This is a genomic window from Luteimonas lutimaris, assembly GCF_039537065.1.
Taxonomy (GTDB): domain Bacteria; phylum Pseudomonadota; class Gammaproteobacteria; order Xanthomonadales; family Xanthomonadaceae; genus Luteimonas; species Luteimonas lutimaris.
This window is the reverse complement of the sequence record NZ_BAAAZU010000030.1, coordinates 21,267-78,937: the sequence shown is the minus strand read 5'-3', so window position 1 is coordinate 78,937 and position 57,671 is coordinate 21,267. Positions and strand designations below refer to the sequence as shown.

Sequence of the window (57,671 nt, the reverse complement as noted above, 5' to 3'; positions counted from 1 at the left end):
ACGTGCCGATGGCGGTCACGCCCGACCAGGCCGCCGCGCATATCCAGCTGGTGGGCCTGGTCAACGACGTCAGCCTGCGCAACCTGATCCCCGGCGAGCTGGCCAAGGGCTTCGGCTTCCTGCAGTCCAAGCCGCGCTCGGCGCTGAGCCCGGTGTTCGTCACCCCCGACGAACTGGGCGACGCGTGGCGCGGCAACAAGCTGCACCTGCCGCTGGTCACCCACGTCAACGGCGAATGGTTCGGCGCGCCGGAAGCGGGCGTGGACATGCAGTTCGACTTCTCGCAGCTGGTCGCGCACGTGGCCAAGACCCGGCCGCTGGTCGCCGGCACCATCGTCGGCTCGGGCACCATCGCCAACCAGGACACCAGCCTGGGCGCATCGTGCTTCGCGGAGAAGCGCACGGTGGAGAAGCTGGAGCAGGGCGAATCGGTGACGCCGTTCATGTCGTTCGGCGACACGGTGCGCATCGAGATGCTCGACGGCGAGGGGCGCTCGATCTTCGGTGCCATCGAGCAGCGCATCGAGCGCCAGCCCAAGCCCGGGGCCTGATCCGCGGCGTGATGGGCCGAGTGGGCCGCCTGCCGCGACGGGCGGTCTTCCGGCGCTGCCGCGTGCACGTTAAGGTGCCCGTTTCCGCGCCGTTGCGCGGTCACCAGGGGAACATGACGCGATGACCGCCGACCGGCTGTGCCTGCATTCGTACTGGCGCTCGAGCGCCGCCTATCGCGTGCGCATCGGCCTCAACCTCAAGGGCCTGCCGTACGAGATCGCGCCCGTGCACCTGGTGCGCGACGGCGGCGAACAGCACCGGCCCGAGTACGCGCAGATCAATCCGCAGCAGCTGGTACCGGTGCTGCAGCACGGCCAGCGCATGCTGCGGCAGTCGCTGGCGATCCTCGAATACCTCGACGAAATGTGGCCGCAGCCGCCCTTGCTGCCGGCCCACGCGCGCGATCGGGCCCGCGTGCGCGCGCTGGCGCAGCTGATCGCCTGCGACGTGCACCCGCTCAACAACCTGCGCGTCATGCAGTACCTGGAGCGCGACTGGGGCGTGCCGCAGCCCGAGCGCGAGGTCTGGTCGCGGCACTGGATGCAGGAGGGCTTCGCCGCGTTCGAGGCGCTGCTGCGGCACCATCCCTCTACCGGGGAATTCTGCGAAGGCACCACGCCCGGGCTGGCCGACTGCTGCCTGGTCCCGCAGGTCTACAACGCGCGCCGCTTCGGCGTGGACCTGACGCCATACCCGAACATCGTGCGCATCGAACAGGCCTGCCTGGCGCTGCCGGCCTTCGACGCCGCGCGGCCGGAGCGGCAGCCGGATGCGCCCGGAAAATAAAACTGGAAGAAGATCCGTCGCAAGGGGATCACTGCGACGCTTTCGAAACGACTCCCGCACGGCACGAACGCTCCTCCCCCGCTTACGGGGGAGGATGGGTGGGGGAGGCTCTTCTACCGTGTTGTTTTCCGAAGCTGTGCGCCTGCCGGCGATCAGGCCTGTGCGCCGCCTTCGAACACATCCGCGTACGGGTCATGTTCGCCGCTGGCGCCCTCCGAGAACCGGAACTTCAGCGCCAGGCCGTCGCGCGAGTCGGCGGCGCGCAGCGCGGTCTCGCGCTCGATCCTGCCTTCCTTGCACAGCCGGAACAGGCACTGGTCGAACGACTCCATGCCTTCCTCCAGCGACTCCTCCATCGCCTGCTTGACCTCGTGCACGTGGCCGCGGCGGAGCAGGTCGCGGATCACCGGGGTGTTGATCAGCACCTCGGTCGCCGGCAGGCGGCGGCCGTCGGTGCCCGCCACCAGGCGCTGCGACACCACCGACTTGAGGTTGAGCGCCAGGTTCATCAGCACGTTCTTGTGCGCGGCCTCGGGGAAGAAGTTGAGGATGCGCTCGATGGTCTGGTCGGCGTTGTTGGAGTGCAGCGTGGCCAGGCACAGGTGGCCGGTCTCGGCGAAGGCGATCGCCGCCTCCATCGTGGTCGCGTCGAGGATCTCGCCGATCAGGATCACGTCCGGCGCCTCGCGCATCGCGTTCTTCAGCGCGTTGTGGAAGGCGTGCGTATCGAGGCCGACTTCGCGCTGGTTGACGATCGACTTGCGGTGCCGGTGCAGGTACTCGATCGGGTCCTCGATGGTGAGGATGTGGCCGGAGGTGCTGGCGTTGCGGTAGTCGATCATCGACGCCAGCGTGGTCGACTTGCCCGAGCCGGTGGAGCCGACGATCAGCACCAGCCCGCGCGGGGCCATGATGATTTCCTTGAGCACCTGCGGCAGCTGCAGCTCCTCGATGCTGGGGATGGTGCTGCGGATCGAGCGGATCACCATCCCGACCTCGCCGCGCTGCTTGAACACGTTGACGCGGAAGCGCCCCGAGTCCTGCAGCGACAGCGCCATGTTCAGCTCCAGGTCGCGCTCGAACTGCGGTACCTGGCCCTCGTCCATCAGCGAGTAGGCGATCTTCTTGACCATGCCGGTGGGCAGGCCGGTGTTGCCGAGTGGGTAGAGCTTGCCCTCGACCTTGATGTACACGGGCGCGCCCGTCGTCAGGAACATGTCCGACGCATTCTTTTCCGTCATCAGCTTCAGGAAATAGCCGATGTCCATGAGCGAACCCCCACTGCCGGGCGAGGAATCGTTGCGATTCCGCCGGATGCTGATGACAATGGCCGCGGATCCCCGGGAGCGCGACCCCCCAATGGCCACAAGCTTCGCACAATTCAGATCGGCCCTGCAGGTGCCCGTGTTCGCAATCGTGCTGGCGCTCACGGCCTGCGCGAGCCTGCCGCCGCCCACCACCGAACTGGCCGCTGCCCGCCAGGCCGTGTCGCAGGCCGGCGACGCCGACGCCGACCAGTACGCGGCCGACGAGATTTCGCAGGCCCGCCGCGCGCTGGAAATGGCGCAGGCGGCGATGGCCAGGGGCCGCGAGGACGAAGCCCGCTCGCTGGCGGTGCAGGCCGCCGCGGTCGCCGACCTGGCGCGTGCGCGCAGCAACCAGGCGGTCACCGAGACCGAGCTGGCGCAGCGCCGTGCCGAGATCAGCCGGCTGCGCCAGAAGCTGGGCGTGGAGGACGGACAATGAAGACCCTGCCGATCTCGCTGGTGCTCGCTGCCGCGCTGCTGGCCGCCGCCCCGGCCCACGCTGCCGACAATCCCGACGCGCAGCGCCTGTCGCAGCGCCTGCAGGCCCTGGACTCTGACCCGGCGACCGCGGGCGTGGCCGCCTACGAGCGGCTGCAGGCGCGACAGGCGGTGCAGGCGTTCGAACAGGCCCGCAGCGCCACGCGCGCGGCCGCGTTGAAGGTGGCGCAGGCGCGGGTGGAAACCGCCGAGATCGCCGCCCGGACGGCCGTGACCCGGACCGAAATCGACCGCCTCGATCGCGAGCGCGGCGAACTGCTGGTCGAAGCCAGCCGGCGCGAGGCCGCACGCGCGCGCCAGGAAGCCGAACGCCTGCGTGTCCAGGCCCAGATCCAGGCCGAGGAAGCCGCGCGCCTGCGCGAGCAGGCCGACCAGGACGCCGCCGCCCGGGCCGAGGTGGAGGGTGCGCTGGACAGCGTTGCCAGCGGCGAGGCGGCCAAGCTGCGCGCCGCCCGCAAGCGGGCCGCGGAACTGGCCCGGCAGGAGGCCGAGCTGATGCAGCAGGGCGACCCGGCGCAGGACGACGGCAGCGACCAGCCCTGACGGACCGGACTTGTTCGGTTGTCGATAAGAACCGGTTAATTTTCAATAAGTTGCGCGCGTATTTCGGGCCGGCCCCAGGGCCGGCATCACGCAATTCGACGCCCCGGACCTGGGGTTCACCCCAGGGGAATCAGCAGCTTGCGCCATACGCTTGCCGCCCCCGATCCGGGGGAGTAGGGTCAGGCTTGCAGGTGGCCGGAATCCCCGACTTGGCCGCCTGGCAGACGCAGGGCCACGACGACATGATTCAGCTGCAAATCCACCGGGATCGCGCCGCCGGAATTGGCATCCGGCCCGGTGCCCCGAAGAAGTTCCCCGTGCCGTCCGCCCTGTCCGATCACCCCGCAACGCCCCGTGCCCATGCCCGGGGCGTTCGTTTTTGTGCTGAAGGAGGCTTCCATGTTTGAAGGGCAACCGCAGGCCGAGCTCGATGCTCTGTTCAAGGCGAACCCGGAGTTCCGCCAGCTCTACCACCACCACAAGGAACTGGACAAGAAGGTCCTCGACGCCGAACTCGGCGTGCTGCCGGTGGATGACAGCACCCTGCTGCAGATGAAGCGGGAGAAGCTGGTCGCGAAGGATCGCCTGTCCCGCCTGTTCGAATCCCTGAAACACTGACACCGTCCCATTCGCGGGCGGCGGCGGCCATCCTCGTCGGTCGTCGCCGTCCGCGATCTCCAGGGCCTGCCGGCCCGGCTGCTGGCAGGCCTTGCTGCCGGACGCCCCGTGGTGGATGCGATAATCGCGCTCCGTCTGCATTCCGCGAGCGCCGCATGCCGATCCATTCTTCCGTCCTCGAACTCATCGCCGACACGCCCATCGTCAAGGCCCGCGGCCTGGACACCGGCGCGTGCGAGCTGTACCTGAAGCTCGAGAACCAGAACCCCGGCGGTTCGATCAAGGACCGCATCGGCATGAGCATGATCGAGGCCGCCGAGCGGCGCGGCGACATCAAGCCCGGCGACACCCTGGTCGAGGGCACGGCGGGCAACACAGGCATCGGCCTGGCGCTGGTCGCCCAGCAGAAGGGCTACAAGCTGATCCTCGTGGTCCCGGACAAGATGAGCCGGGAGAAGATCTTCAACCTCAAGGCGATGGGCGCGCAGGTCGTGCTGACCCGCTCGGACGTGGCCAAGGGCCACCCGGATTACTACCAGGACCTGGCCGCGCGCATCGCCGACGAAACCCCAGGCGCCTACTTCATCAACCAGTTCGGCAACCCGGACAACCCGGCTGCGCACGAGCACGGCACCGGGCCGGAGATCCTGCGCCAGATGGCGGAAGTGGGCGGGGTGGACGCGGTGGTGTTCGGCTGCGGCAGCTCGGGGACCATGACCGGCCTGTCGCGCTGCTTCGAAAAGCACGCACCGGACGTGGAAATGGTCCTCGCCGACCCGGTCGGTTCGATCCTGGCCGAGTACATCAACGAGGGCACGCTCAGCGACAAGTCGGCCAGCTGGATGGTCGAGGGCATCGGCGAGGACTTCCTGCCGCCGATCTCCGACTTCTCCCGTGTGAAGAAGGCCTACGCGATCAGCGACAAGGAGAGCTTCCTCGCGGCGCGCGAACTGCTGGAGAAGGAGGGCGTCCTCGGCGGCTCCTCCACCGGCACCCTGCTGGCCGCGGCACTCAAGTACTGCCGCGAGCAGACGACGCCGAAGAAGGTGCTGCTGTTCGTCTGCGATACCGGCAACAAGTACCTGTCCAAGCTCTACAACGACTACTGGATGCTGGACAACGGCTTCCTCGAGCGCGAGCAGCACGGCGACCTGCGCGACCTGATCCTGCGCCCGTACTCGCGCCGCGACACCGTGGTGGTCGGCCCCAACGACCTGCTGGTCACCGCCTACCAGCGGATGAAGCTGTACGAGATCTCGCAGCTGCCGGTCATGGACGGCGACCGCATCGTCGGCATCCTCGACGAGTCCGACGCGCTGCTGCACGTCTACGGGGACGAGGCCCGGTTCCAGGACCCGGTCTCGACCGCGATGGTCAGCAAGCTGGAGCTGCTGGACGTGAAATCGCCGATCGAGGGCCTGCTGCCGGTGTTCGACCGCGGCCAGGTCGCGATCGTGATGGATGGGGACCACTTCCTCGGCCTGATCACCCGGATCGACCTGCTGAACTACCTGCGCCGGCGCGTTCAGTAAGCAGTCGGCCAGGCGGTCCCTGACGACGGGGAAGCTGCCCGCCCGATGGTAGAATTCGCGGTTGCATCGGCTGAATCCACGGGTCTTATGAACAACGATCACGGCGCGGCTCCGGCCGGCTCCCCCGACTGGGGCATGGGCACCAAGGCCATCCACGCCGGACAGGCCCCCGACCCCAGCACCGGCGCGGTGATGCCGCCGATCTATGCCACCTCGACCTACGCCCAGTCCAGCCCGGGCGTGCACCAGGGCTTCGAGTATTCGCGCACCCACAACCCGACCCGCTACGCGTGGGAGCGGGGCGTGGCCGGGCTGGAAGGCGGCACACGCGGCTTCGCGTTCGCTTCGGGCATGGCCGCCACCGCGACCGCGCTGGAACTGCTCGACAGCGGCGACCACGTGATCGCCATGGACGACCTCTACGGCGGCACCTACCGCCTGTTCGAGCGCGTGCGCCGGCGCAGCGCCGGACTGGACTTCAGCTTCGTTGACCTGACCGACCCGGCGGCCTTCGAGGCGGCGATCACGCCCAGGACGAAGCTGGTGTGGGTCGAGACCCCGACCAACCCGCTGCTCAAGATCGTCGACCTGCAGGCCATCTCCGCGATCGCGAAGAAGCACGGCCTGCTGATGGTCGCCGACAACACCTTCGCCTCGCCGATGCTGCAGCGCCCGCTCGAACACGGCGCCGACATCGTCATGCACTCGGCCACCAAGTACCTCAACGGCCACTCCGACATGGTCGGCGGCATGCTGGTGGTCGGCGACAACGCCGAACTGGCCGACAAGCTCGCCTTCCTGCAGAACTCCGCCGGCGCGGTGCAGGGGCCGTTCGACAGCTTCCTCGCACTGCGCGGCCTGAAGACCCTGCACCTGCGGATGAAGGCGCACTGCGAGAACGCCCAGGCGCTGGCCGAATTCCTGCAATCGCACCCGGCGATCGAGGGCGTGATCTACCCGGGCCTGCCCTCGCACCCGCACCATGCATTGGCGAAGCGGCAGATGGACGGCTTCGGCGGCATGCTCTCGATCCGGCTCAAGGGCGGTTTCGAGGCTGCGAAGCGCTTCTGCGAACGCACGCAGCTGTTCACCCTGGCCGAGTCGCTTGGCGGCGTCGAAAGCCTGGTCAACCACCCGGCGGTGATGACCCACGCCAGCGTGCCGGTCGAGAACCGGGCGCGGCTGGGGATCGGGGATGAGTTGGTGCGGTTGAGCGTGGGGGTGGAGTCGGTTGACGATCTGTCGCAAGACCTGGTGAACGCTCTGGAAGCCGTTGGATGAACAGCATGATTGCAGTTCGGCGCAGTGTTCGAACTGCCGGCCCAAGGCTGACCCCAAGTCTCATCGAGAGCCTGAGGTCGCCGTCGTTCTGGACATATTCAAGCTGGCTTGATATCGCAGCGAAGTACCGTGGTTCCGTCCTCGGTCTGGCATGGCTGGTGCTGCCGACTGCAATCTTCGTCACGTTGCTTGGGAATGTCTACTCGCATCTGATGGGATACCAGATCGGGGAGTACATGCCGTATCTGGCGACCGGTTACGTCGTCTGGCGCTTCATGCTGCAGGTGATAAACGATTCGTCGGGAACGCTCCATTCCCACAAGGCATACATCATGGACGGACGCGTACGCCTGACCGATTTCTTGCTGCGCTCATTCGCCAAGGCGGGTCTCCAGTTCCTGTTCGGCATGATCGTCGTGGTCGCCGTGGTGCTGTGGTTCCAGTCGTGGCAAGGGCTGTTGTCGCTGGCCACCATGCTTCTGACGATGCCGTTGTTGCTGGCCAACCTGTTCTGGATCTCGGTGTGCGTGGGCTTGATTGGCGCGCGTTTCCCCGACACGCGCGATGCCATCGGGACCGTGCTGGTGGCCGGGTTTCTGTTGACGCCGATCCTGTGGATGATTGATCGCTTTCCGCCGGACTCGCTCCGAGGGTTCCTGGCGCGACTCAACCCGGCTTACCACCTGATCGACCTGGTTCGATCACCGGTGCTTGGGCATCTGCCGGAGAAGTCGTCGGTCATCGTCGCCTTGGTCATGTGTGTAGTGGGCTGGTGCCTGGCGAGCTGGCTGTACCGGCGCTATGCCAGGTTCGTGGCGCTGTGGGTCTGAGGAAGGCATTCGATGACGGTGAAGATTCAGGCCAAGGGGATGTCCCTCAAGGTTCCCAACTACGTGCAGCGCGCACCGACGGCCTCGGGAATCATGCGGGAGATTCTCTCCGAAGCATTCGTCCGTTCCAGGCGCGAGTACAGGACGATCCTGGATGGCCTGGATTTCACCGTGGACGATGGTGATCGTATCGCTTTGCTCGGGCGCAATGGTGCAGGCAAAACCACCTTGCTACGGGTGCTCAGCGGCGCTTTCCAGCCGACCGAAGGGATGCTGGAGGTGCAGGGAACACGGCAGGCATTGCTGAATCTCAGTCTCGGTTTCAACAACAACGCATCTGTCCGCGAGAACATCTTTCTGCGTGGCACCGCCATGGGCATGAAGTTGTCGAAGATGGCCGAGTTGGTCGACTCGATCCTGGAATTCGCCGACCTCGCGGAAGTTGCGCGGCATCGGTTGCTGACGTTGTCGTCAGGGCAGAGGATGCGCCTTGGATTCGCCATATCCACTTCCGTACAGCACGACATCATGTTGATGGATGAGTGGTTTGGCGCCGGTGACGCCAGCTTCATCGCCAAGGCGCGGACGAGGCTGAGCGATCGCGTAGATGGTTGCAGGATCATGGTGCTCGCCAGCCACAACCTGCAGATGATCAGGAAAACATGCTCCCGTGGCCTGGTGCTCGACGGGGGGCGGCAAGTCTTCATTGGGCCAGTCGAAGAAGCCATCGATGCCTACAAGGCGATCTACCAGTCGTTGCCTGGTTACGTGCCGAGGTACGACAAGAAGATCGCCAGGGCGAAGAAGCGGGCCGCGGCCAGGCGGAAGGCAGCCAGGCCAGAATGATCGATCCGCCTGTCGAGCCGGGCCGGGAAGTGAACTTGCGGGTTCAGCACGCACTTCTCGTTGCCTATGAGTATCCACCTTCGCCTTCGCCGCAATCGCTGCGATGGGCCTACTTGTGCCGCGAGATGGCGGGTGCGGGCGTGCGGATGAGGGTAGTCGCGCCTCGCGGCGGTGGAGATGGGCGTGGGCTTCCGGGCTACGGTGAATGCGACGTCGAAAGGATTTGGCCCGGCCCCTTCATGGCGACGCTGGACTGGTTGCGCTCGCTTCCCGGCAAGCGGCAGGTCGCCGGTGGTGATGGGCAGACCACCGAACGCCTCTTTCCGGACCGTGGCGGTGGGCTGAACTGGAAGGGCCGGCTGGTCGAGCGCTTCCAGCGCGGCTTGGGGGCGATGATGTTTCCCGATATCCGGGCTGAATGGAATCCGTGGGCGCGCAAGGTCGTGCGTCGCCTGCTGCAAGACGGCGGAGTCGGCGTGCTGGTGACGTCCCATGAGCCGGCCAGCGTACTTGCACTTGGTCAGGAGGCGCGCCGCGCGGGGGTGCCGTGGGTCGCGGATCTCGGTGATCCCGTGGCGGCGCCGTACACGCCACCGCGATGGCGACGCCGTGCCCTTCGGCTCGAAGGAGTCGTCTGCGAACAGGCCGACCACGTCACCGTCACCTCGGATGCGACACGGTCACTATTGATGGCCCGCCATGGCGTGGATGGACGGCGAATCACGGTTATCCCGCAGGGATTCGACGCCGCGCTCGCGATTGATGCGCAGGCTCGTTCGCGTGCCGACCGTCCGCTCGAACTGCTGTATACCGGAAGTTTGTACGCTTTTCGCAGAATCGACGAGTTACTCGAGGCAGTGGTCGATGTGCCGGGTGTGCGCCTGGCGATCGCCAGCAGGCGAATGCCGCGCGGCATCATCGAATGGCGGGAGCGATATCCCGGCCGCGTCCGATTGCTGGGGGCGGTGACGCATGCGCATGCTCTGGAATTGCAGCGGACGGCGGACGTGCTGGTGGACCTTGGCAACGATGCCCCGGAGCAGGTGCCGGGGAAGTTCTACGAGTACCTTGGTGCCGCGCGCCCCATCCTGCATATCGGCGACGGCAAGTCGGCGGCGGCCGGCGAATTGTCCGCTCTGCGGCGCGGCTGGATCTGCGCCCCGGAACGCACGTGCATATCCACCCTGCTGCGCGAGCTCGTGGAGCTCGGTGCCCGGGGGCGGCTTGAGGCCGGTCTTGACCTCGGGCAGGAGGCCGTACACGGATACAGCTGGCAGGCTTCCGCTGCAAAGATGGCCCGCGTGCTCCGCACTGCCGCGGCTGGCTAGTATTTTGTTCTCTTACCGCAAATAGTGAAATCAACACTAGGATCCCATCAAATGAACCAGACCCCCGAATCCCAGCAACGGTCCGCTGCCAGCGGCACGCTCTCGGTAATCGGCCTCGGCTACATCGGCTTGCCGACGGCCGCGATGTTCGCCTCCAACGGCGTGCACGTCACCGGCGTCGACATCAGCCAGAGAGCGGTGGATGCAGTCAACTCCGGCACTGCACACATCGAGGAAGGGGAGCTCGACGAGTTGGTGGGGCGTTGTGTCGGCGCCGGCTTCCTGAGGGCCACCACGTCTGCGGTCGCCGCGGACAACTTCATCATCGCCGTGCCCACGCCCGCCGGCCATGATGCGAACCATTCTCCCGACGTGAGTTATGTTCGTGCCGCCGGAGAATCGATCGCGCCCGTGCTGAAGAAGGGCGATCTTGTCATTCTCGAGTCGACATCGCCGGTGGGTACCACGGGAATGCTTTCCGAGCTGTTCGCCGCCGCGCGTCCCGATCTTCGGTTCCCGCACCAGGCCGGTGAGAACGCCGACGTCTGCATTGCCTATTGCCCGGAACGGATCATCCCCGGCCGGATGCTGCAGGAACTGGTGGAAAACGACCGCATCATTGGCGGCATGACGCAGCGTTGTGCGGTGCGCGCGTCCGATCTCTACAAGATTTTCGTGCGCGGTACGTGTCATCTTGCCGACGATCGCACTGCCGAGATGGTCAAGCTTACCGAGAATGCCTTCCGCGACGTGAACATTGCCTTTGCGAATGAGCTGTCGATGATATGCGCGGGCCTTGGAGTCGATGCGTGGAAGGTCGTGGAGTTCGCCAACCGGCACCCGCGTGTGAACATACTCAACCCGGGGCCTGGGGTTGGCGGGCACTGCATCGCGGTCGATCCATGGTTCATCGTCGCCACTTCACCCGAGCGGGCCAAGCTCATACGCGCCGCGCGCGAGATCAATGATGCCAAGACCGAGTTCGTCATCGACCAGGTCGAGCACGCGATGGCCGAGCTTCCGGACGCGAAAGTCGCTTGTCTGGGGCTTTCCTACAAGCCGGACGTGGATGATTTCCGAGAGAGCCCTGCGTTCGAGATCGCGGCGCGGCTGAGCGCGCACCACGGTGCGCGCGTGCTGTCGACCGATCCCTATGCACACGCGTTGCCGGAGGAAGCCAGGCAGAAGGCGGGCCTTACCATCGTGTCCCCGGAGCAGGCCATCAAGGACGCCACTATTATCGTGATGCTGGTTGGCCATACGGCGTTCCGCGCATTCTCGTCGCTGGAAGGAAAGCGAGTGCTCGATACCGTGGGCTACTGGCGCTGACACGTCGCAGCATTCTCCAGAGGTTGTCATGAGCGAAGGGTCGGAGAGCACGGAGCAGCCTGGCGTAGAGCATGGCGGGGATACACCGGCCCGGCGCGCGGTGGAGTTGGCGATCGATGCTTGCGAGAGCTTGGCCCGGGAGTGTGCCGCGTTGGGGACCTCTCCTCCCGATATCGCGCGCCTCGCTGAGATCGGGGATGGGGCGGAAGCGGCGATGCAGGAGCGAATAGCGTCCATCCAAGAGCAGTTGGCCGTGCTTGAGTCGGCGCTCATCGCCATGGGAAGTCGTTCGCCTGGACACGATTGCGCTGCGGTCGACGACCGGTTACGGAATCGGGACGAGGAGGTCCGGCGGTTGTTGGCCAAGCTTGATGAGCAGCTCCGCTATCGCAGGCGTATCAATGCCATCCTGGAGAGGGAGCGAAGGAAATCTCGGGAGGCCAGCAAGGACGCCGAGGTGCTGCGTAACTCGTTCTCTTTCCGGCTTGGCAGCTTGTTGCTGGGCGCGGCCCGGAGCCCGAAAAGGATGCTGATGCTTCCTCATGACGGGTTTGCGCTGCTGCGCGAGGCCTGGCCCCGAATCTCCAACCGCCTTCGCCGCGGCGCGAGGCAGACACCATCCGACAGTCAGCCGGATCTGGGGCCCGACGTTGCGCTAGCCGGCAAGGACGCTGACTGGATGACGGAATCGGTCATCGTTGCCGAGCCGATACAGCGCCTGTCGCCGGGAACCGAAGCCGCGCCGCTCCTTCCGGACAACCTTGCCACGCTGCGCATTGCGACGGTAATGGACGAGTTCTCGTTCAACGCGTTCAGCCACTGCGGCGATCTGCTGCAGATCGGCGCCGAGGATTGGCGTCGGGAGATCGAGGAGTTCGAACCGAACCTGCTGCTCGTCGAGTCGGCGTGGAAGGGGAGGGACGAAAGCTGGGCGCGCAAGGTCTATCCGCTGTCCAGGGAGATGGTGGACATGGTTGCCTGGTGCCGCGAACGCAGGATTCCGACCGTATTCTGGAATAAGGAGGACCCAGTCCACCTCAGCGTATTCATGCGCACCGCCCGCCAGTTCGATTTCGTGTTCACCACCGACATCGATTGTGTCCGCGCCTACAAGGCCGCATTGGGCCACGAACAGGTTTACTGGCTGCCTTTCGCTTGCCAGCCGGCAGAACACAATCCGATCGAGGAATATCAGCGCAAGGACGGCTTCTGTTTTGCCGGGTCCTTCTACGCGAAGTATCCCGAGCGACAGCGCGACTTCGCGACCATCATCGATTCGATGTCACGGTTGAGACCGGTGGACATCTATGATCGAAACGCCGGCAAGGACGATCCCGCGCTCGCCTTCCCGGATGTGTATGACCCGATGATCCAGGGTTCGCTTCCGTACACGCAGATATCGCTGGCATACAAGGGGTATCGGTACGGCATCAACATCAATACCGTCAAGCAGTCGCAGAGCATGTTCGCGCGACGCGCGTTCGACCTGCTGGCCAGCAACACCGTGACCGTGAGCAATTTCTCGCGCGGGCTGAGGATGCTGCTGGGCGACTTGGTCATCGCCTCCGACGACGGGACGCAACTCGCCGCGCGGGTACGGCCGCTGCTGGGCGACGATTCCACCTACCGCCGGTTTCGCCTGGCAGGCCTGCGCAAGGTGATGTCGGAGCATACCTACCAGGATCGCCTGCGCTACGTGCTCGAAAAGGTTGGTGGCAGGGCCGTCGACGACGGCCTGCCGCACGTCGTCGTCGTGGGCCACGCATCGGATGCGGACCAGGTTGCCCGGCTGTGCGTGGCATTCGAACGCCAGCGTCACCCGAGCAGGGAACTGGTCCTTGTGGTCCCGGCCGGGCTCGATGTGCAGGAGCGCGTGGGCCTCACGGTGGTCACCGAGGCCGATGCGGCGAACGTCGGACTGGCAGCGTGCTGGCCCGAGGCGTGGGTCGCGTGCTTCGATCCGGAAGACCACCATGGCGAGCACTACCTGACCGACCTCGTGCTGGCGACGCGCTACGCCGGGGCAGGGCCCATCGGCAAGGCGGCAAGGTTCACGTTCGACGGCCAGCGCGTGTCACTCCGCGACGAGGGCATGGCTTACCGCACCGGCCAGTCGATCCCGCTGCGGCGTGCGATAGTGCGAGCGGCGGAGTCCCCGGTTGCGGACCTCCTCTCGATGGCGCGGCGCGGCGCGGACGTGGTAGTCCACGATGCCTGCGCGATCGACGAGTTCCACTACTGCGAAAAAGGGGCCGGGATCGACGCCACGCTGGTCGGCGACCTGGCGGGGCTATGGGCCGGTGTGTCGCTGCAGCGGCTGCATCGGCTGGCCGAGACGGCGACGGCCGCAGACGTGCTAGCTGCCGAGCAGATATCGAGCCCCGCAATGGATGCCGCGGAACTAGCGCAAATCCTGCCGTGCGGCGACCAGCATGCCGACGGCCGCGTCAGCCTAGCCCTGCGGGAAGGCAGGCTGCTGCTGCGCTCGAAGCTGGCCGGCGACCTCCACGCCTACCTCTACGCGCCCCGGCCGCTCCCCGTCGCGCAGCTGTTCCCCGGGGGCATCGGCAAGTTCAACCTCGTGGTCGATACGGAGATGCTTGTCAGCTTCGTCTTCATCTTTCTCGATGCCAAGCGCGAGCGCATCGGCCATGCGATCAGGGCTTGCAGTTCCAACCTGAGTATTTCGGCGCCGGCGGGAACCTGCCATGTGCGCTTGGGGCTTCGGGTCCAGGGGCCCGGCGAGGCTACTGTCAGGCGGCTCGTGCTGGGACATGTTCCGTCGCCTGCCGCGGGCATCCCGGCCCGAGCCGAACACCTGGTTGTCAGTCGCGGGTATCCAGCCTACGACAACCTCTACAGCTACGCCTACGTGCACCGCCGGATCAAGGGCTACGCGGCAGCGGGCGTGCCCGTGGACGTGTTCCGTATCAATGAAGACCACGTCCGGTTCAGTGAATTCGAGGACATCGACGTGGTTTCGGGCCAGTTGTCCGACCTCGAGTTGATGATCCGAAGCAATCCGTACCGGACAGTGCTGGTGCATTCGCTGGACCGTGCGTTGTGGTCGACGCTGAAGGAGTGCGCGTCCGATCGCGAGATCCTGGTCTGGATCCACGGCGCGGAGATCCAGCCCTGGTACCGGCGTGACTTCAGCTTCCTGGACGACCGCGACCGGGAGCGTGGCATCCAGCGAAGCAACGATCGCATGGCGTTCTGGCGCGACATCTTCGCCGACACGCCCGACAATACGAAGTTCATCTTCGTGTCCCGCCACCTCGCGCGCGAGGCGATGCGCGATGTCGGGGTGGAGCTGGACCCCTCCCGCTACGTGGTCATCCACAACCACGTCGACGGCGAGTTGTTCAAGTACACCCCCAAGCCGGCAGCGCAACGCAACCGGCTGCTCTCCATTCGCCCCTACAGCCGGCCGACCTACGCCAACGACCTGGTGGTCAAAGCCATCCTCGACCTTGTCGATGAACCCTGGTTCGGGCAGCTCGAATTCCGCCTGATCGGCGACGGGCGCCTGTTTGATGAAACCGTCGAGCCGGTGAGGCACCTTCCCAACGTCGTGCTCGAGAAGCGGTTCCTCAGTCAGTCGGAAATCGCGGCGCTGCACAGGGAATACGGCGTGTTCCTCGCGCCGAGCCGGATTGATTCGCAGGGAGTCTCGCGCGACGAGGCGATGGCGTCAGGTCTCGTGCCCGTGACCAACCGCGTTTCCGCCATCCCGGAATTCGCCGACGCCTCGTGCGCGATGCTGGCCGAGCCTGAGGACTGGCGTGGCATCGCCGATGCGATCCGGCGCCTGCATGCCGAGCCCGACCTGTTCCTCTCCCTGTCGGAAGCCGCCGCCGCGCGCGTGCGCGCGCAGAGCGGGGCGGCCCGGACCCTGGATCGCGAACTCGCCCTGATGCTGCCCGACCGCAGGTCCGCGGATGAACCATTGCCGGTGCCGGTAACAGCGCCGCGCACGCGCAGGCGGATCGCGCTGTACGGCGACCTCGACCTGAACCTCATCGACGGTTCGGCAGTGTGGGCGGCATCGCTGGCGCGCGTGCTTGCGGGTGAAGACGAAGTCGACGTGGACCTGTTCCTGAAGGCCCGGATCAGGCAGACGCAGGTGATCCGGGAACTGCTCGGGATGGTGAACGTGCGGCTGATCGAACCGGCGGGAGATACGGTGCGGCTGAGGCCGGAGCAGGCGCTGGACAGCATCGTCGAAGCGGACGGCACGCGCGGATACGACGCGGTCGTCCTGCGTGGCTTCGATCTCGCACTGCTCGCGCAGGAGCGCGCCGAACTCGCGGGCAGGCTCTGGGTCTACCTGACTGACATCCCGCAGCATGCGGACGACTTCACCCCGGAACGACTCGACGCGCTGCGGCGCGTCACGCGTGGAGCGGCGCTGGTCCTCTGCCAGACGCCCGCGCTGGAGCAACATCTGGTCGCGATGTCGCCGGAGGCCGCGGGCAAGACGCGGCTGCTGCCACCGATGATCCCGGACTACGAGCAGGGGCATGTCGCACCGGCGCGGACCGATGGCATGTTGCGCCTGGCCTATGCGGGCAAGTTCGCGCCGCTTTGGGGAATACGCGAATTGTTCGACGCGGTGGGCCGGCTGCGTGCCGAAGGCGTGCCGATCGAGCTACACGTGTTCGGCGACAAGATCCACAACCCGCCGGACGATCCTGGTTTCCGGCCGTTCGTGGAAGCGCGGTTGCAGGACGAGGGGGTGGTCTGGCGCCGCGGGCTCGACCGCGGGCAGGTACTGGAGCGTCTGCGCGGGATGGACGCCGGTTGGGCCTGGCGCCTGCCACAGCTGGAAGAGCGCACCCTGGAGCTGTCAACGAAGCTGCTCGAGTATGCGGCGAGTGGGGCTCCTCCCGTACTTGCGCCAGGTGCGGTCAACGAAGGGCTCTTCGGCGCCGGCTATCCGCTGTTCGCCACCGCACAGTCGCTTGCGGACCTGCTCCGTTCGATGGCCCGGGACCCGGAGATCCTCGCCCAGGCACGCCGCCAACTGGAGGGCATCGCCGCGCGGTATACCTTTTCCGCCGTGCGCGAGCGGCACGTGGCGCCGCTGCTGCTCGAGGCGGCCCGCGGGCTAGCAGCTGCAACCAGCGGCAGTGCGTCTTGAAGATCCACGTCCCCACGGCGCTGAAACGTCGCATCGAGTCCTTCCAGGCTAATGACGCCCTCGTGGCGGCAGGCGGCAGGCTCGTCCACGACGACGTCGTCGCGGTGCCCGGCTACCCGGACACGGCGGTGCGCCTGTTCGACGACTGGGCCGTCAATCCGCACCAGAGCCGCAGCTGGCAGTGGTCGGTTGCGGCGTTCCGCTTCATGCCAAGCGTCATCGCGCACCACGCACGCAACGACGACGCGGCCGCGCTGGAGTGGGCCTTGCAGGCCCTGCGATCCTGGCAGAAGGCCATCCGCGGCAAGCTCAAGCGCTATGAGTTCGCGCGCAACGACCACGCAGTCGCGGCCCAGGCGGAGAACCTGGTCTTCCTGCTCGCGCACCTGCACATGCGCGGACTGCGCGAGGAGGCGCACCAGGAAGTCGCCGCCGCGATCCACGGACATGCCGACCTCCTGGCCACCGAGGAGTTCTACTCCCGCCACACCAACCACGGGATCGAGCAGGCTAGGACGCTCGCCGTGATCGCGGACCTGTTCCCGGACGACCCCCGGTCGCCCGCGCGCATGGCGCTCGCGATTGACCGGCTGGTCGACGAACTCGACTTCGCCTTCACCAGGGAGGGTGTGCACGTCGAGAACAGCCCCGGCTACCACGCTTACGTCTGCCTGAGCTTCCTCAAGATCCGGGACTACTTCCCGCAGGGGGAGATCGCCGCGCTGGCCGACCGCATAGACGCGCTGATGCCGCGCGCGATGCGCTACCTCGTCCATGTGTCGCGGCCGGATGGCACCCTTCCGGTGATCGGCGACACCGTGGAGGCGCCCGTCCCCACCTACTTCCGCCGCTACCGGGCGACGCGTGACTACGCCCACCTGAGGTACGTTGCGACCGACGGCGCGGAGGGAGTGCCGCCGCCTCACACCACCGTCCTGTATCCACAGGCTGGCTACTTCATAGCCCGCGATGCGTGGTATCCACCGGGCGAGGGGCGCCGCGCGTTCCATCTGGTCTTCCGGTGCGGCTACCGCTCGGGCTACCACCGCCACGACGACGACCTCAGCCTCGTCCTGTACTGCGAGGGCGAGGACTGGCTGATCGATTCGGGTGCCTACAGCTACGCGGAGCAGGATCCGCTGCGCAGGTACATGCGGTCGAAGTGGGCACACAACGTGCCTGTGGTTCCGGGGCGGCCTGCCGACAGGTGGGATTGGGTTCCCCCGGCCGCCGTGCTGCCGATGCTACGCATCCCCTCGACACAGGGCGCCGGCGCCGTCCGCGGCATATCCCACAGCTATCCCGGCCATGTCGCGATGCGTGACGTCCAAGTCGATGCAGTGGCACGCGAGTTCACCGTCGTCGATTCCCTCATCCAGTCGGGCAAGCCGCGCCGCAGGAACTATCTTTCCCTCTGGCACGTGCCCGCCGACAAGAGCGTCCGGATCGAAGGACAACAGGTCACGCTGGAGTCGAAGGTGACCGGCAGGCGGCTCGTCATCGACAACATGGGGCGCCGGGCGAACGAAGTTCGGCTTCTCGACCCGGCCATTCCCGGGGTGGACGGGCCGGTCGTCTCGCGCATCGCCGGGCGGGTCGAGCCGGCGCAACTGGTCGCGTTCGAATGGTCCGCCAACCACTTGCACGCGATGTTGCGTTTCCGCCTGCTGGATGGCGAGGGCGTGGATGATGGCAGTCAATAACAAGGAACGATCATGGGGAACACGATGCTGCCTTTGGTGCTCGGTACGCTGGCTTTGCTGGTCCTGCAGTTTATCGTGGTGCGTGGCCATGGACGTGCACGGGCCGTGATCGGGGTCTTCGTCGTGGGTCTCGCCGTGGGCGTGCTGGCATTGAATTCCTGGCTGGCGCCACCGCGATTCCTGCCCGCGGCGTCGACCTCCAGTCTTGCCAAGAGCGTGGCGAACGACATTCGCCAAGGGTTGGGCACACCGGACCTGGAGGGGTTCTTCATCCTCGACGGCGGAAGCTACTCCGCGCGCGGTGTCGACGATGCAATGCTGGAGCAACGACTCTCCAGGCGCCTGGGGGCGCCCATCCAGGTGCTCACGTTGTCATTGGCGGGAGGCAACCAGCTGGAGAGATGGAAGGTGCTTGAGAACGCACTGGCGTTGCTCGACCGGGATGAGCGCGATGCATTCCTTGCTTCGCGCAAGACGCTGCTGCTGGAAATCCATGCGCAGTACGATCGCTATCCGCTGGTCCAGTTGAGGAGGAACCGCTATTCGGATCGGGCCTACGCATACCTCGACACCGAAGTAGCGCTCGAGGTCGCCCGGACCGAGCGCGGCAGGATGGAGCCCGATGAGTACCGGCGCCTGTGGATCGACGTGCTTGGCCACGCCATGGTCAATATCATGAACATCGGGTTGGCCACGCGCGTCGTGTCGGCTGAGGATGTTTTGCCCGGCGGCGGCTACGATCCCCTGGACGGGCCGGCCCGGGGCTACAGGTTCAAGGGGACGAAATCGGCGCGACAAAGCCTGAAGCAGCCTCCCCTGGAGGCCGAGGAACTGCCATGGCACAACATCGAGCGCCGTCGAGCGCGGTACGCGCGTGTCCTTGATGGCGGAAGCAAGCCACAGATCATCTATTTCTCCGTCCCGACCCCGCGCACGTTCGATCTGACCTATGCACGTGGCTTCTGTGCAGCCGTTTCCGGATTCTCCTGTATCGATCATTCGCATTGGGGCCTGCTGGAGCGCCTCGACGACAAACGCTTCTGGTACGACGACGGGCATATGCAAAGACGCGGTGCCGAGATCTATACGCGATGGCTATCGTCGCGGCTGGCCAAAGCCGTGAAGCAAACGGGGGAGCAGGGAACATGATCTTCTCCTCCGCGACCTTCCTGGTCTTCTTCACCATCGTGTTCGCCCTGTTCTGGGGCCTGCGCTCGCATCGTGCGCGCATCTGGCTGCTGCTGGTGGCCAGCCAGGTGTTCTACGGATGGTGGGACTACCGCTTCCTGGCACTGATGTGGTTTGCCATCGCCACCTGCCACTTCGCCGGCAGGCTGATCGACCGCAACGTCGCGCCGAAGGCAGTAACAACCGTTGCGGTCGTGTTGATGCTCGGTGTACTTGCGGTATTCAAGTACTTCAACTTCTTCACCGATTCGCTGGTGGGGTTGGCGACGAGCGTCGGAATCGTCGTGTCCCGCCCCACGCTGGAGATCCTGCTACCCGTGGGCATCAGCTTCTTCACGTTCCAGGCGCTCAGCTACGTGCTCGACGTCCGCAAGGGCTCGGTGCAGGCCGAGCGGAGCATCGTCAATACCGGCCTCTACATCTCCTTCTTCCCGCAGCTGGTTGCGGGGCCGATCGTGCGGGCGTCCGACTTCCTGCCCCAACTGCGCGAGCCGAAGGTGTTCAACGGCGAGCAGTTCTTGGTCGGCATGAAGCTGTTCCTGGTGGGATTCATCTACAAGTCGGTTTTCTCGGATTCGATCTCGCCTTTCGTGGACCAGGTGTACGGCGACCTCGATGCCTTCGATGCGCATTCCAAGGTCATGGCCACGGTCGGCTTCTACGGCCAGATCTATTTCGACTTCGCCGGTTATTCGATGATGGGCATCGGCGTGGCGCGCATGCTGGGGTTCGAACTGATGCGCAACTTCGCCTATCCGTACATCTCCACTAGCATCACCGAGTTCTGGCGACGCTGGCACATCTCGCTGTCGACCTGGCTGCGCGACTACCTCTACATCCCGCTGGGCGGCAACCGGGATGGCGAACTCAAGCGGCAACGCAACCTGATGATCACCATGCTGCTGGGTGGCCTCTGGCACGGAGCGAGCTGGAACTTCGTGCTGTGGGGCGCGCTGCACGGCATGGCGCTGTCGATCCACAAGGCCTGGGCCGGGGCGACGAAGAACATCCGCCGGCCCGTCGTGGTCGCCGCGATCTGGGGGTTGGCGGCCTGGGGACTGACCCAGTTGTTCGTCCTGCTGACCTGGGTACCGTTCAGGGCCCAGGACTTCGCCGGTACGCTTGACGTGCTCGGGGCGTTCATCGGGCGCGACGATGGCGGCACGCGCGCGTCGATCCCGTACATCGCGGTCCTGCTGCCGCTCTTCGTCGACACTGCGCTGGTTGGCATCAGCTCCGCCAGGTTCAGGCTGGCGGGCAGGCTGCCTGCGCTGGGGCCCGTCACGGCGGCGCTAGCCTTGGGCGGAGTCGCGGCGGTGGCGCTGGCCGGGATGCCGTTGGCTGTGAAAAACTTCATCTACTTCCAGTTCTGATCCTCCTCCACGCTGCAGGCGAACCAGATGCGAATACGAGACCTGGCCGAAGAGGTCGTAAGCCCCGCCGAAGCATTCGTCAACGCGGTCTGCGCGCAAGCGACCCGATCCAGCGAGTTGCCGTACGTGCTGTCGTACTTTCCGGTGGCCTCGATGAATCCGTTCCAACGGCTGCTGTACAGCCGCGCCGCGGAGTGCGGTTTTGCCATCGTGCCCACGCTTCAGATTAACCAGTTGGGGCGGGTGCACTGGCGTGGTCGTTCGGTGCTCCATCTGCACTGGCTGACTTCCGTGCTGAAGGATGTCGATACCCGCCGGGCAGCGGAAGTACGGATCGCGAGCTTCCAGTCCGAGCTGACGGCGTGGCGAGCGGCCGGCCACAAGCTGGTCTGGAGCATGCACAACGTGTTGCCGCACGACTGCCTGCTCCCGGAAGCGGAACTCGCGCTGCGCCGTACCTTGGTCGAGGGTGTCGACGCCATACACGTATTGTCGAGGGCTTCGGTGGAGGAAGCCCGCAAGTTGTACGACGTGCCGGACGATAAGATCTTCCATACGCCACATCCGTCATACGAGGATTGGTACGCAAATGTCGATGATCCGGTTTCGGCGCGACTCGACCTGGATCTTCCCGCTGCCAGCTTCAACGTACTGTTCTTCGGATCCTTGCAACCGTACAAAGGCGTCATCGAGTTGATCGATGCCTTCACCCGCCTTCGGGAGCGCCACCCGACTCGACAGCTGAACCTGGTGATTGCCGGAAAGCCCGTCGATGCCGATTATGTGGAAAGGATCCATGGCGCAGTGCTTGACAATCCCGCGATCCGCTTCATTCCGAGCGCGATGGAGGAGCGGCAGATCCAGGTGCTGTTCAACGCTGCCGATGTCGTTGCGGCCCCATACCGCCGGACGCTGAATTCAGGCGTGGCCATGCTCACGGCGACTTTCCGCAAGTCGCTCGTAGCGCCGCGTGCTGGCGGTGTGTATGAAACCTTCGCCAAGGATCCTTCGCTGCTCTACGGGAGTGAACCGGGCGATGGCCTGTTCGAGGCGCTGGAGCGCTCGCTCGACCATCAAGTTGCCCCCGAGATATTCGACGAGATCCTGCACAGCCATCATCCGGCAAGAATCTCGAAGGAATTCTTCTCACAGCTGGCCGGGCATGTGTTTGCCCAGGCCACCGCGACTGCATGACGATCATGGACATGACTTCCAACAAGCAGCCGGCCAGCGGCCAGGAAACCGATCTCGCGACACTCGAAGCAGCCGTGGTACCCGGCAAGGAGTACGTGTTCCGGTTGCCCGCCTCGGATATCGCCCGGAAGGCGGGATCGCGGGCACTGGTTGGCCGCATCCGTTTCCTTGATGCGGGTGGACAGGAGATTGCCGGACCTTACGACGGATGCTTTTCTTCCGAACGATTTGGCCAGTACACCTACCTCGCCAGCGCGGACAGGGCGGTTGCCACGCCGTGGTCGGAGCGGGCGGTGGTCGCACCCGGGAATGCAGCGCTGGTGCGGATATCCGTCTACCCCTGGCGGGTGTCGCCGGCCATGCAGGTGGACGGCGAGCTCCAGATTAGAGAGGCAGGCGACACGTTGCTCGAGCGCGAGTATCCCGTCAGTGGTGGCTTCCTGCATCGCCTTTACCTGGCGCTGACGGATGCGGAACCGTCGGATCGCGCCTCGGTTGTGCGAGTCACATATCTCGATGAACAAGGGCAGGAGATCCCTGGGCCATACGAGGGTTGCAACCAGTCCGGGCGCTTCGGGAGCTTCACCTACGCGGGTGTGCCGGATGGCGAGGCGCGCGAAGTGCGTATCCGGCTCAGGGCGCCCACGCAAGCTGCGCGCGCGCGGATAACGCTGGTGCGCTGGAAGGGAACGACGGCCCTCGCGTTGGCTGCGGAGCCGCGCTTCGAGGGCGATGCGCCCGAGGGAGTGGCGGGCACGCGTGGTGAGTGGTTGCCGGTTGAGGGGTTGGATACCGCTGTTACGGTGCAGATGCCCGGGGGCGTTGGCGGCGGATTCGCAGTTTTGCGTGGACAGTACGCAGGGCAACATCCCAGTGGCGAAGCTGCAGTGCTTCGATTGGTGCGCGAGTTTCTCGATGCCAGCGGAACGGTAGTCGCGACGCAGGCAGATCGGTCGAGCGCTGGCGTGCTCGCCGAGCCCCTGCTTCTGTTCGGAAGCACTCCCGAAGCACGATCATTCGCCTGCCTGATCTGGTGCCCCCCGCAAGCCCATGCGCTGCGCCTTCGCGCCTATCCCGGTGAAGGCGCACGCAATGTCGCATTGCATGCGCTTCCTGCAGTCGAACCGTTTGCACAGCGACTGGATGCGGGCCTGCTGGACTCGCGTCTCGGCGTTGCGAGCCGGCGCGACATCCAGAGCCCGGCGTTCGGCGAATGGCGCCTCCGGATCGTTTTCGATGCGATGCGCGTGGCGCACACAGCCAACCGCGATGTCGAACTGGCGATCTTCTTCGGCGATGCGACCAACCGCACAATGGCACTGACCGGTATCGATACCCGGGTAAACGCTGGTACGGTACGACGGGCGGGGAAAACGCTCTACCTCAAGCTGATGTCGGGGGCGGCGGGCGATCCGCTGGTGGAGCGGCTGCGGGGAACGTTGCAGATCCTGCCGCCGCCGGGTGCAGCTTCGGTAACCGTCCGCCTGTCCAGCTACGACGATGCTGAGATCGCGTTCGGGTGTGTCGTTGAGCCTTGCGATGCCCTGGTCGAAGAGCGCCTCGCGCCTGCGTCGGCGAAGGAAGCAATGCGGGTGGAACTGCATGACCCGGAAGCCGCGCGAATGATGATCTCGCGGCTGCTGACCGACTATCCGCACGATCATGTGGTACTTGGTGGTGCGATGGACGTCTACCGCCGGCTTGGTGCTGCGCAGCAAATGGAAGTCATCGCCAGTCGCGCAGCCGCGCTCCCGAAGTCGCCCGGCAAGCTGCGCCACAAGGCGCGGCATATCCTGTCCTCATTGCAGGAACAGGATCCGCACTGGACCATCCAGGTTCCGGGCGACTGGCAGGGACAGTCACGCCCCCCCCTGGAAGGTCGGCCCCTGCGCGTGGCCCATCTGTTCAAGACCTCAGTCCCGCACGAGAACACTGGCGGCGCCATTCGCTGCCTGAACATGGTCAAGTTCCAGAAGCAGGCCGGCATGGATCCGCTGGTGGTGACCCCGCTGGGATATCCATCGATAAACCTCGGTGGGACGCCTTGGGAGCGTGACGAGGTGGAGGGTGTGCCGCACTTCAGGCTCAACGGCATCCATCGTGACGATTTGCGGACCATACCCAGCACCCGGCAGCTGGAGTACGGCGCTCTGTTGACGGCCAACCTGTTGCGCGAGCAGGGCGTCGATCTCGTGCAGGCAAGCTCCGGTTACCGCGGCTACGAACAGGCGCTCGTCGGCCTGGCGGTGGCCCGCAAACTGGAGGTGCCGTTCGTCTATGAAGTCCGCTCGTACCATGAGCATACGTGGCGCCCGATGGCCGAATGGGTGCTCGATTCCGAGTTCACGCGCCGCCGCATGGCACAGGAGGACCGCTGCATGCATGAGGCGGACGCCGTAGTGACCATCTGCGAGACCATGAAGGAGGGGCTGGTCGCGCGAGGCGTGGACGAGCGCAAGGTCTTCGTCGTTCCCAACAGCGTCGATCTCGAACTGTTCCAGCCCAGGCAACCGGATCCGGCGCTTCGCCGGCAGGTTGGCCTGCGCGACGGCACGGTTGTTGGCTACATTTCCAACATCTCGGCCCGCGAAGGGCATGAAGTCCTTCTACGCGCCGTTGCGATGGCGCGGGCCGCCGGTGATGACCTGCAGTGCCTGATCGTGGGCGGCGGTCCGGTGCTCCCGACGCTGCAACAGCTTGTGCTTGAGCTGGGCATCGCCGAGAACGTGGTATTCACCGGTGAGGTTCCGCATGAGCGGATCGCCGACTACTACGCATTGATCGATGTTTTCGTCGTGCCACGAGTCTCTGATTTCGCCAGTGATTTCGTGACTCCAATGAAGCCATTCGAGGCGATGGCGTTGCGGCGTCCGATCATCATCAGCGATCGCCCTGCCCTGAAGGAGCTTGTGGAGCCAGGCGTGAGGGGGTCGGTATTTGCTGCCGGCGACAGCGTGGACCTCGCTGGAAAGATTCTGGAGCTGGCGCGCAACGATGAACTGCGCTCGTCATATGCCGAGAAGGGATATGAGTGGGTTACGCAGCGGACCTGGGATAAAACCGTTTCGATCTACCACGACGTGTATGCGGCCGCCGGCAAGCATGCAGGTGACCGTCTGGGGAGTTCCGTCCTCCCGTGATGCACTACGTCTGCATCGGACACGCCAAATGCGGGACGACGCTTCTTGATAGCGTGTTCCGAAGTTCTCGGATCGTTGGCACACCTGTCGTCGAGAAGGAGCTGAAGTTCTTCCTCCCTCCCAATATTGACAAGGAGAGGGGCCGGCAACGCTATGTCGATGAGTTCGAGGCAAGCGGTGGTGGCAGGGCATTTACTCGAACATTCGAAGCCTCGCCACAGTACAGCCAGCAAAAACCTGAAGTCCTTGACGCTGTGCTGCGTCTTGTCGGTGAAGTCTTGCGGGATGTCCGGATCATCATATGTTTCCGGCATCCGGTGCTTCGAGCCTACTCGCACTACATCCATGACATACACAAGTTTGCGCTCTATGGCGATCAGGTGTACTCGCCGCGGCCAGCGCTGTTGCAAAAACCGTTCCGCTCGACGTTCAAGGAGTCAATGCCACGGTTGGCCCGAAGCTACTCGGCAACACTTCAGCGGGCCATCGACGTATTGGGGCGCGAGCGGATATCGCTTTTTTTCCTGGAGCAGGATGCCAATCACCTGGATAGCTGGGTCGCCAGGAACTTCGATGCGGAGGTGGCGCAGGATGTTTCCACCGTAGCCGCTGGAATAGGCCCCGTGTTTGCACGGCGCCCCGTGCCCAACTACGTGGTTTCCGAAAGCTGCCTTCACGCCTTCGGCTCGAATCCGGGCGAGTACATCCGGTACCAGGGGCTGACAGTAGAGGATGCCGCGCGAATTCTCCAGGATCGAGAGCGGTGGAGCCTGAGACTGGATCCGGACGAAGCGAAGGCCATCAGTGAAGAGTACTTCCGGAGTGATATCGAGAAGTGTATGGAACTGACTGGAGACGAAACCTTCGCCCAGTACCTTGTGCCCCCGAGCTTTACCGAAACCGCGGGACTGGCAGACATGTCGTTGCTCGAAAGCATGCACGGCGTTGTTCTGGATCGTTGCGGACGAGAGGACGCTTCGTTGCAGGGCGACGCCAGCCTCTCGAGCCAAAGTGCGCCGGAGATTTCAGCTGAAACAGATTGCGGGGGAGATGGTGGAAACAAGTGATTGGAAAGTGGGGCTGAGGGATTACCTGACCGATCCGGCGCGGGCCTGGGGGCGCGCGGATGAGCGACAGGTGGTCAAGCTCAACTCGGTTTTTGCTGCGGCAAGGAATCGTTACGGACTGGCCAAGGATGATCTGATCGAGACCGTTGTCCATGCGGTTGGCCAGCGCGACCCTTCCGCCCAACGACCTGTCTATCTTTCCAATCTGGGTGGCTGCGGATCCCACTGGATATCGCGCATGATGTCCCAGGCGGCTGGCCTGGTGGATGTCGGTGAAGTGTATGTGCCGGTCCCCTGGTACGCATCGATGCTCAAGCTTCCGCTGGACGTGGCGGCGCGCGTGCTTGATGGAATCGAGCTGGTCCATGGCCTTCTCTACAACGGGGAACCGGGTGGCTTTTCGGGTGCACGCACCATCAATTCGGCACACGGCTACGAGAAGATCGCATTCCATCGGGCGCTGCGCCCAAGGGCAAAAGTGATCCATCTGATCCGGGATCCACGTGACAGGACGATGTCCGTCAGTTTCCGAAAGGATGAGTTTCGGAACTATGAAGCAGCGGGTGTCGGGGATCACGAGTACTTTCTTTCAAAGGCCGTGCGTAGCCTGTCAGCGTGGCGCAAGTACGATAGCCTCAAGGAGAAGGCGGATATTGAAGTCCGCTATGAGGAATTCCGCGCGAATGCGGCAGACCAGCTACAGGTGGTTCTTGAAGCGCTGGATGCCGCTCCGGCCAAGGTGCTGATGAATTCGGTCGCGTACCGGAACAGCCCGGAATTCCTGCGCAGCGGTCGGGGCAGCAAGGCTGACGTCGGCAACCTGGATCAAGGGGGCGTGGCAAAGTCCTGGAGGGAGTTGCCCGTGGGCCTGAAACGTGCGTTGCACTCGATAGTCGCGCCCGCACTGCTTGGCCAAGGCTATTCGTTGTGCAGGTGTTTCCCGGAAGATTCCAGTCAGGGGTTGAAGGATGGCGTCGGGCTCGACAAGGCGTTGTCGGGATGGACCCCGGAAGGTGTGTACATCGATTTCAGGCATCGGGGCGAGGAAGAATGGACTGGCGCCTCGGATGTTGATCCCTCCCGTGTCGATCGTGTGCGCATACGGCCATCAGGCCGAGTGGTCCCGGCCCAGGTCGTCAAGCGCCTGCGTCCATGGATCACCGACATCTGCGCGGCCGGAGTCAAAGGCTTCGACGACGACTCCCTGGTACGCATGGGAAGGTTGCCGGCGGTCTCCCGCATGGATCTTGCCAGGACATCGGTTGTGTCGGTCCCTGGTGGGGAGGCATTCCCTTCTCTGAAGATGGTCAATGTATCGGGCAGCTCCATCGACCACGATGCGGGTGGCCGGGATGACGTGACATTGGTTCGTGACTACTAGGCATCCGATCATCGCACTTGGGGTGCGAACCCGAAGCTGGGGGGTGGCCCATGCTTCACATGGGCCACCGGGCGGCTGATCTTCAAAGTCAGTCAACTGCCCTAAAGCTCGTCACCGGCATCACTTTCCATTACGCGAAGGAGGCCGAGTTCAAGCTTTGGCGGGATGATGCAACTGACGGCGTAATGGGTATAGTTGGCGGTAACGTGGTCGATATTCGTTATGGCTGTGGAGGTGCTGTCCAGCGGTTGAACCACGAACGATCTTGGATAAACGTTCATGGTCCCTACGTTGCGCGAGCCCGCTTGTACCGAACAGTTGATGGTTGCGGGTCCCGTGCGGAAGTTGTGCGCGAAGATCCAGATATCTGTCGTGTTGTTGTCGGAGATGAACTCTCTGGGCAAGGCGCATGCCACCTGGATTGATGAGTTCGATGAATTGTAGATGCCTTGGGTACGGAAACGCAGGCCTGTGAAATTGCCGGGATCCGTTGCCTGGCAGATCTGGGTGGCGTTGTAGTAAGTGACCCGGCTCGTTTTTGCCAGGGTCTGATTGGGATAAAGGATGCCGATGGTGGCGAGCACGCCGGCCACACAGGCGATCGTCAGTTTCGATGTTTCCATGGTTCTCTCCTGGTTGAGGGTTCGCTGCGGACTACTTCGAGCATGGCGATGCCGCAGCGTTTTCCGCCCGTTCCTGCCTGCTTCGCCCCCTGCGCAAGACACGGCAGGACTGGAACTTCTATTTGATCCCGTACATCTGCAGGCGTACGGAGCCGTCCGGCTGCGGCAAGGTCGTGTACCAGACGCGTGTCAGCTTGCCCCCGGTCATGGTGGTGAATGTCGACATCCAGCCCTGTCCCAGGCCGGCGTCGGGAAAGTCGAACGTCATTTCACACAGGGTTGTCCTGCACCGGATCCGGTACGCACTGGGTGCTTCCTCCACGTTGGAGACCACTTCTTCGCTCAGAATCGCGCGCGTCAGGTCGGCCTCGGTGGATGGGCCCCAGTTCGGATCCGTGGATTCGGAGCTGAATCGCGCCGCATACGTGCGCATCTCGCGCTCACGCAGCCCGCTGTCCTGCGATCGGCCGTCCGCCTCCTCGTTGGCTCTCTCAACCATTCCGGGCACTGTCGCCGGTGCGCGGCTTGATCTCGAAGCAGACATCAAGCTGGCGATTCGGTCCATGCCGCGATCGATCCTTTCGACCCGTGCCTCAAGGCTTGCCAAGCGTTCGTCCATTTGGCTGTCCGCTGCCATGATGGAGTGCCCGGGCCGCATTCTGTCGTTTGTGAACCAAGCCGCGAGAAGCGCTCCAGCGCCGAGCGCCAGTGCAATCGTCATCAGAAACAGGGGTCGGGAGAAGTTCATGTTCATGCAAGGCGCCTGGCTCGGTTGCTGCGAATACTTTCCAGATCGAGACGGAAACTGGTTCCCAGATCTTCAAGCGTGGTTTCCGGCAGAAAGCGGCCATTCCGCAGCCGAACACCCGAATGCCAGGCCAATCCGTTGCGCGACAGCACATTGGACAGCCACAGGGCGGGAGTTCTGGGCGCAACTTTCTTCGTGAAGAACGCAGCACAGTCCGTGACTCGCATGTCCGCGCGGGTCACGGCCAGTTGACGGATGAGGGGCTGGCGAATGCCTGCGCTGTTGGCGGTGACGCTTACCGCCACGCGGCATTGTCTTCCGGCGTCCGAATCGAATCAGATCGAAGTTTTTGCGCGAATGCGCAACTCAATGATGGGTTTCGGCATCCGCGTGCCGTGCGAGCGAGTCACGGCATGGAGCGACCAAGTCGGACGCTGCCATACAGCCTGCGAAGATGAGCAGGTACGGCGCTTTACTTGAAACCGTACATGACGATGTCAGTCGAGCCATCGGTCCGCGTGATCTCGGTGCTCCATATGCGGCCGACGCTTTGTCCAAGCGTGGCCAGATAGGCTCCCGACCACTGCGAGGCGTCGGATGATTCGGAAAAGCTGAATGTCATCCGGCACATGTCGGATCGGCAGTCAAGATTGAATGACTCCGGCAAGGCCGAGGTGACGGCAAGGATATCCTCGGAATCAATATTGTTCGTCAGCTGGATGGTCGTATCCTGGCCCCACTGACTGGTTCGTGATTGGTTCCGGAACAGTTGCTCGTACTCGGACAGGGTCTTCTTCTGCAGGATTGAATCCTCGATGGGGCTGGATCCCTGCATCTGCGCCAAGCCAGCACCCCTGTGTTCTGGCCCGTTCCTGTCTCGTGGCGCGGAAGAGAGCCGAGCCAGGCTCAGGTCGATTCTTTCGAGGCGTGCCTCCAGCCTGGCAACCCTTGCTTCCATTGATTCGTCGCCAAGGGGTTCCATGGCGGGCGCGGGAACTGTGGAGTCGCTGGCCAGGACCCGGGACAGGCCCCAGCCAGCGACGAAGACAAGACCTGCCACCGAGGCCATTGCGGCCCAGGTCCGGTATCGCGAGAGCGAATGGGCCTGCATGGACAATACCCCGGAGATTGGTCGAATCAGAGAAGGCCTCCCGTATCATGTTCCCCGAACCAGATCGTGCTCAGCTCGACGTTTGGAGGGAGTATGCAGACGATGTTGTAGTGCCCAAAAGCGTTCACCTTGTTGATGTCTTGCCAGATCTTGTCGGCACTGTCGTTGGCTGGAAGGCTGATCGTATCTGGATAATTGTTCACACCGAGGGATCGCTTTCCGCCACTGACCGTACAGTTCATGGTGGTTGGGCCGCTCCTGTAGTTTCGAGCTTGGATCCGGATCCAGCCATTGTCAGTGTTGGCTTGATAGTCGCCTGGGATAGAGCATGCGACCTGGACCGCAGAACCTTGCGGCATGTTGAACACACCGAGGTGGCGGAAACGGACCTGGGCCGCCTGGGCAGGATTGACGACATGGCACACGCTGGTTGCGGCCACATACTGAGAGCGGCTATCAGCAGCCGAGCTGAGGGAAGGCGCCACGATGAACGCCAGTCCGATAGCAAGGGCGCATGTGGTCGTTGAAAGCGGGTTGCGTGTCATTGAGATCTCCACATCAGAAATTGGAATCTTACGAAGCTGGTGAGTGCCCCCTGCAGGCGCGCTCAGATGCATATACGCAGTTCGAGGCTGGAAGAGGCCATGCCGTTTGTTGCCGGATGGCGGCCGCGCCCGCCAATCCGGTCTCATCTTCCTGTTCATCATCTAAGATGTACGGGGATGCGGACGGCAATCAGCTCCGCTTGCATCCCGCCGGCAAGCGACGCTGGCCTGGAACTACCCCGAACTCATGGCTCGATGTGCCAATGTCATTGGTTCGGGACTGGAGCCGGACACTGCTGTGCGGGGTGAGTGCCAAGGAGTCTCGGGTGGTCGTTCACGGCCGCCATCGGGAGCACCGCCAACACTGGGCGCGCGCCTACTTCAACCCCGGCTGCTCCGATGGCTTCAGTGTGTCCTGAAGCTGTAGATCCGTGGAGGAAGGGAGTGGTTGTCCAGGCTGCAATCGACAGCCATGGCCTGTTCTGCGTAGGTCATCACTCGTACCAGCTTTCCGCCATACAGTGTTTGCACCAAAGGGGGGCTGGCAGCGTTACCCAGGACGGTGACAAGCCAGGTGTCGTTCGCCCTCAGGCGCGTGGAGAGCACCGGGCCCGGCTCGACCTTGGCCAGATCCCGTGTCAGCAGTCCGCGGGGAAAGCCTTCCTCGCCGCTGTTCAGGGTGGTCTTGAGTTTGGCGTTCGACGCCTGCCATACGTCAATGAAAGATTCTTCACCCTTCAGCCTGCGTGTCGAGTCGGAAAGCTGTGTGACGTCGATGGTTGGCGAGAGGTGGAACAGGACGTCGACAATATCCGCCGGCCCTTTCAGGAAGCGGTCGATCAGGACAAATGTACCCCCCCTAAGAGAGACGGCCGTTCTCTGCCATGTCGTGCCTTCAAGGTCGACAGTTTCAAGTCTTACGCTGTTGCCGAGCTTGGCCTGTGAAATCGCGGTCACGCGCGTGAGATAGTTCTGCGACTTCTCGTCGAGAATGGCAACGTTGTGCGCCTCAGCCGCCTTGAAGTAGTTGAAGCGCAAGCGCTTCCCGTAGGCATAAGGTCCACCGGAATCAACAAGGAATGGCTCACCGCCGCGATTCAGCATGAAGCTGCCGCCATCGGCATGCCCGTGCGCGCCGTGGTAGGGCTTGTCGATCAGGATGGCGAAGCTTGATGGAGAGTTCCCGTTGGCCTCCTCGCGGAAGAAGTAGTACCCGTTCCGCGGGAACGTGCGAAGCGTGGGATCAGATGGGTGCTCGCCGCCCGCTAGTTCCCAGTGTGGGGCGGCGGAGGAAATATTCTGCAGCAGCCTTGAATCCGGCTTCTTGCCGAACTGCGTGTCGCCAATGGATTGGAGGAACTCGCCTTGCGGGCAGAATGCGTGGAAGAAGTCGAGCATCCTGGCGAGGATCTCCTTGTATCCAGGTACGACCTCAACGCCGAATCCCTCCATGTAACGGGCGCTGTCCGCCAGCAATGAAGCATCGAACAAGTGGTAGTAGATGGACTGTTCCCGGCAGACACCTTCCTCAAAGTCGATCATGTTCGAGAATACGTTGCGCATGTGGCCAAGCGCGATCTCGGCAAGGCCATCGTCCGGTCCTTCGAAAACTTGTACAAGGTCCCAAAGTGCTTCGGCATGGAAGATGCCGTGGTTGTTGGCATTCCAGCGTCCGGATTCGATGAACTCCCTCAGCTTCTCCTCGTGTCGGCGCGCGGCGGCCCGGAAGAGGGCTGTCTCGTCCGGTGAAGCCTTGTCCTTGAATCGACGTTGATACAGATATGCGATGGCCGATGCTCGCCACGCGGTCGCGTGGTCGAACCACAACATTCGATGGACTTCCTCCTCCGGTGTCTCGACCACGTGCCGCAGGTAAGAGAAGAGAAGGTGCTCGAGCCGGCCACTGCATGCGCTGCGTGTCTCGGCGTTGGGCGCGTTGTCGATCCCGTGGTCAAGGATGATCATCCATCCAAGAGCATGGTAATAGAGCCCCCAGGTATCGTCCCCATGCGGATCCTCGCGCCAAGTTGGCTCTTCCGGCAGTTGCCACGGAGCGAATGGGCGGCAGATGTCGATCTCGCCCGCCGAAAGGAACAGGGAAAGAGCCTCAGGCTTGCGGTAGCGATCGAAATCGGGTTGTCGAAGTTTTTCGTACATTCTGGTCTGAAGATCTGGCGAGATGATTCCACGCTACGCATGTCGGGACGAAAACTAATCTGGTGATGCGGCTTGGTTGGGTTGCAACAGTCGACCAAGGAGGAGCCAGGCCATGGTCCATCCCATCACGACCACCCAGTGCATGTACCGATAACTCTCGATCGGCGAGGTGAAAAACAGGGAAACCGCGAGCCCCAGGCCGCTCAGGCCCATGAACACGAGAAGAGGGCGCTCGCGGGGCCTGGCCAGGCCGTAGGCTCCGCCTGCAAGGACCAGGGCAAGCCAGAAGGCCGGTGAGTACATCCAGGCGGTCCCCGGACGTACCAGCAGGGTGCGCAGTGTGCCCTGCATGGGCCCGTTGCCCTCCGGCGCCACGTACCGCGGATTGAGGATGTAGCTGTGCTGTGCCCATTCCCGACGGTCGCATAGCTGCAGCAGGCAGGCGAAGGCTTTCGCGCGATGCGTCAGGTAGGCGGCCGGCTCCTCCTTGATCAATGCCAGCCAGGCCTGCTTGACTGCGTCGGCATCATGGTCGAGCCGGTAGACGTTGATCGCGAAGGGTGCATCCGGACGACGGGAGGTGCGCAGTATCTGGCCCGCCGCGGCTGGCGTGTAGCGGCGCTTGATGGCCTGGGTGAACTCGTGGGGTGATGTGTCCGAAAGCGCCGGTGATACAGCCAGCGCCACGCGGGCGGCGCGCCATGGTTCCTTTGAATTGACGATCATTCCCGCGATGTCATGCATGAGAATCGGCGTGGTGACGTGGGCGGGTTGGGCGACCAGCCGGACCAGCGTCGAGACCAGCAACATGAGTCCGATCGCCAGGAGCACGCCGCAGACGCACGCCCGGAGCAGGCGCAGCCATGGGCGCAGATCCGGCCACATGAAGTAGAACGCCCCGGCCAGCAGGCCGGCAGTCGCCGCAACTGCATTGTGGCGGAATGCCGTGGCAAACAGGCAGCCCGTCAGGACGACGAAGAAGGCATGCAGCCGGCTCTTGGAGGAATCCGCTCGGGCCATCCGGAACAGGTATGCCAATGCCAACAGCAGCAGCGCCGACATCCATACGTCCTTCCAGATCATGCCGTTGAGGGTCATGACCGGCGGGAACAGCGAAAACAACGGGATGACGAGCCACGGTGTGAACTTCCGCACTAGGCCCGGGAACGCCTCTGTGCAAAGTTTCGCGGCGGCGATTGCATACAGTGCCGCTTGCACCGCCAGCATGAGTACCGGCCCCTCGACGATCCGGTCAAGGACGCTCCAGATGATCGCCATGATCGGCGGGTGCCAGCTCGTGAACTCCAGGGTCCGCGCCTGCTCGAGCGAAGCAATGCTGTCGTTGGACATGATGCCGGGGTAAAACGTGGCGACGATGACAGCCGCGACGATGACCCAGGCCAACGGGAGCCGCGCCGGACGCGAGGGGTGCTTGTCCGCGTGTACGGAAAGCTTGGTGGGTTGGCTCATGTCGGGCGCCTGAAGATGAAGAACTTCGATACGAGAAGTTTTCCGGCCATCGAGATCGCGGCTGTTGCAAAGTACGCGACGTGGTAGCTGTCGATCGCCGTGAACAGTGCGGAAAACAGGATGACCTCGAAAAAGCGGAACAACAGGACCGATGGAAAAAACTTGGCGGCTTCCTGCCAGAGCGGCGCGCGCGTCCCACGGAAGACCAGGTGCCTGCACCCAAAGAAGTTGAGGATCGAGCAGATGACGACCGCGATGCCGTAGGCGGCCTTGGGATCGAGCCCGCCGAGTTCGGTCATGCCGGCTGTCAGCACGTATCCCAGGGCCAGGCTCGCCAGCGAGAGTAACCCCATGCGCACGCCTTCCCCGGCCAGGGATTTCAGGCCCGCTGCCGCGGGCGGCCGGTTGGTGGGATCAGTTCTTTCACGCATTCTCGCCACGCTGCCCGACGATCCTGGCCGGGACGCCAACCGCGATCGACAGCGGCGGGAGGTCCCGGGTCACGACGGAGTTGGCGCCGACCACGCATCCGTGGCCGATCGTCACTCCCCTAAGCACGCGTACGCCGCACCCCAGCCAGACGTCGGATTCCAGGACGACGCGGCCGGTACGCTTGCCCTGCTGCCAGATGGGCGTTGCGGGGTCGTCGAACACGTGGTCCTCGCTGAGGAACGAGCAGCCATGCGCGATACGGCAATGATCGCCGATCTCCAGGCCGCCGAAACCATCCAGGAAGACTTGCTCATTGATGGTGACGTTGCGGCCGATGCTGACGCCTTCGGGGAACCAGACGGTGACGCCATCCTTGATCTTCCAGCTGCGGATCGACGCGGTGAACAGTTTGAGTACCGCAAACCGGCAGGCGTCGCCGAGGGGAGGCGGCAGGTACTTCACCAGTCCGTAGAGCGTGAAAAAGATGCCAGCCCGCGCGTAGGTGGCAACCGGGTAACGCATGTCAGGCCTTGGTCGCCACGCAAACGACCGAAAGCCCGAGCGGCGGCCCGACCAGTCGGTCCAGGCGCCTGAGCATCGGAATGGCTTTCTGGATGCGCCGGATCTGCGCCATCGAGAACGTGCGCGAGAAGTTCTCGGCGCGCTTGAGGATGCGGGACTTGATGAAGTAAGGAGGAACACCCGCCAGATTCATGTAGCGGCAACTGTCGACGTGGAACCCGCCGGCTTCGACTGATCTGCGCAGGCTTGCGCGGGTATAGCGCCGGTAATGGCCCGAAGCTTCGTCCACCGGGCCATAGAGCCACTGCAATGCGGGCACCTTGATGTACAGCTTGCCGGAAGACGGCAGCGCGGCGTGGAACTGCTTCAGGGCCGCGACATCGTCCGGGAGGTGTTCGAGCACGTCGAGGGTGAAGATGCTCCGGATGCCGTGCCGACGCAGCTGTGCCTCGCAGTCGGTCAGGTCACTGTCTTCGACCGTCACGGCGTCGTCGCCCGCGAAGCGCTCGCGCAGCGTGGCCAGGTTGTCTTCGCCGCCCTCCAGCAGGAGCAGCGGCTGCACGTGCCGGGCCAGCAGGGCGGAAAAATGCCCGGATCCGGCGCCCGCATCCGCCGCAGGACCTTCGAACGTGTCGCCGAACAGGTCGAGGGTCCACGCGTAATAGGCCATCAGGTGGCCGAGCCTGGATTGCGCCTCGTAGTGCTCTGCGTTGTGGCGGTATTCGAAGCCGCTGCCGGCGGGGACGTTCATATCTGGCTGCGCTTGTCGATCATGTCGGCCAACATCGCGAACATGGCGACGTTGAAGGTGCACATCAGCAGTACCAGGGATTTTTCCGTCAGGTCGTGAAGCACCAATGTGTCGTATCCCAGGCTGGCAGTGCTGCAAAGACCGAGCAGCACGATCAGTGGTGTCAGTATCCGCAACGGGGCGAAGTACATGCCGGTGCGCCCGATGATCTGGAGGAACCGGAGGGTGTCCTTGATCGGATGGATCTTGGACTTGCCTGTGCGCTGGTAGTAGTCGATCGGCTCGTAATGGACGCGATAATTGTTGCGCAGCGACGAGATCGTGATCGTGATCGTGAAGCTGAAACCGTTGGGCAGTATTCGAACGAACTTCTGCGCCATATCCTTGCGGAAGACACGCATGCCGGAATTGATGTCAGGCACCTTGAAGTTCACGATCCAGTTCACCCAGGCATGCAGGAAGTACTTCGGAATCTTCCGGATCTTGGAATAGGTGACATTGGCGCCTGTGCGCGCCCCCACGACCATGTCGTAATCCTTGGACAGGTTCACCAGGTGGGGGAGGTCCTTGACCGGATAGGTGCCGTCCGCGTCAGTGATCGCGATCATTTCGGACTCGGCATGGCGCATTCCGGTCTTGAGGGCTGCGCCATAGCCGCGATTGCGATCATGGTCGACGACACGCAGCCTTGGAAAGCGGGCCTTCAGCGCATCGAGGCACTCCAGCGTGCGGTCCGTGGAACCGTCATTGATTGCAATGATCTCGAAGGCTCCCAAAGGTGCGAGCGCAGCGTCGAGCTGCTCGACGGTTTCGGAAATTGCATTCTCCTCGTTGTAGCAGGGAACGAGGATGCTGACCTTCGGTGCATTGTTCACTGGGTTGTCATTCCTGTTTGGGTGACCACGCAATTGTGGTGCGGCTTGGTATGGAGGGCGGCCAGTCCGCCCCGCCCGATGCCTTGCCGCCATGCGGCATGACGCGGGGATGGCCTCAGCGTACCGGGCGCAGGGTTTCCGCGAATCGCGCGATCACCGCGGCGATCCTCCCGGCGGCCCGGCCATCGCCATAGGGATTATGGGCCTTGGACATTGCCTCGTAGGCCTCGGGCTCATCGAGCAGGCGGGTGGCCGCCGCGACGATGCGTGCGCGGTCGGTGCCTACCAGCTGGACCGTCCCCGCCTCGACGGCTTCAGGTCGCTCCGTGGTTTCCCGCATGACCAGCACCGGCTTGCCCAATGACGGCGCCTCTTCCTGCACGCCGCCGGAATCGGTGAGGATCAGGTGCGCGCGCGACATCAGGTAAACAAACGGTAGGTAGTCCTGGGGCTCGATCAGGACGACTCCGGGCTTGTCCGCCAAGATGCGCTTGACCGGTTCCTGGACGTTGGGATTCAGGTGGACGGGATAGACGACCTGCACGTCCCCGCGATCGGCGAGTTCGGCCAGTGCGCCGCAGATCTGCTCGAAGCCGTCGCCGAAGTTCTCGCGACGATGACCGGTGACAAGGACCAGTCGCTTGGCTGGATCGAGGAAAGGGAAGCGGGCAGCCAAGTCGTCCCTCAATGCGGGCTGGGACTCGATCTTGTCCACCACGTCCAGCAATGCGTCGATCACGGTATTGCCTGTGACACTGACGCTGGAGGCGGGCGTGCCCTCCGACAACAGGTTCGCAGAGGAGCGTTCCGTGGGGGCGAAGTGCAGGCTGGTGAGCGGCGCGGTCAGGCGCCGGTTGGCTTCTTCCGGCCAAGGGGCGTGCAAGTTGCCGGTTCGCAATCCCGCTTCGACATGCCCGACCGGGATCCTGGCGTAAAACGCCGCAAGAGCGGATGCGAAGGTGGTGCTGGTGTCGCCATGGACGAGGACGAGGTCCGGCCGGCGCTGTTCGAGCACTCCGGTCATTCCGGAGAGGATCCGGTTGAACAGCCCAGGCAGCGTCTGACCGGGTTCCATCACGTCGAGGTCGTCGTCGGGCGTGATCGAGAAGAGCTCCAGTACCTGGTCGAGCATCTGGCGATGCTGGGCGGTGACGGCCACCAGGGTATCCACGCCCGGCGTGTCCCGCAGGCGGGATACGACCGGCGCCATCTTGATGGCTTCCGGCCGCGTTCCGAACACGACCATGACCTTGATGTTTCCCAACGTACCGTCCTCCTGTGTCATGCCAGGGCCGATTCGAGTTCCGGAAGCACCTTGAACAGGTCTCCGATCAGCCCGATGTCCGCGATCTCGAAAATCGGCGCCTCGGCATCCTTGTTGATCGCCACGATCGTGCCGGCGTCCTTGATGCCGGTCAGGTGCTGGATAGCGCCGCTGATGCCGATGGCGACGTACAGGTCCGGGGCGATGATCTTGCCGGTCTGGCCGACCTGGAGTTCGTTGGGCACGTAGCCCGCGTCGACCGCGGCGCGCGAGGCGCCCACGGCGGCGCCGAGCTTGTCGGCGAAGTCGAAGATGATCTTGAAGTTTTCCTCCGAACCGACGCCGCGGCCGCCGGAGACCACGCGCTTGGCGCTCTGCAGGTCTGGGCGGTCGGATTCGCCGGCGGCAAGGCCGATGTAGCGGGTGTGCGAGGGCAGGGTGGCTTCGACGCTGGCGGCTTCCACCGGCGCGCTGCCGCCCTTCTCCGCCTCCGGCCAGGAAGCGGTGCGCACTGTGGCGACGACGACGTGCTCGGCCGGCGCTTCAACGGTAATGATCGCGTTGCCGGCGTAGATCGGCCGCTTGAATGTATAGCTGCTTTCGACGGCCATCACGTCCGAGACCTGCGCGGTGCCGAGCAGGGCGGCGACGCACGGCATCAGGTCCTTGCCGAAGGTGGTGCTGGGGCCGAACACGTGGCTGTAGTCTTCGGCCAGCCTGGCCACCTGCGGTGCCAGCACTTGGGCGATGGCGTTCGCGTTGGCGTCGTTGGCGACCGTGAGCACCTTCGCCACACCGTCGATCTGTGCGGCCTCGGCGGCGACGGCGACCGGGTCGGCGGCCAGCACGACGATGTCGATGGCTTCCGGCGACAACGCCTGCGCGGCGGACACGCACTTGGCGGTGGAGGTGTTGAGCTTGCCGTCGAGGTGTTCGGCGACGATCAGGACTTTGCTCATGGATGATCCTTGCAACGTAGGGCGGGTCTTGGCCCGCCATTGGAATTTCCGGAAATGGTCGTGGTGAAAATCTGCGGACCGTGGCGGGTCGAGACTCGCCCTACAGCAGGCCCTTGGCCTTCAGGGCGGCAACCAGTTCGGCCGCGTCCTTGACCATAACCCCGCGGCTGCGCTTGGGCGGCGGGGCGTAGTGGGTGGTCTTGAGCGTGTCGCCGGAGTCCACGCCGAGGTCCGCGAACGGAATGCTTTCCAGCGGCTTGGACTTGGCCTTCATGATGTCGGGCAGCTTGATGAAGCGCGGCTCGTTCAGGCGCAGGTCGGTGGTGACGACCGCGGGCAGGTCGACTTCCAGCGTCTCCAGACCGGCGTCGACCTCGCGGGTCACCGTGGCCTTGCCGTCGGCGACCTCGAGCTTGCTGGCGAAGGTCGCCTGCGGCCGGCCCCACAGCGTGGCCAGCATCTGGCCGGTCTGGTTGGCGTCGTCGTCGATGGCCTGCTTGCCCAGGATCACAAGGTCCGGCTGTTCCTTCTCGACCAGCTTGAGCAGGGCGCGGGCGGCGGTCAGGGGCTGGATCGGCTGGTCGCTGACCACGTGGATGGCGCGGTTGGCGCCCATGGCCAGGCCGTTGCGCAGGTGGGCCTGGGCGTCGGCGGGAGCGATGGTGGCGACCACCACCTCGGTGGCGATGCCCTTGTCGCGCAGGCGCAGGGCCTCTTCCAGCGCGATCTCGTCGAAAGGGTTGGCCGACAGCTTGACGCCGTCGGTGACCACGCCGGAGCCGTCCGGCTTGACCTGGATGCGGACGTTGTAGTCCACCACGCGCTTGTAGCCAACGAGGATCTTCATCGTCGCAGAGTCCTTTAGGGGTGGGCCGGCACCGGTCGCCGGGGATTCAGCCGCCCATTCTAACCGGCAGCGCGCGGACGCGTTACCCGGACCGATGGCGCATCAGGCGTAGCCGAGATCCTTGCGAATGCGTTCGAGCCGCCGGGTGGCGTGGTCGAACAGGCCAGGCGGCACAGGGGCTTCCCCGCCGCGGTAGACGTTGCTGAGCCTGCGGCCGCTTGCGCTCTGCGCACCGGCCGAATGGCTCGCAGCGATCGCCTCCAGCCGTTCCGGTGGCGTTGGTCGCCCCAGCAGCGATGCCAGTCTGCCGAGTGGCTCGACGGCACGATCGCGGACATCCTCGTACCGCACCATGTGCGCGGGTTTGCGGCGCAGCATCGAGCGGTAGAACTTTTCGACCATGGCGATGTTGGTGTCGAGGTACTCCGCATCGCTGGCGGTCTGCGTAAGATGCCTGCGCAATTTCGGTTTGCGGAAGGTGCGGGACATGGCGACGTCCAAGGGGTCCCGGACCAGGCCAACCACCACGGCCGTGTCGCCCATGAGGTCGTGTGGGTTCCAACTGTGCGCGGAGTTGATCAGTACGTCGGTATCGGCGGTTCTGGCAGCGTTTTCCACGTGCACCTGGTGGAGGGCGTCAAGGAACGTCGCACGGTCCTGCGGACGCCCTTGTTGAAGCTCGCTGCCGAGTTGCGGCGGGACGTAGACTTCGCCACAGGCATGGACGCCTGGCAACTGCGAAAGCATCGCTTCCACCCAATGGGATCCGGAGCTGCCGCAATTCACGAGGAACAGGGTAGGCGTGCCCGCGCGGGTCCGTCGCCGCGCCGCGGCCCAAACCTGTTCTGCCAGGCGGGCCAGGGACAGGTCGGCACTTTCGCACTGGCGCGCGCTGTACTCCTCCAGCTTGCGGGCCTGCAATGGCTTGTCCCGCGGCCACGCATCACGAGGGGCGTGGATGTAGCGGTTGAACGCAAGCTGCCAGGTCACCAATGGTTCTCGAAATTCTGGTTGATCGTTCCGACCGGGGGCGGTGGGTTGTCCTGTGGCCCTGCCGATACGGTCAGGACAGCCCAAGAGTCGTCACGGGCTGGCGACTATACCTGACTGCGGCGGCCAGGCCTTGCCCGCGTCTCTGGGGCGGTTGTGGCCTTGTCCGTGGCGCGCCGCAGGTCGAGCGCCCGTTTCCGGATGTGGTGTCCGGACTCGGCCTCTCGATACGTCTTCGCACCAGTGCTACTGGCAGGTAGCGGCGCAACAGGCTGTAAACTCTGCCGTCGGGTTTCGCTGCACCTCATCCTTCGTGGATGGATTCAGGAGCCTGAACCGCTTTTCACTTGGGCTGAGGATGCTGGACGAACTTGGTTGGCAGGGGTGGTTGACAGTCGCCGTGACGCTGTCGACGCTCGCCGCATTGCTGTGGGAGCGTTTCAGTCCCGACAAGGTGCTCGGTGCGGCAGCCATCGTCTTGGTCGCCACGGGCGTGCTGACGCCGACCGAGGGGCTCGCGGGATTCTGGAACCCCGGCGTGCTCACGGTGGCGCTGTTGTTCGTGCTCGTCGCCGCGCTCAAGACCACGGGAGCGATCCGCTGGATCGGCGACTGGATCCTGGGACGTCCGCGCGGTGAGTTTCCCGCCCAGGCACGGCTGGTCACCATCTGTGCGCCGCTCAGCGCTTTCATCAACAACACGCCGGTGGTGGCCATGCTCACCTCGGCCGTCGAGCACTGGAGTCCGCGCAGCGGGGTCTCGCCGTCCAAACTCCTCTTGCCGATGAACTACGCCACGATTCTCGGCGGCATGTGCACGCTTGTAGGCACGAGCACGAACTTGATCGTCGCTGGTTTGGTGCTGCAGGCGGGGATCCGTCCATTGCACATGTTCACGCCGCTTGGCGTGGGGGCCGCCGCCGCGGTTGCTGGTGCCATCTACTTGCTGACGGTCGGGCGCTGGCTGTTGCCGGAGCGCCGATCGGCATTGCAACAGGCGGAGTCCGAGATCCACGAGTACGCGGTGGAGATGTTGGTGGAGGCCAATGGCGCCGTGGCAGGGCAGACCATCGGCAGCGCGGGGCTGCGTCACCTTGAGGGCTCATTCCTGCTGGAGCTGGTCCGGGATGGGCAAGTGCACCCTGCGGTGGGCCCGGACATCGAGCTGCATGCAGGCGATCGCCTGGTCTTCGTAGGGGAGGCGGATGCAGTGCACGAGTTGCGCGATATCTCCGGCCTGTGCCTCGCCACCGAACAGATTTTCAAGATCAATGATGCGGGCGGACGGCGCACCCTTCTGGAGGTTGTGCTGTCGAGCTTCGGACCGGCGGTAGGGAAAACCTTGGTCGAATCGGCCTTCCGCAGCCGCTACAACGCTGCTGTGATCGCGATCTCCCGCCGTGGGCAGCGCCTGCACAGCAAGCTCGGCGATGTCGTCCTGCAGGCGGGTGACACCCTGCTGGTGGAAACGGATGCCGGTTTTGCGCGCCGCCATGGTGGCTCCACGGAGTTCCTGATTGTCAGCGAGATCGGTCGGGGTGCAAAGATCGATCGACAGGGCGCCATCACCGTATTGCTCATCGTGGCGATGATGGTCGTTGCCAATACCGTGTTCGGGGTCGATATTCTCATCTCCGCGCTGGTGGCAGCGTTGGCGAGCATTCTGACGCGGTGCGTGAGTTTGATTGAGCTGCGCAGGAGCTTCGACTTGCGATTGCTTGTGGTGATTGCATTCTCATTCGCGCTGGGCGCGGCAATCGACCACAGCGGCGTCGCGGCTGTCGTCGCCGGGGGGCTGAAGGGGTGGGCTGGCGCAGAGCCGTTCTGGACTCTAGTCCTGGTCTACATCGCTGCCGTCCTGTTCACCGAAGTCCTGACCAACAACGCCGCTGCCGTCCTGATGTTCCCCATCGGCATATCGGCCGCGCAACAGCTCGGCGTCGATGTGATGCCGTTCGTGATGGCGGTGATGATGGGAGCTTCCGCCGGGTTCGTGAGTCCGATCGGCTACCAGACCAATCTCATGATCTATGGCCCGGGCGGCTATCGCTTTACCGACTACCTGCGCGTGGGGGGGCCGCTATCGCTGGTCGTGGGTGTGGCCGTACTCTGGTCGATCACGCGGATTTGGCCGTTTTGACGGCGCCCCCTAGAATTCATCTTTTCGGCAGCCCCAGCCATGACTGACATCCCATCCCTATCCCACCTTGACAGGCTCGAGGCCGAGAGCATCCACATCCTCCGTGAAGTGGCCGCCGAGTTCCAGAAGCCGGTGATGCTGTATTCGGTCGGCAAGGACAGTTCAGTGCTGCTGCACCTGTTGCTCAAGGCATTCCACCCCGCGCGGCCACCCATCCCGCTGTTGCATGTGAATACCGGCTGGAAATTCCGCGAGATGATCGAGTTCCGTGATCGCCGGGCCAACGAAACCGGGGTGGAACTCCGGGTGCACGTCAATCCCGAGGGGCTTGCGCAGGGAGTCGGGCCGATCAGCCATGGGGCCACGGTTCACACCGATGTAATGAAGACGCAAGGATTGAAGCAGGCCCTCGACAAGTGGGGCTTTGATGCCGCGATCGGTGGTGCGCGCCGAGATGAAGAGAAGTCGCGTGCCAAGGAGCGGATCTTCAGCTTCCGCAATGCCCAGCATCGGTGGGATCCGAAGAACCAGCGCCCCGAGTTGTGGAGCCTGTACAACACGAGGATCCACAAGGGTGAGTCGGTTCGCGTGTTTCCGATCTCGAACTGGACCGAACTGGACGTGTGGCTTTACATTTTTCGCGAAAGCATCCCCGTGCCCACGCTCTACTTCGCACGCGAGCGTCCGGTGGTGGAGCGCGACGGGGCATTGATCATGGTGGACGATGACCGCTTGCCATTGCGCGAAGGCGAAACGCCGATGCTCAAGAAGGTTCGCTTCCGGACGCTTGGGTGCTATCCGCTTACCGGTGCCATCGAATCCGAAGCAGAAACGCTTGAGCAGATCATCGCCGAAATGCTGGTGGCCACCACGTCCGAACGACAGGGACGGGTGATCGACCACGACCCTTCCGCGTCGATGGAAAAGAAGAAGCAGGAAGGTTACTTCTGATGAACGACATCCGGCTGGAACGGGCTGCCGCCGAGGATGCAGTCGCCTCCTATCTGCAGCAGCACGAAACGAAGAGCATGCTGCGGTTCATCACCTGCGGCAGCGTCGACGACGGCAAGAGCACGCTGATTGGCCGTTTGCTGCATGACACGAAGCTCTTGCTGGACGACCAGCTCGCGGCACTGGAGTCGGACAGCCTCCGGCATGGCACGCAGAACGGTGAAATTGACTTCGCCCTGCTCGTGGACGGGCTGGCGGCAGAACGCGAGCAAGGCATCACGATCGATGTTGCCTACCGGTTTTTCGGAACGGAGAAGCGAAAGTTCATCGTTGCGGATTGCCCCGGACACGAGCAATACACCCGCAACATGGCCACGGGCGCATCGACGGCGGACCTTGCCATCGTGCTGGTGGACGCGCGCAAGGGTCTGCTCACACAGACGCGGCGGCACAGTTACATTCTGTCCCTGCTTGGTATCCGTCATGTGGTGCTGGCCGTCAACAAGATGGATCTCGTCGACTACGACGAGTCGGTATTCGTTGACATCGCGGACAGTTACCGTGCGCTGGCAACGCAGCTCGGAATCCCCTGCGTCACCTGCATCCCGCTTTCCGCGCTGCGGGGGGACAACATGCTCGAAGCGTCTGCAGCCACGCCGTGGTATGCAGGGCCATCGCTCCTTGAGCACCTTGAAGCCGTCGTCGTGGACCGGAATCCGCATGATGGTGCATTCCGCCTGCCGGTCCAGTGGGTCTGCAGACCGAACCAGGACTTCCGCGGGTTCGCAGGCACCGTGACCTCGGGGCCGGTCAGCGTGGGCGATGAGGTCGTCGTGCTGCCTTCGGGACAGCGCAGCGCCGTCTCGGCGATCGTGACGGCCGATGGCAACCTGGATCGTGCCGCTCCTGGGCAGGCGGTGATCCTGACGCTGGCGGATGAAATCGATGCAAGCCGTGGTGATGTCATCGCACTCGGGGCAAGCCCGCCTGAGGTGGCGGACCAGTTCGCCACGCACCTGTTGTGGCTGGGGGAGCAGGCGTTGCTTCCGGGTCGCACCTACTGGCTCAAGATCGGTGCCCGGACGGTTGGTGCCCAGATTACCGAGATCAAGCACAAGATCGACGTCAACACCCAGGAAGAATTGGCGGCCAAGCACCTGGAGTTGAACGAGGTCGCCTACTGCAACATCTACCTAGACCAGCCGGTCGCGTTCGAGCCATACGCAAGCAATCGGGACTTGGGAGCATTCATCCTGATCGATCGCCAGAGCAATGGCACAGTGGCCGCGGGCGTGCTGGATTTCGCCCTGCGCCGGGCGGGCAACATCCATTGGCAACATGTCGATGTCGACAAGGCCGCACGGGCGAGGATCAAGCACCAGCTGCCGCGCTGCGTGTGGTTCACCGGCTTGTCGGGGTCCGGCAAATCCACGATTGCGAACCTGGTGGAGAAACGCCTGCTGGCGATGGGACATCACACCTACATCTTGGATGGCGACAATGTTCGCCATGGCCTCAACAAGGATCTGGGGTTCACGGACGAGGATCGGGTAGAAAACATCCGCCGGGTGGCTGAGGTCGCCAGGCTGATGGTCGATGCCGGGCTCATCGTGCTGGTGAGCTTCATCTCGCCATTCCGGGCTGAGCGCCAGATGGCGCGCGGGATGTTCGGGGAAGGGGAGTTCGTCGAGGTGTTCGTCGACACGCCGTTGGATGTGGCCGAGCAACGTGACGTCAAGGGCCTGTACGCCAAGGCGCGAGCCGGAGATATCAAGAACTTCACCGGCATCGACTCGGAGTACGAGCGTCCCGACCATGCGGAACACGTCCTGGACACAACCCTGAATGATGCTGGAACCTTGGCCGACGCGCTGGTTCGATCCCTGCTCTTGAACTGACATCCTGTGCTGTCCGGACAGCGATATCCCGCTCCGCCCGGTCCATGTTGCTTCCCATGATTCACGACATTACTTTCCACGACCTCCCATAGAGATCACACGAGATGAACATCAAGACAGCTTCGATCTTCGCGCTGTTGACCATGCTGGTTGCCGGCTGCTCACAGCAGCCAACTCCGGACGCGGCAACCGAAGCCGACGAATCGCCGGCCGCACCTGTCGAGCAAGTGGTGGAGAAGCCGGCACGGGGCGCGCTGGAGGAGCCGCTGCCGGAGGGCGTCCAGCTGAACTTCCGTTATCACGTGCGAGGTGATCGGGTCCTGGACAAGGACGGAAGGCGCGACCGCCGTCGCGTAGGCATGGAATATCTCGAAGGCGATCAGGGCACGACATTCGCCAGCGTCGAGAAGTCCATGACGGCAGCTGGCTTCACCCTGCGTGACCGCAAGGAGATGGACAACGGCAACATCCGGGCGAAGTTCGCGAAGCCGCGTTACGGAACCGTCATTGTCACGGTGACGCCGGGTATGGATGTCAAGGCGCGCAACCCTGCTGCGGTGGGGCGGATTTTCCTGAGCTGGCCGGTGCCAAAGGCAGAGGAGAGCGAAGCGGGTTGATTACCCGAGCAGGTCATCTCATCGCTCCCTCGCCATTGGTCGAAAGGACAGTGCCAGGCTCCTCCACGCCCAAGCTAGAATGGTGCGGTTTCCCCCAGGAGCGAGTTCATGGTCGAAGGCACCCGCAAGGGCAAGGTGTTCGCCAGCGCCGAAGCGGCGCTGCAGGGCGCGGTGGCGGATGGGCAGACCCTCGCGGTCGGCGGTTTCGGCCTGTGCGGCATCCCGGAGGCGCTGATCGCCGCGCTGCGGGACTCGGGCGTGAAGGGCCTGACCGTGATCTCCAACAACGCAGGCGTCGACGGTTTCGGCCTCGGCCAGCTGCTGGGCACGCGCCAGATCAAGAAGATGATTTCGTCCTACGTGGGCGAGAACAAGGAGTTCGAGCGCCAGTTCCTGGCCGGCGAGCTTGAGCTGGAATTCAACCCGCAGGGCACCCTGGCCGAGCGCCTGCGCGCCGGTGGCGCGGGGATCCCGGCGTTCTTCACCGCCACCGGCTACGGCACCGTGGTCGCCGAAGGCAAGGAGACGCGCGAGATCGACGGCCGCCATTACGTGCTCGAGACCGCGCTGGTCGCCGACGTGGCGCTGGTCAAGGCCTGGAAGGCCGACCAGGCCGGCAACCTGCTGTTCCGCAAGACCGCGCGCAACTTCAACCCGGCCTGCGCGATGGCGGGCAGGACCTGCATCGTCGAGGTGGAGGAGGTCGTCGAGATCGGCGCCATCGACCCCGACCACGTGCACCTGCCCGGCATCTATGTCGACCGCATCGTGCACAACCCGACTCCCGAGAAGCGCATCGAACAGCGCACCGTCCGCCAGGAGGTGAAGTGATGGCCTGGACCCGCGAAGAGATGGCGCAGCGCGCCGCCCGTGAACTGGAAGACGGCATGTACGTCAACCTCGGCATCGGCCTGCCGACGCTGGTGGCCAACTACATCCCCGACGGCGTGGACGTGTGGCTGCAGTCGGAAAACGGCCTGCTCGGCATCGGTCCGTTCCCGACCGAGGACGAGATCGACGCCGACCTGATCAACGCCGGCAAGCAGACCGTCACCGCGCGCGCCGGCGCCAGCTACTTCGGCAGCCACGACTCGTTCGCCATGATCCGCGGCGGCCACATCGACCTGGCGATCCTCGGCGCGATGGAAGTCACCGACCAGGGCGACCTGGCCAACTGGATGGTGCCCGGCAAGATGGTCAAGGGCATGGGCGGGGCGATGGACCTGGTCGCCGGGGTCAAGCGGGTGGTGGTGCTGATGGAGCACTGCACGAAGAAGGGCGAGTCCAAGATCCTCCCTGAATGCACGCTACCGCTGACCGGCGTGGGCGTGGTGAGCCGGATCATCACCGACCTGGCCGTGTTCGACGTGACCGGCGACGGGCTGGTGCTGCAGGAGCTGGCGCCGGGCGTGGAGCTGGAAGAGGTGAAGCAGAAGACCGGGGTTGCGTTCAGCCAGGCCTGAGCCCGTGAATGCCGGCATGGCGGGGTCGCCATGCCGGAACCGCGATCTGCGTACCGTGCTTTCCGGTATTCTTCAGGCAAACTCCGGCTGAATCTGCCTTACCTGAGGAACTCCCCCATGCGTAACTACCTGACTGCGGGCATCGTGCTCGGCTTGCTGGCGGGCTGCTCGTCCGATCAGGACCCCGCCACCGCCAAGGCCGGGGCAACGGTTGCCGACAGTGCACTGATGGCCCATGCGGGCGCCGCGTTCACGTCGCGCGCGCCGATGTCGGGCGTGGCGTCGCTTCCGGACCGCGGCGAACTGCTCGCCTATGAAAAGAGCCGCCCGGCCACGCACAGCGGCGCGTATTCGGCCTATCCGGTCGCGATCAGCGAAGCGCACGCACTCAACGCGATGCGCACCGGCGAGATGGTGATCAACACCCCGGACGGCGAACCCATCCGCCTGACGTACGAACGCCATGAAGAGGGCAAGGACGGCAACTGGACCTGGATCGGCCGAAACGCCGAGGGCGCCAGCGCGGTGATCACCTTCGGCGAAAAGGCCGTGTTCGGCGTGATCCCGCAGGGCGCTACCGACAGCCTGAGCCTGAGGACGAGCGCCGGGCAGCCCTGGCTGGTACAGACCGACCGCAGCAAGCTCGCCGGCATGAACGGGATGCCGCGCCGTGACGCCGGCGACCAGCTGCTGCCGCCGGCGATGGCCGGTGCCATGGCGGCGCGGACGGCCTCTGCGACGACCGCGTTGTCGGCTCCCGTGATGGCCAATGCCTCCGCGTCGGCCGCGGTGGTGGACGTCCTGCTTGGCTATACGCCGGGATTCGTGACCGGGATCGGCAGCGAGTCCGGCGCGGTCACCCGGCTGGTGAACATGGCGGCGATCGCCAACGACGCCTATGCCAACAGCGGCGTCAATATGCGCATCCGCCTGGTCAAGACCCTGAAAGTCAACTATGCGGACGACACCGACAACAGCGATGCGCTGCAGAAGCTGACCGGCTACGAGGCGGGGGAGGATGGCGGCCCGATCGACGTCGACCCCGCGTTCAAGGAACTGCGCGAGATGCGCGACGAAGTCGGTGCCGACCTCGTTTCGCTGGTGCGCGCGTTCCGCACGCCGCAGAACAACGGCTGCGGCATCGCATGGCTGATCGGCAGCGAGCAGAGCGGGATCAGCGCACAGGATGAGCCGTTCGGCTATTCGGTCGTCAGCGACGGCAACGACAAGGACGAGGACGACGGCTACACCTACGGTTGCAGCCAGGAAACCCTGGCCCACGAGCTGGGCCACAACATGGGCCAGGCGCACAACGAAGAGGACAGCAAGGACGACGACGGCAATCTGTCGTATGGCCTGCATGAATACTCGTTCGGCTACCGGGAAAGCTCGTCGACGGGCTTCTACACCGTGATGTCGTACCCGCACGAGGACGGTAACCAGACCGGGATCCGTTACTTCGCCAACCCTGCCATCAAGTACGACGGCCGGCCGACCGGTGTTGCCAACAAGTCGGACAACGCGCGCAGCATGAACCAGTCGATGCCGGTTGTGGCGCAGTTCAGGGAAACTGTGATTCCCGCGGGTTTCGTGCGCAATGATGTCGATGGCAACGGGAAGTCCGATCTGGTATTCCGCAATCGCAGGAACGGCGCGAACGCAATCTGGTTGTCCGCCGACTACGCGACCCAGCAGCCGATGACGACGGTGACGAGCCAAGCTTGGAAGGTCGTGGGTAATGGTGATTTCGATGGCGATGGGCAGGCGGACATCCTGTGGCGAAACTCCACCACGGGCGCCAATGCGATCTGGAAATCCGGCAATTATGATACCCAGCAGGACATTGACAACGTCACCGACAAATCGTGGATCGTCGCCGGAGTCGGTGATTTCGATGGCGACGGCAAGTCGGATATCCTCTGGCGCAAGACTTCCAATGGGGCGAATACGATATGGCGATCTGGTGATTCTGCGAGCCAGATGAGTACGACAACTGTCAGCCTGTCCTGGATGGTGGCCGGCGTCGGTGACTTTGATGGCGACGGATTCGACGACATCCTTTGGTATACGCGTGCTGGGGGCAAGAGCACGATCTGGAAGCGAGGCAATTCCGGCAATCGGCAATCCGTGACATCGGTTTCGGACAAGAATTGGGAGATCGTCGGTATCGGGAACTTCAATGGTGACTCGAGCTCGGACATGCTCTGGCGCCATCGGATAACGGGCAAGACAACTATCTGGAAGTCCGCGAACTCCAGTTCACAACAGGCGGTGGGGGTCGTCAATCTCGACTGGAGTCCGGTCGCCATCGGCGACTACGATGGCGACGGTAGGTCGGACATTTTCTGGCGAAACTCGAAGAACGGCAGAAACGTGTACTGGAAGGGTGGTAATCCAGCTACTCAGCAGTCCGTCACGGCTATCACGAACCTGGATTGGGAAGTGCAGGACTAGGTTCGTTGAGGCCTGATTCTGGCGGTATGGGCGGGCGCCGATGGCGCCCGCTTTATTGTTGGACAAGATGATCTGATCGCAGAGCCATATGCGCAACACTTGGCCGTGAGTTTGGTGCGGGATTTGGCGCGACGCCCGGCTGGAACGCATGTCAATGTGCCAGCGCTGAATGCGCATTGCGAAGTCATCCAGCTCACGGGGTAACAGCTACAGATTCTGGTAATTCGGCCCCGCACCCCCCTCCGGCGTCACCCAGGTGATGATCTCGTAGGGGTCCTTGATGTCGCAGGTCTTGCAGTGGACGCAGTTGGCGGCGTTGATCTGCAGGCGCTTGCCGTGCTCCGAGGCGGCGTCCTCGACGATCTCGTAGACGGCGGCGGGGCAGAAGCGGGTACAGGGGTTGCCGTATTCCTCGACGCAGCGGGTGACGCAGAGGTCGGTGTCGGCGACCTTCAGGTGCACCGGCTGGTCCTCGTCGTGTTCGGTGGCGGCGAAGTACACGCCGGCCAGGCGGTCGCGCGGGGGCAGGGTACGCTGGACGTAGTCGCGTTTGGGTTCTTCCTGCTGGCCGAGCTTGTGCAGCGACGACCAGTCTGGGGTCACCTTCAGCGTCCACGGTGACAGGCCGGCGGTGACGGTTTCCCAGCCGGCATTGGCCAGGCCGAACCACAGGCCCTTCTTGAAGCCGGGCTTGATGTTGCGCACCTTGCGCAGTTCGGCCATCGCGTCGGAGGCGCGCAGTTTCGCGTCGAAGCCTTCGGCCGACAGCGAGTCGACCAGGTGCCCGGCGGCCAGCATGCCGCTGCGGATCGCCTGGTGGGTGCCCTTGATCTTCGGCACGTTGAGCAGGCCGGCGGTGTCGCCGATCAGCAGCGCGCCGGGCATTTCCACTTTCGGCAGCGACTGCCAGCCGCCGGTGACGATGGCGCGCGCGCCGGCCGAGAGGATGTTGCCGCCCTCGAGCAGCGGTGCGACCGTCGGGTGGTTCTTCCACTGCTGGAAGGCTTCCCACGGCTTGTATTCCGGGTCGCTGTAGTCGAGGCCGCTGACGTAGCCCAGCGCGATGCGGTCGCCGTCCAGGTGGTAGAGGAAACTGCCGCCGTAGGTCCTGGTATCCGCCGGCCAGCCGAGCGAGTGCACGACCTTGCCGGGGCTGACGCGCCCGGCCGGCACCTGCCACAGTTCCTTGATGCCGATCGAGTAGGCCTGCGGGTCGCTGTCGCGGTCGAGGTCGAAGCGCTTCACCAGCCGTTTGGTCAGGTGGCCGCGCGCGCCTTCCGCCAGCACCGTGACCTTCGCGTGGATGTCGATGCCGGCGGTGTAGCCGGGCTTGTGCGAGCCGTCCTTGGCCACGCCCATGTCGCCGATGCGCACGCCGATGACGGTGCCGCTGTCGTCATGCAGGGTTTCGGCGGCGGAGAAGCCGGGGTAGATCTCCACGCCCAACGCTTCCGCCTGCGGGGCCAGCCAGGCGCACATGGCGCCGAGGCTGACGATGAAGTTGCCCTTGTTGTGCATGCCGGGCGGCACGATCGGCGACTTGTAGCCGCCAGTCCTGGTCAGGTACCAGAACTCGTCTTCGGTCACCGGCACGCAGATCGGCGGCGGGTTGTCGCGCCAGCCCGGGAGCAGGGCGTCGAGCGGCTCCGGCTCGATCACTGCGCCGGACAGGATGTGCGCGCCGATGGTGCTGGACTTCTCGATCACGCAGACCGACAGCTCCGGGTTGAGCTGCTTGAGGCGGATCGCGAACGACAGCCCTGCCGGTCCCGCGCCCACGGTGACGACGTCGTACTCCATGACATCGCGTTCGGTCTCGGGAGCGCTGTCGCGCGGCTGGTCGTTGGGTTCGCTCATGTCGGCGGCCTGTTCTGCGTGCGCCGATTGTCGCGGGTTTGCGCCGCAAGCGCCAAACCGGCGGGTGCTTGTCGCCGGGCAGGGCGGCCGCCGCAGGTGGCGGCGGCGACGCGCGCGTGGCCTCAGTGCGGTTGCTGCTCGTGCTGCGCGCCGCTGGCCAGGACCCAGCCTGCGATCTGGCGCGAGGCCTCGGCCAGCGCCGTGTCGAAGGCGGACACGACCTCGGGCACCGCGGTACCGACCGCCGGCTCGGCGACCAGGAACGTACGTGAGGCTACCGCCTGCCGGTCGACCGGGTGCAGCAGCTTGGCACTGACCTCGATCGTCGCCGAGGGCACCGCCGCACCGGCGTATTCGGCTTCGAACCGGCGCAGGTCCATGACCAGCCGGTAGTCGCCCTCGATGCCGCGGCCCTGCCGCGCGACCGCGCGCAGCTTGCCGGAGTCTTCCAGCGTGCGCAGGATCGAGTCCTCCAGCATCTGCGTGGGCGGCTTCGACCAGCTGGCGCCCTTGTAGACCTGGACCTCGGCCGGCACGGGGCGCACGGCGATGCGCAGGCTGTCGATCATGCGCGCCGCAGAGGCCGGGCTGATCGTCAGCTGCCAGTCCGCCGACGGCCACGCCGGGTCCGGCGCGACGCGCGGATCCGGCGCGTAGATGGTGGACGATTCGCGCTGGTTGCCGCCGCCGAGCAGGGAACAGCCGGCGAGCAGGCCGCAGACGAGCGCGAGCACGGCGGCACGGGCCTGCGGGGCCAGGGAGGCGCGCGCGTGCGCGGATTGGCGGGTGCGGCCGGTCATCGGCGGCTGCATGGCTGTTCCTTCCGTCTTCATTCCGGTTCGAACTCCTTGGGCGCGTCGCGGCCGAGCAGGAACCGCGTCGGGTTGCCCTCCAGCCGGTCGCTGATGCGGCGCAGGTCGCGGATCAGCGTGCGCAGCTCGGCCAGCGTCGGGCCCAGCTGCGACAGGCCGTCGTTGGCGAAGCTCTGGATCGCGCCGCGGTTCTCGTTGAGGATGTCGTTGGCGCCGCCGGCGGCCGAATCCAGCCGGGACAGCGTGCTGTCCAGCCGCGCGACCAGGCCGGGCAGCTTCTGCACGAACTCGCGATCGACGTCGCTGATCGCGCGGTTGGTGCTGTCGAGCGTGGTGTTGAGCTGCTCGCTGGCCTTGCGCGCGTTGGCGACCAGGGCCGTCAGGTCCTCGCGCTCGTCGGCGATCGAGCCGGTCAGCGACTCGATGTTCTCCAGCGTGCCGGAAATGCGTGCGACGTTTTCCTCGCTGAGTACCTGGTCCAGGCGCTCGACCAGCCGGTTGGCGGTATCGGCGATGTTCTGCAGCGCGGAAGGCTCGGTCTGGATGATCGGTACCTCGTGCCCGGGCGTCTCGGTCAGGCGCGGGCTGTTGGGGTCGCCGCCGGTGAGCTGGATGATCGGGCTGCCGGTGAGGCTGGTCATCGACAGCTTGGCGCGGGTGTCGGTCTTGATCGGCGCGTCGGCCTGCAGCTTGAGCCGCGCGATCACCGCGCGTGGGTCGTTGGGCGCCAGTTTCAGGCTGTCGATGGTGCCGATGGCGATGCCGTTGTACTGCACGCTGCTGCCGTCGGTCAGGCCGGTGACCGGCTCGCGGAAGATCACGTCGTACTCGCGCCAGCTCTTGTCGGACGAATACTTTGCCGCCCACAGGCCGAAGCCGAGCAGGAACAGCGTCACCAGGATGGTGAACGCGCCGATCAGGACGTAGTTGGCCTTGGTTTCCATGGTGTCAAAGCCGGGATTCGGGATTCGGGATTGGGGATTCGCAAGGCACGGTGGGGGTCCGGGTGAAGAAAGAAGCAGGGCCAGGCTGGCGGGGGAGGGCGTTCATCAATGCTCCGACTCCGAAGCGCCGACCTTGGCCTCTCGCGCCGCGCGCCCGCGGGGGCCGTTGAAATACTCGCGCACCCAGGGATGGTCAAGGCGTTCGATGTCCTCGATCGGGCCCACCGCAACCACCTTCCTGTCGGCCAGCACCGCGATGCGGTCGCAGATAGCGTACAGGGTGTCGAGGTCGTGGGTGATGAGGAATACCGTCAGCCCCAGCGCCTGTTGCAGGGTGCGGATCAGGTTGTCGAAGGCGTTGGCGCCGATCGGATCCAGGCCCGCGGTCGGTTCGTCGAGGAACAGCAGCGGCGGGTCCAGCGCCAGTGCGCGTGCCAGGCCCGCGCGCTTGCGCATGCCGCCGGACAGCTGCGAGGGGAGCTTGTCGATCGCGTCGGCGGGCAGGCCGGCGAGCTTGACCTTCAGCAACGCCAGCTCGTAGCGCCAGCTGTCGGGCAACTCCGGGTTGTGCTCCTTCAGCGGCACCTGCACGTTCTCGCCGACGGTGAGCGAGGAGAACAGCGCGCCGTCCTGGAACAGCACGCCGGTGCTGCGTTCGATGTGCAGGCGGCTGTCGGCGTCATCGGCCAGCGCATCCGCGCCAAGCACCTCGATGCTGCCGGCGTTGGGCCGGCGCAGGCCGAGGATCGAGCGCATCAGCACCGACTTGCCGGTGCCGGAGCCGCCGACCACGCCGAGGATCTCGCCGGGCATCACGTCCAGGTCGAGGTTCTCGTGCACGACCTGCTCGCCGAAGCGGTTGACCAGGCCGCGGACGGAGATGATCGCTTCGCGATCATCGGGATTCGGGATTCGGGATTCGGGATTCGTCAAAGCAAAGCCTCCGCCGCATTTGCGTCGTGCGCGTTCTCGAATCCCGAATCCCGAATCCCGAATTCCGGCTCCACGATCACCACCCCACATGCATGAACCAGATCGCCGCCAGCGCGTCGATGATGATCACCAGCGAGATCGTCTGCACCACGCTCGAGGTGGTGCGCTCGCCCACGGACTGCGCCGTGCCCTGGACCTGCAGCCCCTCCAGGCAGCCGATCAGGCCGATCACGATGGCGAAGACCGGCGCCTTCGACATGCCCACCAGGAAGTGCCGCAGCTCGATGGTGTCGTGCATGCGCGCGAAATAGGCCTGCGGCGGGATGTCGAGGCTGAATGCGCCCACCGACATGCCGCCGAGCAGGCCGGCGATCATGGCGATGAAGGTCAGCAGCGGCAGCATGATCAGCAGCGCCAGCACACGCGGGATCACCAGCAGGTCGATCGGGTCGAGGCCCAGGGTGCGGATCGCATCGACCTCCTCGCGGCTGACCATCGCGCCGATCTGCGCGGTGAACGCACTGGCCGTGCGGCCGGCCAGCAGGATCGCGGTCAGCAGCACGCCGAACTCGCGCAGGAAGGCGATGTTGACCAGCTCCACCACCAGGATCGTGGCGCCGAAGTCGGCCAGGATCGTCGAGCCGAGGAACGCGATCACCGCGCCCACCAGATACGACAGCAGCGCCACCAGCGGCACCGCGTCCAGGCCGACCTGCTCCATGTGGTGCACGACCGAGGTGATGCGCAGCCGGCGCGGCTGCATGACGGTGCGGCCGAGCTTGACCAGGTTCTCGCCCAGGAAACTGACCAGGGCGATGATCTCGTTCCAGTTGTCGGTGACCGCGAAGCCCAGCCGCGCCAGCGCGGCCTGGACGCCATAGTCGCGCTTTTTCTTCGGGCGGTCGTCGGCCACGTCCTCGATGGCTTCCACCAGCGCGTGGTGGTCCTCGCGGAACGCGAAGGCGTCGTAATCGATGCCCTGTCGCCGGGCGAAGCGCAGCAACTGCAGCACGCCGGCTGAATCGAGGCGGTCCACGCCGGTGGCGTCGACCGATTCCACCTTGCCCAGGTCGTCGCGCAGCATCCTGCCGACGGCCACGGCGTGTTCCAGCGTCCACTGCCCGCGCAGACGCAGCCGGCCGCTGTCCGGATCGGTGTCGATGGCGGGTGCGTTGCCGCGGGGGGCGCCCATGTGCCGTTGCGTGCTCCGTGTGCTGCAGGGGTCGCCCCGCGGTACGCGATGGCGGCGAGCATACAGGCTACCAAGCCCGTCGTGACGGGCGGCGACACGCCCTTGCGCACGCGATGGGTGCCGGCGGCCACGCCTGCGTGCGATCCTTTGCCGATGGCCTCCTCCTTCCAGCACATCGGCTACGCCGCCCGCATCGCCTTCGTGGTCGAGCTGGCCGAGCGCCTGCATACCTACGGCACCACCGCCCAGCGCCTCGAGGGCGCGCTGGTGTCGGTGTCGCAGACGCTGGGGCTGGACTGCGAGCCGATGGCGAACCCGACCGGCATGGTGCTGACCTTCAGCGACCCGACCCGGCCGGCCGGCGAAAGCGACACCACCCGCGTGATCCGCGTGCCGCCCGGCGATGACGACCTGGCCAAGCTGTGCGAGGCCGACCGCATCGCCGAGGACGTGATGGCCGAGCGGATCGGCCTGGCCGAAGGCTACGCCGCGCTGCGCGCGCTTGACCGCCCCGCGCGGCGCCGGGACCAGGTGCTGCGCGCGCTGGCCTTCGGCCTGTCGGCGGCGAGCGTGGCCGGCCTGCTGCGCCTGCCATGGCTGGACATCGCCACCGCCGGCGCGATCGGCGTGCTGGTGGGCGCGATCGACTGGGCCTCGTCGACGCGGCCGCGGCTGCGCGAGGCCAGCGAGGCGCTGTCGTCGATGGTCGCGGCCACCGTGGCGATCGCGGTGGCCGCGCTGGTGGGGCCGCTGAACCTCAATACCGTGATCATCGCCGCGCTCATCGTGCTGATGCCGGGCATGACGCTGACCAACGCCTTCAACGAGCTGACCAGCCAGCACCTGGTGTCGGGCATGGCGCGGATCGCGGGCGCGATGAGCACGATGCTCAAGCTGACCGTCGGCACGATGATCGCGCTGATGGCCGCGCAGGCGCTGGGCATCGAGCCGCACGTGCGCGCGCTGCGGCCGCAGCCGCACTGGGTGGAATGGTGCGCGCTGGCCACCGGCGGGCTGGCGTTCGCGGTGCTGTTCCGCGCCGCGCGCCGCGACTGGCCGCTGGTGATCGTCGCGGCGATGTCTGGCTACGTGATCACGCGCGTGGTGGGCGACGACTGGGGTGGCCCGGTCGGGATCTTCGTCGCCGCGCTGGTGCTGACCGCGGGTGGCAACGCCTATGCGCGCTGGACCCAGCGCCCGGGCGCACTGGTGCGCGTGCCCGGCATCATCCTGATGGTCCCCGGCAGTTCCAGCGTGCGCGGCGTGCTGACCCTGATCCAGCAGCAGGACTTCGCCGCCGGTCAGCAGGCGGCGCTGGCGGTGATCAATATCCTGCTGGCGCTGATCGCCGGGCTGCTGTTCGGCAATTTGCTGCTGCCGACGCGGCGGAATCTATGACGGCCGGGATTGGGGATCTGGAGACGCCGGGATTTTGTAGGAGCGGCTTCAGCCGCGAGCTTTTGATCCTGCGGCAAAT

49 protein-coding genes (1 of these 49 only partly in view) are annotated in these 57,671 nt (G+C 64.7%); 27 read left to right on the top strand and 22 right to left on the bottom strand.

Annotation, left to right across the window (positions count from 1 at the left end):
• Together ABD679_RS13445 and maiA are read left to right on the top strand one after the other, a co-directional pair.
• Nucleotides 1–551, top strand: the 3' portion of a protein-coding gene (locus tag ABD679_RS13445; RefSeq protein WP_344760511.1) for a fumarylacetoacetate hydrolase family protein. It extends 445 nt beyond the left edge of the window; 551 of the gene's 996 nt are visible here — the last part of the coding sequence; its start codon lies beyond the left edge, outside the window; its stop codon occupies nucleotides 549–551.
• A gap of 121 nt (nucleotides 552–672) precedes the next feature.
• Nucleotides 673–1,338: a maleylacetoacetate isomerase gene (maiA, locus tag ABD679_RS13440; RefSeq protein WP_344760510.1), complete on the top strand. Its 666-nt coding sequence runs from the start codon at nucleotides 673–675 to the stop codon at nucleotides 1,336–1,338.
• Nucleotides 1,339–1,490: 152 nt separating this feature from the next.
• Here the strand turns inward: maiA and ABD679_RS13435 are convergent, their stop codons facing one another.
• Nucleotides 1,491–2,606 carry a PilT/PilU family type 4a pilus ATPase gene (locus ABD679_RS13435; RefSeq protein ID WP_344760509.1) on the bottom strand — a complete coding sequence of 372 codons (1,116 nt, stop codon included), beginning with the start codon at nucleotides 2,604–2,606 and terminating at the stop codon, nucleotides 1,491–1,493.
• A 136-nt stretch (nucleotides 2,607–2,742) separates the two neighbouring features.
• On the opposite strand from ABD679_RS13435, the gene ABD679_RS13430 reads away from it, so the two are divergent.
• Together ABD679_RS13430 and ABD679_RS13425 are read left to right on the top strand one after the other, a co-directional pair.
• The gene (locus ABD679_RS13430) at nucleotides 2,743–3,084 is read left to right on the top strand and encodes a DUF4398 domain-containing protein (RefSeq protein ID WP_344760508.1); all 342 of its coding nucleotides are present in this window, start codon (nucleotides 2,743–2,745) and stop codon (nucleotides 3,082–3,084) included.
• The gene (locus tag ABD679_RS13425) at nucleotides 3,081–3,686 is read left to right on the top strand and encodes a hypothetical protein (RefSeq protein ID WP_344760507.1); all 606 of its coding nucleotides are present in this window, start codon (nucleotides 3,081–3,083) and stop codon (nucleotides 3,684–3,686) included. Before ABD679_RS13430 ends, ABD679_RS13425 begins: the two co-directional genes overlap by 4 nt.
• 179 nt (nucleotides 3,687–3,865) lie before the next feature.
• Here ABD679_RS13425 and ABD679_RS13420 read toward each other — a convergent pair whose 3' ends face one another.
• A complete protein-coding gene (locus tag ABD679_RS13420; RefSeq protein ID WP_344760506.1) occupies nucleotides 3,866–4,087 on the bottom strand; it encodes a hypothetical protein in 222 nt (73 codons plus the stop codon).
• Between ABD679_RS13420 and ABD679_RS13415 the strand changes: the two genes are divergently transcribed.
• The 15 genes from ABD679_RS13415 to ABD679_RS13345 all read left to right on the top strand — a co-directional run bounded on the left by ABD679_RS13415 (nucleotide 4,086) and on the right by ABD679_RS13345 (nucleotide 27,639).
• The gene (locus tag ABD679_RS13415; protein ID WP_344760505.1) at nucleotides 4,086–4,304 is read left to right on the top strand and encodes an HP1242/YdcH family protein; all 219 of its coding nucleotides are present in this window, start codon (nucleotides 4,086–4,088) and stop codon (nucleotides 4,302–4,304) included. The two genes, ABD679_RS13420 and ABD679_RS13415, sit on opposite strands and share 2 nt — an antisense overlap.
• 155 nt (nucleotides 4,305–4,459) lie before the next feature.
• Nucleotides 4,460–5,836: a pyridoxal-phosphate dependent enzyme gene (locus tag ABD679_RS13410; protein ID WP_344760504.1), complete on the top strand. Its 1,377-nt coding sequence runs from the start codon at nucleotides 4,460–4,462 to the stop codon at nucleotides 5,834–5,836.
• Between the two features lie 135 nt (nucleotides 5,837–5,971).
• On the top strand, nucleotides 5,972–7,117 hold the full coding sequence (locus tag ABD679_RS13405; RefSeq protein WP_344760503.1) for a cystathionine gamma-synthase: 1,146 nt from the start codon (nucleotides 5,972–5,974) through the stop codon (nucleotides 7,115–7,117).
• Entirely contained in the window at nucleotides 7,114–7,947 is an 834-nt protein-coding gene (locus ABD679_RS13400; RefSeq protein ID WP_344760502.1) for an ABC transporter permease, read from the top strand. The genes ABD679_RS13405 and ABD679_RS13400 overlap by 4 nt, the downstream gene beginning before the upstream one ends.
• A 12-nt stretch (nucleotides 7,948–7,959) precedes the next feature.
• A complete protein-coding gene (locus ABD679_RS13395; RefSeq protein ID WP_344760501.1) occupies nucleotides 7,960–8,793 on the top strand; it encodes an ABC transporter ATP-binding protein in 834 nt (277 codons plus the stop codon).
• A 239-nt stretch (nucleotides 8,794–9,032) separates the two neighbouring features.
• Entirely contained in the window at nucleotides 9,033–10,121 is a 1,089-nt protein-coding gene (locus ABD679_RS13390) for a glycosyltransferase (protein ID WP_344760500.1), read from the top strand.
• Nucleotides 10,122–10,172: 51 nt separating this feature from the next.
• Entirely contained in the window at nucleotides 10,173–11,450 is a 1,278-nt protein-coding gene (wecC, locus tag ABD679_RS13385; protein ID WP_344760499.1) for a UDP-N-acetyl-D-mannosamine dehydrogenase, read from the top strand.
• A gap of 28 nt (nucleotides 11,451–11,478) precedes the next feature.
• A complete protein-coding gene (locus ABD679_RS13380) occupies nucleotides 11,479–16,593 on the top strand; it encodes a glycosyltransferase family protein (protein WP_344760498.1) in 5,115 nt (1,704 codons plus the stop codon).
• Entirely contained in the window at nucleotides 16,590–18,296 is a 1,707-nt protein-coding gene (locus tag ABD679_RS13375; RefSeq protein WP_344760497.1) for a heparinase II/III domain-containing protein, read from the top strand. Before ABD679_RS13380 ends, ABD679_RS13375 begins: the two co-directional genes overlap by 4 nt.
• A gap of 12 nt (nucleotides 18,297–18,308) precedes the next feature.
• Complete coding sequence (locus tag ABD679_RS13370; protein ID WP_344760496.1) at nucleotides 18,309–19,445, top strand: hypothetical protein; 1,137 nt, start codon at nucleotides 18,309–18,311, stop codon at nucleotides 19,443–19,445.
• On the top strand, nucleotides 19,442–20,857 hold the full coding sequence (locus ABD679_RS13365; RefSeq protein WP_344760495.1) for an MBOAT family O-acyltransferase: 1,416 nt from the start codon (nucleotides 19,442–19,444) through the stop codon (nucleotides 20,855–20,857). The genes ABD679_RS13370 and ABD679_RS13365 overlap by 4 nt, the downstream gene beginning before the upstream one ends.
• 27 nt (nucleotides 20,858–20,884) lie before the next feature.
• The gene (locus ABD679_RS13360) at nucleotides 20,885–22,051 is read left to right on the top strand and encodes a glycosyltransferase (RefSeq protein ID WP_344760494.1); all 1,167 of its coding nucleotides are present in this window, start codon (nucleotides 20,885–20,887) and stop codon (nucleotides 22,049–22,051) included.
• A gap of 11 nt (nucleotides 22,052–22,062) precedes the next feature.
• The gene (locus ABD679_RS13355) at nucleotides 22,063–25,191 is read left to right on the top strand and encodes a glycosyltransferase family 4 protein (protein WP_344760493.1); all 3,129 of its coding nucleotides are present in this window, start codon (nucleotides 22,063–22,065) and stop codon (nucleotides 25,189–25,191) included.
• Entirely contained in the window at nucleotides 25,188–26,258 is a 1,071-nt protein-coding gene (locus tag ABD679_RS13350; RefSeq protein ID WP_344760492.1) for a hypothetical protein, read from the top strand. Before ABD679_RS13355 ends, ABD679_RS13350 begins: the two co-directional genes overlap by 4 nt.
• Before the next feature lie 70 nt (nucleotides 26,259–26,328).
• Nucleotides 26,329–27,639, top strand: coding sequence for a sulfotransferase (locus tag ABD679_RS13345; RefSeq protein ID WP_344760491.1), 1,311 nt, complete (start codon nucleotides 26,329–26,331; stop codon nucleotides 27,637–27,639).
• A 101-nt stretch (nucleotides 27,640–27,740) separates the two neighbouring features.
• On the opposite strand, the gene ABD679_RS13340 is transcribed toward ABD679_RS13345, so the two are convergent.
• The 15 genes from ABD679_RS13340 to ABD679_RS13270 form a co-directional block, all read right to left on the bottom strand.
• Nucleotides 27,741–28,262 carry a hypothetical protein gene (locus ABD679_RS13340; RefSeq protein WP_344760490.1) on the bottom strand — a complete coding sequence of 174 codons (522 nt, stop codon included), beginning with the start codon at nucleotides 28,260–28,262 and terminating at the stop codon, nucleotides 27,741–27,743.
• A gap of 118 nt (nucleotides 28,263–28,380) precedes the next feature.
• Nucleotides 28,381–29,016, bottom strand: a complete 636-nt coding sequence (locus ABD679_RS13335; protein WP_344760489.1) for a hypothetical protein — start codon at nucleotides 29,014–29,016, stop codon at nucleotides 28,381–28,383.
• Complete coding sequence (locus ABD679_RS13330; RefSeq protein ID WP_344760488.1) at nucleotides 29,013–29,315, bottom strand: hypothetical protein; 303 nt, start codon at nucleotides 29,313–29,315, stop codon at nucleotides 29,013–29,015. The genes ABD679_RS13335 and ABD679_RS13330 overlap by 4 nt, the downstream gene beginning before the upstream one ends.
• A gap of 167 nt (nucleotides 29,316–29,482) precedes the next feature.
• On the bottom strand, nucleotides 29,483–30,121 hold the full coding sequence (locus ABD679_RS13325; protein ID WP_344760487.1) for a hypothetical protein: 639 nt from the start codon (nucleotides 30,119–30,121) through the stop codon (nucleotides 29,483–29,485).
• A gap of 26 nt (nucleotides 30,122–30,147) precedes the next feature.
• Complete coding sequence (locus ABD679_RS13320; protein ID WP_344760486.1) at nucleotides 30,148–30,666, bottom strand: hypothetical protein; 519 nt, start codon at nucleotides 30,664–30,666, stop codon at nucleotides 30,148–30,150.
• Nucleotides 30,667–31,071: 405 nt separating this feature from the next.
• Entirely contained in the window at nucleotides 31,072–32,823 is a 1,752-nt protein-coding gene (locus tag ABD679_RS13315; RefSeq protein WP_344760485.1) for a heparinase II/III domain-containing protein, read from the bottom strand.
• 54 nt (nucleotides 32,824–32,877) lie between these two features.
• Nucleotides 32,878–34,293: a hypothetical protein gene (locus tag ABD679_RS13310; RefSeq protein WP_344760484.1), complete on the bottom strand. Its 1,416-nt coding sequence runs from the start codon at nucleotides 34,291–34,293 to the stop codon at nucleotides 32,878–32,880.
• Nucleotides 34,290–34,724: a GtrA family protein gene (locus ABD679_RS13305; RefSeq protein ID WP_344760483.1), complete on the bottom strand. Its 435-nt coding sequence runs from the start codon at nucleotides 34,722–34,724 to the stop codon at nucleotides 34,290–34,292. The genes ABD679_RS13310 and ABD679_RS13305 overlap by 4 nt, the downstream gene beginning before the upstream one ends.
• Entirely contained in the window at nucleotides 34,717–35,247 is a 531-nt protein-coding gene (locus ABD679_RS13300; RefSeq protein WP_344760482.1) for an acyltransferase, read from the bottom strand. The genes ABD679_RS13305 and ABD679_RS13300 overlap by 8 nt, the downstream gene beginning before the upstream one ends.
• A gap of 1 nt (nucleotide 35,248) precedes the next feature.
• Nucleotides 35,249–35,917: a class I SAM-dependent methyltransferase gene (locus ABD679_RS13295; RefSeq protein WP_344760481.1), complete on the bottom strand. Its 669-nt coding sequence runs from the start codon at nucleotides 35,915–35,917 to the stop codon at nucleotides 35,249–35,251.
• Between the two features lie 77 nt (nucleotides 35,918–35,994).
• The gene (locus tag ABD679_RS13290; protein WP_344760480.1) at nucleotides 35,995–36,873 is read right to left on the bottom strand and encodes a glycosyltransferase family 2 protein; all 879 of its coding nucleotides are present in this window, start codon (nucleotides 36,871–36,873) and stop codon (nucleotides 35,995–35,997) included.
• 115 nt (nucleotides 36,874–36,988) lie between these two features.
• On the bottom strand, nucleotides 36,989–38,158 hold the full coding sequence (gene wecB, locus ABD679_RS13285; protein WP_344760479.1) for a non-hydrolyzing UDP-N-acetylglucosamine 2-epimerase: 1,170 nt from the start codon (nucleotides 38,156–38,158) through the stop codon (nucleotides 36,989–36,991).
• Nucleotides 38,155–39,096 carry an electron transfer flavoprotein subunit alpha/FixB family protein gene (locus ABD679_RS13280; RefSeq protein WP_344760477.1) on the bottom strand — a complete coding sequence of 314 codons (942 nt, stop codon included), beginning with the start codon at nucleotides 39,094–39,096 and terminating at the stop codon, nucleotides 38,155–38,157. Before ABD679_RS13280 ends, wecB begins: the two co-directional genes overlap by 4 nt.
• A gap of 100 nt (nucleotides 39,097–39,196) precedes the next feature.
• Nucleotides 39,197–39,943, bottom strand: a complete 747-nt coding sequence (locus ABD679_RS13275) for an electron transfer flavoprotein subunit beta/FixA family protein (protein ID WP_344760476.1) — start codon at nucleotides 39,941–39,943, stop codon at nucleotides 39,197–39,199.
• A 102-nt stretch (nucleotides 39,944–40,045) separates the two neighbouring features.
• A complete protein-coding gene (locus ABD679_RS13270; RefSeq protein WP_344760475.1) occupies nucleotides 40,046–40,933 on the bottom strand; it encodes a sulfotransferase domain-containing protein in 888 nt (295 codons plus the stop codon).
• A 358-nt stretch (nucleotides 40,934–41,291) separates the two neighbouring features.
• On the opposite strand from ABD679_RS13270, the gene ABD679_RS13265 reads away from it, so the two are divergent.
• From ABD679_RS13265 to ABD679_RS13235, 7 genes are all read left to right on the top strand, one after another.
• Nucleotides 41,292–43,073 (top strand): SLC13 family permease, encoded by a 1,782-nt coding sequence (locus ABD679_RS13265; protein ID WP_344760474.1) that lies wholly within the window; start codon nucleotides 41,292–41,294, stop codon nucleotides 43,071–43,073.
• A 39-nt stretch (nucleotides 43,074–43,112) separates the two neighbouring features.
• A complete protein-coding gene (gene cysD / locus ABD679_RS13260; RefSeq protein ID WP_344760473.1) occupies nucleotides 43,113–44,024 on the top strand; it encodes a sulfate adenylyltransferase subunit CysD in 912 nt (303 codons plus the stop codon).
• The gene (gene cysN / locus ABD679_RS13255; protein ID WP_344760472.1) at nucleotides 44,024–45,922 is read left to right on the top strand and encodes a sulfate adenylyltransferase subunit CysN; all 1,899 of its coding nucleotides are present in this window, start codon (nucleotides 44,024–44,026) and stop codon (nucleotides 45,920–45,922) included. The genes cysD and cysN overlap by 1 nt, the downstream gene beginning before the upstream one ends.
• Nucleotides 45,923–46,026: 104 nt before the next feature.
• On the top strand, nucleotides 46,027–46,539 hold the full coding sequence (locus ABD679_RS13250; RefSeq protein WP_344760471.1) for a hypothetical protein: 513 nt from the start codon (nucleotides 46,027–46,029) through the stop codon (nucleotides 46,537–46,539).
• 108 nt (nucleotides 46,540–46,647) lie between these two features.
• Nucleotides 46,648–47,370: a CoA transferase subunit A gene (locus tag ABD679_RS13245; RefSeq protein ID WP_344760470.1), complete on the top strand. Its 723-nt coding sequence runs from the start codon at nucleotides 46,648–46,650 to the stop codon at nucleotides 47,368–47,370.
• Nucleotides 47,370–48,002 (top strand): CoA transferase subunit B, encoded by a 633-nt coding sequence (locus ABD679_RS13240; protein WP_344760469.1) that lies wholly within the window; start codon nucleotides 47,370–47,372, stop codon nucleotides 48,000–48,002. The genes ABD679_RS13245 and ABD679_RS13240 overlap by 1 nt, the downstream gene beginning before the upstream one ends.
• A 117-nt stretch (nucleotides 48,003–48,119) precedes the next feature.
• The gene (locus ABD679_RS13235) at nucleotides 48,120–50,456 is read left to right on the top strand and encodes a reprolysin-like metallopeptidase (protein WP_344760468.1); all 2,337 of its coding nucleotides are present in this window, start codon (nucleotides 48,120–48,122) and stop codon (nucleotides 50,454–50,456) included.
• Between the two features lie 207 nt (nucleotides 50,457–50,663).
• On the opposite strand, the gene ABD679_RS13230 is transcribed toward ABD679_RS13235, so the two are convergent.
• The 5 genes from ABD679_RS13230 to ABD679_RS13210 all read right to left on the bottom strand — a co-directional run bounded on the left by ABD679_RS13230 (nucleotide 50,664) and on the right by ABD679_RS13210 (nucleotide 56,194).
• Complete coding sequence (locus ABD679_RS13230; RefSeq protein WP_344760467.1) at nucleotides 50,664–52,313, bottom strand: electron transfer flavoprotein-ubiquinone oxidoreductase; 1,650 nt, start codon at nucleotides 52,311–52,313, stop codon at nucleotides 50,664–50,666.
• A 122-nt stretch (nucleotides 52,314–52,435) separates the two neighbouring features.
• Nucleotides 52,436–53,125 carry an ABC-type transport auxiliary lipoprotein family protein gene (locus tag ABD679_RS13225; protein WP_344760466.1) on the bottom strand — a complete coding sequence of 230 codons (690 nt, stop codon included), beginning with the start codon at nucleotides 53,123–53,125 and terminating at the stop codon, nucleotides 52,436–52,438.
• A gap of 17 nt (nucleotides 53,126–53,142) precedes the next feature.
• Nucleotides 53,143–54,069, bottom strand: coding sequence for an MlaD family protein (locus ABD679_RS13220; RefSeq protein ID WP_344760465.1), 927 nt, complete (start codon nucleotides 54,067–54,069; stop codon nucleotides 53,143–53,145).
• Nucleotides 54,070–54,174: 105 nt separating this feature from the next.
• Nucleotides 54,175–55,002: an ABC transporter ATP-binding protein gene (locus tag ABD679_RS13215; protein WP_344760464.1), complete on the bottom strand. Its 828-nt coding sequence runs from the start codon at nucleotides 55,000–55,002 to the stop codon at nucleotides 54,175–54,177.
• A gap of 76 nt (nucleotides 55,003–55,078) precedes the next feature.
• Nucleotides 55,079–56,194 (bottom strand): ABC transporter permease, encoded by a 1,116-nt coding sequence (locus ABD679_RS13210; RefSeq protein WP_344760463.1) that lies wholly within the window; start codon nucleotides 56,192–56,194, stop codon nucleotides 55,079–55,081.
• A gap of 153 nt (nucleotides 56,195–56,347) precedes the next feature.
• On the opposite strand from ABD679_RS13210, the gene ABD679_RS13205 reads away from it, so the two are divergent.
• Nucleotides 56,348–57,592 carry a threonine/serine exporter family protein gene (locus ABD679_RS13205; RefSeq protein WP_344760461.1) on the top strand — a complete coding sequence of 415 codons (1,245 nt, stop codon included), beginning with the start codon at nucleotides 56,348–56,350 and terminating at the stop codon, nucleotides 57,590–57,592.
• The last annotated feature ends 79 nt before the right edge of the window (nucleotides 57,593–57,671 follow it).

Coding starts and splice junctions, on each gene's coding strand:
- ABD679_RS13370 (WP_344760496.1), top strand. CDS start 18,309: ATGGGGAACACGATGCTGCCTTTGGTGCTCGGTACGCTGGCTTTGCTG.
- ABD679_RS13335 (WP_344760489.1), bottom strand. CDS start 29,016: ATGAACATGAACTTCTCCCGACCCCTGTTTCTGATGACGATTGCACTG.
- ABD679_RS13275 (WP_344760476.1), bottom strand. CDS start 39,943: ATGAAGATCCTCGTTGGCTACAAGCGCGTGGTGGACTACAACGTCCGC.
- ABD679_RS13235 (WP_344760468.1), top strand. CDS start 48,120: ATGCGTAACTACCTGACTGCGGGCATCGTGCTCGGCTTGCTGGCGGGC.
- ABD679_RS13365 (WP_344760495.1), top strand. CDS start 19,442: ATGATCTTCTCCTCCGCGACCTTCCTGGTCTTCTTCACCATCGTGTTC.
- ABD679_RS13415 (WP_344760505.1), top strand. CDS start 4,086: ATGTTTGAAGGGCAACCGCAGGCCGAGCTCGATGCTCTGTTCAAGGCG.
- ABD679_RS13220 (WP_344760465.1), bottom strand. CDS start 54,069: ATGGAAACCAAGGCCAACTACGTCCTGATCGGCGCGTTCACCATCCTG.
- ABD679_RS13420 (WP_344760506.1), bottom strand. CDS start 4,087: ATGGAAGCCTCCTTCAGCACAAAAACGAACGCCCCGGGCATGGGCACG.
- ABD679_RS13400 (WP_344760502.1), top strand. CDS start 7,114: ATGAACAGCATGATTGCAGTTCGGCGCAGTGTTCGAACTGCCGGCCCA.
- ABD679_RS13340 (WP_344760490.1), bottom strand. CDS start 28,262: ATGGAAACATCGAAACTGACGATCGCCTGTGTGGCCGGCGTGCTCGCC.
- ABD679_RS13300 (WP_344760482.1), bottom strand. CDS start 35,247: ATGCGTTACCCGGTTGCCACCTACGCGCGGGCTGGCATCTTTTTCACG.
- ABD679_RS13360 (WP_344760494.1), top strand. CDS start 20,885: ATGCGAATACGAGACCTGGCCGAAGAGGTCGTAAGCCCCGCCGAAGCA.
- ABD679_RS13240 (WP_344760469.1), top strand. CDS start 47,370: ATGGCCTGGACCCGCGAAGAGATGGCGCAGCGCGCCGCCCGTGAACTG.
- ABD679_RS13210 (WP_344760463.1), bottom strand. CDS start 56,194: ATGGGCGCCCCCCGCGGCAACGCACCCGCCATCGACACCGATCCGGAC.
- ABD679_RS13225 (WP_344760466.1), bottom strand. CDS start 53,125: ATGCAGCCGCCGATGACCGGCCGCACCCGCCAATCCGCGCACGCGCGC.
- ABD679_RS13425 (WP_344760507.1), top strand. CDS start 3,081: ATGAAGACCCTGCCGATCTCGCTGGTGCTCGCTGCCGCGCTGCTGGCC.
- ABD679_RS13250 (WP_344760471.1), top strand. CDS start 46,027: ATGAACATCAAGACAGCTTCGATCTTCGCGCTGTTGACCATGCTGGTT.
- ABD679_RS13310 (WP_344760484.1), bottom strand. CDS start 34,293: ATGAGCCAACCCACCAAGCTTTCCGTACACGCGGACAAGCACCCCTCG.
- wecB (WP_344760479.1), bottom strand. CDS start 38,158: ATGACACAGGAGGACGGTACGTTGGGAAACATCAAGGTCATGGTCGTG.
- ABD679_RS13205 (WP_344760461.1), top strand. CDS start 56,348: ATGGCCTCCTCCTTCCAGCACATCGGCTACGCCGCCCGCATCGCCTTC.
- ABD679_RS13280 (WP_344760477.1), bottom strand. CDS start 39,096: ATGAGCAAAGTCCTGATCGTCGCCGAACACCTCGACGGCAAGCTCAAC.
- ABD679_RS13355 (WP_344760493.1), top strand. CDS start 22,063: ATGACTTCCAACAAGCAGCCGGCCAGCGGCCAGGAAACCGATCTCGCG.
- ABD679_RS13265 (WP_344760474.1), top strand. CDS start 41,292: ATGCTGGACGAACTTGGTTGGCAGGGGTGGTTGACAGTCGCCGTGACG.
- ABD679_RS13390 (WP_344760500.1), top strand. CDS start 9,033: ATGGCGACGCTGGACTGGTTGCGCTCGCTTCCCGGCAAGCGGCAGGTC.
- ABD679_RS13435 (WP_344760509.1), bottom strand. CDS start 2,606: ATGGACATCGGCTATTTCCTGAAGCTGATGACGGAAAAGAATGCGTCG.
- ABD679_RS13230 (WP_344760467.1), bottom strand. CDS start 52,313: ATGAGCGAACCCAACGACCAGCCGCGCGACAGCGCTCCCGAGACCGAA.
- ABD679_RS13305 (WP_344760483.1), bottom strand. CDS start 34,724: ATGCGTGAAAGAACTGATCCCACCAACCGGCCGCCCGCGGCAGCGGGC.
- cysD (WP_344760473.1), top strand. CDS start 43,113: ATGACTGACATCCCATCCCTATCCCACCTTGACAGGCTCGAGGCCGAG.
- ABD679_RS13380 (WP_344760498.1), top strand. CDS start 11,479: ATGAGCGAAGGGTCGGAGAGCACGGAGCAGCCTGGCGTAGAGCATGGC.
- ABD679_RS13405 (WP_344760503.1), top strand. CDS start 5,972: ATGGGCACCAAGGCCATCCACGCCGGACAGGCCCCCGACCCCAGCACC.
- wecC (WP_344760499.1), top strand. CDS start 10,173: ATGAACCAGACCCCCGAATCCCAGCAACGGTCCGCTGCCAGCGGCACG.
- ABD679_RS13410 (WP_344760504.1), top strand. CDS start 4,460: ATGCCGATCCATTCTTCCGTCCTCGAACTCATCGCCGACACGCCCATC.
- ABD679_RS13325 (WP_344760487.1), bottom strand. CDS start 30,121: ATGCAGGCCCATTCGCTCTCGCGATACCGGACCTGGGCCGCAATGGCC.
- ABD679_RS13295 (WP_344760481.1), bottom strand. CDS start 35,917: ATGGCCTATTACGCGTGGACCCTCGACCTGTTCGGCGACACGTTCGAA.
- cysN (WP_344760472.1), top strand. CDS start 44,024: ATGAACGACATCCGGCTGGAACGGGCTGCCGCCGAGGATGCAGTCGCC.
- maiA (WP_344760510.1), top strand. CDS start 673: ATGACCGCCGACCGGCTGTGCCTGCATTCGTACTGGCGCTCGAGCGCC.
- ABD679_RS13315 (WP_344760485.1), bottom strand. CDS start 32,823: ATGTACGAAAAACTTCGACAACCCGATTTCGATCGCTACCGCAAGCCT.
- ABD679_RS13245 (WP_344760470.1), top strand. CDS start 46,648: ATGGTCGAAGGCACCCGCAAGGGCAAGGTGTTCGCCAGCGCCGAAGCG.
- ABD679_RS13320 (WP_344760486.1), bottom strand. CDS start 30,666: ATGACACGCAACCCGCTTTCAACGACCACATGCGCCCTTGCTATCGGA.
- ABD679_RS13395 (WP_344760501.1), top strand. CDS start 7,960: ATGACGGTGAAGATTCAGGCCAAGGGGATGTCCCTCAAGGTTCCCAAC.